General features: G+C 70.0%; 56 protein-coding genes and 1 tRNA gene (2 of these 57 cut by a window edge). 23 read left to right on the top strand and 34 right to left on the bottom strand.

The features are described 5' to 3' along the window. From LXT21_RS00245 to plsX, 20 genes are all read right to left on the bottom strand, one after another. Positions 1-862, bottom strand: partial view of a CheR family methyltransferase gene (locus tag LXT21_RS00245; protein ID WP_254036073.1) — the 5' portion only. The gene continues 20 nt to the left of window position 1, outside the view; the window shows 862 of its 882 coding nt (coding positions 1-862); it begins with the start codon at positions 860-862; its stop codon lies beyond the left edge, outside the window. A gap of 15 nt (positions 863-877) precedes the next feature. Then, a complete protein-coding gene (locus LXT21_RS00250; protein ID WP_254036074.1) occupies positions 878-2,854 on the bottom strand; it encodes a HEAT repeat domain-containing protein in 1,977 nt (658 codons plus the stop codon). Beyond that, entirely contained in the window at positions 2,851-3,231 is a 381-nt protein-coding gene (locus LXT21_RS00255) for a hypothetical protein (RefSeq protein ID WP_254036075.1), read from the bottom strand. Before LXT21_RS00255 ends, LXT21_RS00250 begins: the two co-directional genes overlap by 4 nt. 18 nt (positions 3,232-3,249) lie before the next feature. Continuing rightward, the gene (locus LXT21_RS00260) at positions 3,250-3,774 is read right to left on the bottom strand and encodes a chemotaxis protein CheW (protein ID WP_254036076.1); all 525 of its coding nucleotides are present in this window, start codon (positions 3,772-3,774) and stop codon (positions 3,250-3,252) included. After that, positions 3,771-4,337: a chemotaxis protein CheW gene (locus tag LXT21_RS00265; RefSeq protein ID WP_254036077.1), complete on the bottom strand. Its 567-nt coding sequence runs from the start codon at positions 4,335-4,337 to the stop codon at positions 3,771-3,773. Before LXT21_RS00265 ends, LXT21_RS00260 begins: the two co-directional genes overlap by 4 nt. Before the next feature lie 34 nt (positions 4,338-4,371). After that, positions 4,372-7,119: a chemotaxis protein CheW gene (locus LXT21_RS00270; RefSeq protein WP_254036078.1), complete on the bottom strand. Its 2,748-nt coding sequence runs from the start codon at positions 7,117-7,119 to the stop codon at positions 4,372-4,374. Beyond that, entirely contained in the window at positions 7,116-7,490 is a 375-nt protein-coding gene (locus tag LXT21_RS00275) for a response regulator (protein ID WP_254036079.1), read from the bottom strand. Before LXT21_RS00275 ends, LXT21_RS00270 begins: the two co-directional genes overlap by 4 nt. A 59-nt stretch (positions 7,491-7,549) precedes the next feature. Next, positions 7,550-8,041 (bottom strand): M17 family peptidase N-terminal domain-containing protein, encoded by a 492-nt coding sequence (locus LXT21_RS00280; RefSeq protein WP_254036080.1) that lies wholly within the window; start codon positions 8,039-8,041, stop codon positions 7,550-7,552. A 25-nt stretch (positions 8,042-8,066) separates the two neighbouring features. Continuing rightward, complete coding sequence (nusB, locus tag LXT21_RS00285; protein ID WP_254036081.1) at positions 8,067-8,498, bottom strand: transcription antitermination factor NusB; 432 nt, start codon at positions 8,496-8,498, stop codon at positions 8,067-8,069. Between the two features lie 3 nt (positions 8,499-8,501). After that, the gene (gene ribH / locus LXT21_RS00290; protein WP_046714846.1) at positions 8,502-9,005 is read right to left on the bottom strand and encodes a 6,7-dimethyl-8-ribityllumazine synthase; all 504 of its coding nucleotides are present in this window, start codon (positions 9,003-9,005) and stop codon (positions 8,502-8,504) included. Between the two features lie 40 nt (positions 9,006-9,045). Then, positions 9,046-9,702: a riboflavin synthase gene (locus LXT21_RS00295; protein ID WP_254036082.1), complete on the bottom strand. Its 657-nt coding sequence runs from the start codon at positions 9,700-9,702 to the stop codon at positions 9,046-9,048. Between the two features lie 107 nt (positions 9,703-9,809). Beyond that, positions 9,810-10,973, bottom strand: a complete 1,164-nt coding sequence (gene ribD, locus LXT21_RS00300; protein WP_254036083.1) for a bifunctional diaminohydroxyphosphoribosylaminopyrimidine deaminase/5-amino-6-(5-phosphoribosylamino)uracil reductase RibD — start codon at positions 10,971-10,973, stop codon at positions 9,810-9,812. A 10-nt stretch (positions 10,974-10,983) separates the two neighbouring features. Then, the gene (nrdR, locus tag LXT21_RS00305; RefSeq protein ID WP_254036084.1) at positions 10,984-11,487 is read right to left on the bottom strand and encodes a transcriptional regulator NrdR; all 504 of its coding nucleotides are present in this window, start codon (positions 11,485-11,487) and stop codon (positions 10,984-10,986) included. Between the two features lie 41 nt (positions 11,488-11,528). Continuing rightward, a complete protein-coding gene (locus tag LXT21_RS00310) occupies positions 11,529-12,785 on the bottom strand; it encodes a serine hydroxymethyltransferase (protein ID WP_254036085.1) in 1,257 nt (418 codons plus the stop codon). A gap of 38 nt (positions 12,786-12,823) precedes the next feature. Beyond that, entirely contained in the window at positions 12,824-13,267 is a 444-nt protein-coding gene (rpiB, locus tag LXT21_RS00315; RefSeq protein ID WP_254036086.1) for a ribose 5-phosphate isomerase B, read from the bottom strand. Between the two features lie 19 nt (positions 13,268-13,286). Then, complete coding sequence (gene fabF / locus LXT21_RS00320; RefSeq protein ID WP_254036087.1) at positions 13,287-14,543, bottom strand: beta-ketoacyl-ACP synthase II; 1,257 nt, start codon at positions 14,541-14,543, stop codon at positions 13,287-13,289. Positions 14,544-14,627: 84 nt separating this feature from the next. After that, positions 14,628-14,870: an acyl carrier protein gene (acpP, locus tag LXT21_RS00325; protein ID WP_254036088.1), complete on the bottom strand. Its 243-nt coding sequence runs from the start codon at positions 14,868-14,870 to the stop codon at positions 14,628-14,630. A 104-nt stretch (positions 14,871-14,974) separates the two neighbouring features. Beyond that, positions 14,975-15,721 carry a 3-oxoacyl-[acyl-carrier-protein] reductase gene (gene fabG, locus LXT21_RS00330; protein WP_254036089.1) on the bottom strand — a complete coding sequence of 249 codons (747 nt, stop codon included), beginning with the start codon at positions 15,719-15,721 and terminating at the stop codon, positions 14,975-14,977. A gap of 4 nt (positions 15,722-15,725) precedes the next feature. Continuing rightward, positions 15,726-16,658, bottom strand: a complete 933-nt coding sequence (gene fabD, locus LXT21_RS00335) for an ACP S-malonyltransferase (RefSeq protein ID WP_254036090.1) — start codon at positions 16,656-16,658, stop codon at positions 15,726-15,728. Between the two features lie 198 nt (positions 16,659-16,856). Further along, positions 16,857-17,918 carry a phosphate acyltransferase PlsX gene (gene plsX, locus LXT21_RS00340; RefSeq protein WP_254036091.1) on the bottom strand — a complete coding sequence of 354 codons (1,062 nt, stop codon included), beginning with the start codon at positions 17,916-17,918 and terminating at the stop codon, positions 16,857-16,859. A gap of 532 nt (positions 17,919-18,450) precedes the next feature. Here plsX and rpmF point away from each other — a divergent pair. Next, the gene (gene rpmF, locus LXT21_RS00345; protein ID WP_046714857.1) at positions 18,451-18,639 is read left to right on the top strand and encodes a 50S ribosomal protein L32; all 189 of its coding nucleotides are present in this window, start codon (positions 18,451-18,453) and stop codon (positions 18,637-18,639) included. 137 nt (positions 18,640-18,776) lie between these two features. Here the strand turns inward: rpmF and LXT21_RS00350 are convergent, their stop codons facing one another. Further along, a complete protein-coding gene (locus LXT21_RS00350) occupies positions 18,777-19,379 on the bottom strand; it encodes a YceD family protein (protein ID WP_254036092.1) in 603 nt (200 codons plus the stop codon). 164 nt (positions 19,380-19,543) lie between these two features. Between LXT21_RS00350 and LXT21_RS00355 the strand changes: the two genes are divergently transcribed. From LXT21_RS00355 to LXT21_RS00380, 6 genes are read left to right on the top strand one after another with little or no spacing between them, the layout of a single operon-like run. Further along, entirely contained in the window at positions 19,544-20,467 is a 924-nt protein-coding gene (locus tag LXT21_RS00355) for a tetratricopeptide repeat protein (protein WP_254036093.1), read from the top strand. Continuing rightward, positions 20,464-20,973, top strand: a complete 510-nt coding sequence (locus LXT21_RS00360; protein WP_254036094.1) for a hypothetical protein — start codon at positions 20,464-20,466, stop codon at positions 20,971-20,973. The genes LXT21_RS00355 and LXT21_RS00360 overlap by 4 nt, the downstream gene beginning before the upstream one ends. Positions 20,974-21,029: 56 nt before the next feature. Next, complete coding sequence (locus LXT21_RS00365; RefSeq protein WP_046714861.1) at positions 21,030-21,710, top strand: response regulator; 681 nt, start codon at positions 21,030-21,032, stop codon at positions 21,708-21,710. A gap of 16 nt (positions 21,711-21,726) precedes the next feature. Further along, on the top strand, positions 21,727-23,082 hold the full coding sequence (locus tag LXT21_RS00370) for a sensor histidine kinase (protein WP_254036095.1): 1,356 nt from the start codon (positions 21,727-21,729) through the stop codon (positions 23,080-23,082). 12 nt (positions 23,083-23,094) lie between these two features. Continuing rightward, positions 23,095-24,039 carry a metallophosphoesterase family protein gene (locus tag LXT21_RS00375; protein ID WP_223745799.1) on the top strand — a complete coding sequence of 315 codons (945 nt, stop codon included), beginning with the start codon at positions 23,095-23,097 and terminating at the stop codon, positions 24,037-24,039. Positions 24,040-24,099: 60 nt separating this feature from the next. Beyond that, positions 24,100-24,603 carry a SixA phosphatase family protein gene (locus LXT21_RS00380; protein ID WP_254036096.1) on the top strand — a complete coding sequence of 168 codons (504 nt, stop codon included), beginning with the start codon at positions 24,100-24,102 and terminating at the stop codon, positions 24,601-24,603. Positions 24,604-24,605: 2 nt separating this feature from the next. On the opposite strand, the gene LXT21_RS00385 is transcribed toward LXT21_RS00380, so the two are convergent. The 7 genes from LXT21_RS00385 to LXT21_RS00415 all read right to left on the bottom strand — a co-directional run bounded on the left by LXT21_RS00385 (position 24,606) and on the right by LXT21_RS00415 (position 33,014). Continuing rightward, positions 24,606-25,055, bottom strand: coding sequence for a DUF1634 domain-containing protein (locus tag LXT21_RS00385; RefSeq protein WP_254036097.1), 450 nt, complete (start codon positions 25,053-25,055; stop codon positions 24,606-24,608). After that, positions 25,052-25,897, bottom strand: a complete 846-nt coding sequence (locus LXT21_RS00390; RefSeq protein ID WP_254036098.1) for a sulfite exporter TauE/SafE family protein — start codon at positions 25,895-25,897, stop codon at positions 25,052-25,054. The genes LXT21_RS00385 and LXT21_RS00390 overlap by 4 nt, the downstream gene beginning before the upstream one ends. A 99-nt stretch (positions 25,898-25,996) precedes the next feature. Continuing rightward, positions 25,997-26,746: a carbonic anhydrase gene (locus LXT21_RS00395; RefSeq protein ID WP_254036099.1), complete on the bottom strand. Its 750-nt coding sequence runs from the start codon at positions 26,744-26,746 to the stop codon at positions 25,997-25,999. Then, positions 26,743-28,284, bottom strand: a complete 1,542-nt coding sequence (locus LXT21_RS00400; RefSeq protein ID WP_254036100.1) for a SulP family inorganic anion transporter — start codon at positions 28,282-28,284, stop codon at positions 26,743-26,745. Before LXT21_RS00400 ends, LXT21_RS00395 begins: the two co-directional genes overlap by 4 nt. Positions 28,285-28,525: 241 nt before the next feature. Then, positions 28,526-29,869: a sigma-54-dependent transcriptional regulator gene (locus LXT21_RS00405; protein ID WP_254036101.1), complete on the bottom strand. Its 1,344-nt coding sequence runs from the start codon at positions 29,867-29,869 to the stop codon at positions 28,526-28,528. Next, positions 29,866-31,542 (bottom strand): sensor histidine kinase, encoded by a 1,677-nt coding sequence (locus tag LXT21_RS00410; protein WP_254036102.1) that lies wholly within the window; start codon positions 31,540-31,542, stop codon positions 29,866-29,868. Before LXT21_RS00410 ends, LXT21_RS00405 begins: the two co-directional genes overlap by 4 nt. A gap of 74 nt (positions 31,543-31,616) precedes the next feature. After that, positions 31,617-33,014: a hydroxymethylglutaryl-CoA reductase, degradative gene (locus LXT21_RS00415; RefSeq protein ID WP_254036103.1), complete on the bottom strand. Its 1,398-nt coding sequence runs from the start codon at positions 33,012-33,014 to the stop codon at positions 31,617-31,619. Positions 33,015-33,598: 584 nt separating this feature from the next. Here LXT21_RS00415 and LXT21_RS00420 point away from each other — a divergent pair. The 11 genes from LXT21_RS00420 (at position 33,599) to LXT21_RS00470 (ending at position 44,095) form a co-directional block, all read left to right on the top strand. Further along, positions 33,599-34,291 (top strand): response regulator, encoded by a 693-nt coding sequence (locus LXT21_RS00420; protein ID WP_254036104.1) that lies wholly within the window; start codon positions 33,599-33,601, stop codon positions 34,289-34,291. A 92-nt stretch (positions 34,292-34,383) separates the two neighbouring features. Further along, positions 34,384-35,649, top strand: a complete 1,266-nt coding sequence (locus tag LXT21_RS00425) for a porin (RefSeq protein ID WP_254036105.1) — start codon at positions 34,384-34,386, stop codon at positions 35,647-35,649. A 49-nt stretch (positions 35,650-35,698) separates the two neighbouring features. Next, positions 35,699-36,520, top strand: coding sequence for a phosphate ABC transporter substrate-binding protein (locus LXT21_RS00430; protein WP_254036106.1), 822 nt, complete (start codon positions 35,699-35,701; stop codon positions 36,518-36,520). Between the two features lie 59 nt (positions 36,521-36,579). After that, the gene (gene pstC, locus LXT21_RS00435; protein WP_254036107.1) at positions 36,580-37,569 is read left to right on the top strand and encodes a phosphate ABC transporter permease subunit PstC; all 990 of its coding nucleotides are present in this window, start codon (positions 36,580-36,582) and stop codon (positions 37,567-37,569) included. Continuing rightward, on the top strand, positions 37,566-38,477 hold the full coding sequence (gene pstA / locus LXT21_RS00440) for a phosphate ABC transporter permease PstA (protein WP_254036108.1): 912 nt from the start codon (positions 37,566-37,568) through the stop codon (positions 38,475-38,477). The genes pstC and pstA overlap by 4 nt, the downstream gene beginning before the upstream one ends. Before the next feature lie 48 nt (positions 38,478-38,525). Then, entirely contained in the window at positions 38,526-39,269 is a 744-nt protein-coding gene (pstB, locus tag LXT21_RS00445; RefSeq protein ID WP_254036904.1) for a phosphate ABC transporter ATP-binding protein PstB, read from the top strand. A gap of 23 nt (positions 39,270-39,292) precedes the next feature. After that, a complete protein-coding gene (gene phoU / locus LXT21_RS00450; protein WP_223745873.1) occupies positions 39,293-39,979 on the top strand; it encodes a phosphate signaling complex protein PhoU in 687 nt (228 codons plus the stop codon). Positions 39,980-40,116: 137 nt separating this feature from the next. After that, on the top strand, positions 40,117-41,325 hold the full coding sequence (locus tag LXT21_RS00455; RefSeq protein ID WP_254036109.1) for a ceramide glucosyltransferase: 1,209 nt from the start codon (positions 40,117-40,119) through the stop codon (positions 41,323-41,325). A gap of 63 nt (positions 41,326-41,388) precedes the next feature. Beyond that, positions 41,389-42,240 (top strand): metallophosphoesterase family protein, encoded by an 852-nt coding sequence (locus LXT21_RS00460; RefSeq protein ID WP_254036110.1) that lies wholly within the window; start codon positions 41,389-41,391, stop codon positions 42,238-42,240. A gap of 97 nt (positions 42,241-42,337) precedes the next feature. Beyond that, positions 42,338-42,727 carry a response regulator gene (locus LXT21_RS00465; protein ID WP_254036111.1) on the top strand — a complete coding sequence of 130 codons (390 nt, stop codon included), beginning with the start codon at positions 42,338-42,340 and terminating at the stop codon, positions 42,725-42,727. 78 nt (positions 42,728-42,805) lie between these two features. After that, on the top strand, positions 42,806-44,095 hold the full coding sequence (locus tag LXT21_RS00470) for a hemolysin family protein (RefSeq protein ID WP_254036905.1): 1,290 nt from the start codon (positions 42,806-42,808) through the stop codon (positions 44,093-44,095). 9 nt (positions 44,096-44,104) lie between these two features. Here the strand turns inward: LXT21_RS00470 and LXT21_RS00475 are convergent, their stop codons facing one another. Continuing rightward, positions 44,105-44,836: an autoinducer binding domain-containing protein gene (locus tag LXT21_RS00475; protein ID WP_254036112.1), complete on the bottom strand. Its 732-nt coding sequence runs from the start codon at positions 44,834-44,836 to the stop codon at positions 44,105-44,107. A gap of 118 nt (positions 44,837-44,954) precedes the next feature. Then, positions 44,955-45,647 (bottom strand): N-acetylmannosamine-6-phosphate 2-epimerase, encoded by a 693-nt coding sequence (locus tag LXT21_RS00480; RefSeq protein WP_254036113.1) that lies wholly within the window; start codon positions 45,645-45,647, stop codon positions 44,955-44,957. 544 nt (positions 45,648-46,191) lie between these two features. Between LXT21_RS00480 and LXT21_RS00485 the strand changes: the two genes are divergently transcribed. The 5 genes from LXT21_RS00485 to cml all read left to right on the top strand — a co-directional run bounded on the left by LXT21_RS00485 (position 46,192) and on the right by cml (position 51,993). Continuing rightward, a complete protein-coding gene (locus tag LXT21_RS00485) occupies positions 46,192-47,337 on the top strand; it encodes a hypothetical protein (protein ID WP_254036114.1) in 1,146 nt (381 codons plus the stop codon). Between the two features lie 909 nt (positions 47,338-48,246). Continuing rightward, a tRNA-Arg gene (locus tag LXT21_RS00490) sits at positions 48,247-48,320 on the top strand. A 1,278-nt stretch (positions 48,321-49,598) separates the two neighbouring features. Then, a complete protein-coding gene (locus LXT21_RS00495) occupies positions 49,599-49,964 on the top strand; it encodes an HPF/RaiA family ribosome-associated protein (protein ID WP_254036115.1) in 366 nt (121 codons plus the stop codon). A gap of 111 nt (positions 49,965-50,075) precedes the next feature. Next, positions 50,076-50,630, top strand: a complete 555-nt coding sequence (locus LXT21_RS00500) for a peroxiredoxin family protein (protein WP_254036116.1) — start codon at positions 50,076-50,078, stop codon at positions 50,628-50,630. Between the two features lie 178 nt (positions 50,631-50,808). Next, positions 50,809-51,993, top strand: coding sequence for a CmlA/FloR family chloramphenicol efflux MFS transporter (gene cml / locus LXT21_RS00505; RefSeq protein ID WP_256571248.1), 1,185 nt, complete (start codon positions 50,809-50,811; stop codon positions 51,991-51,993). A gap of 55 nt (positions 51,994-52,048) precedes the next feature. Here cml and LXT21_RS00510 read toward each other — a convergent pair whose 3' ends face one another. The 4 genes from LXT21_RS00510 to cysT all read right to left on the bottom strand — a co-directional run. After that, the gene (locus LXT21_RS00510) at positions 52,049-53,404 is read right to left on the bottom strand and encodes a glycoside hydrolase family 16 protein (protein WP_254036117.1); all 1,356 of its coding nucleotides are present in this window, start codon (positions 53,402-53,404) and stop codon (positions 52,049-52,051) included. Positions 53,405-53,480: 76 nt separating this feature from the next. After that, positions 53,481-54,548, bottom strand: coding sequence for a sulfate/molybdate ABC transporter ATP-binding protein (locus LXT21_RS00515; protein ID WP_254036118.1), 1,068 nt, complete (start codon positions 54,546-54,548; stop codon positions 53,481-53,483). Then, positions 54,545-55,396: a sulfate ABC transporter permease subunit CysW gene (gene cysW, locus LXT21_RS00520; RefSeq protein ID WP_254036119.1), complete on the bottom strand. Its 852-nt coding sequence runs from the start codon at positions 55,394-55,396 to the stop codon at positions 54,545-54,547. Before cysW ends, LXT21_RS00515 begins: the two co-directional genes overlap by 4 nt. Positions 55,397-55,401: 5 nt before the next feature. Further along, positions 55,402-56,206, bottom strand: the 3' portion of a protein-coding gene (gene cysT, locus LXT21_RS00525) for a sulfate ABC transporter permease subunit CysT (protein WP_254036120.1). The gene runs 38 nt beyond the window's last position; the window shows 805 of its 843 coding nt (coding positions 39-843); its start codon lies beyond the right edge, outside the window; the stop codon is at positions 55,402-55,404.

Consider the following 56,206-nt stretch of genomic DNA (forward strand, 5'->3'; position numbering starts at 1 on the left):
CCAGCCCCGGCAGCTCGGGCCTGCGGTACACCAGGTCTCCGCGCAGGTGCACCAGCTCGAAGTCCGCGCCCAGGTTGAGCAGGTTCTCCGAGTGCCCCAACAGCAGGTAGCCCCCGGGCACCAGCCTGTCGCGGAGGATGCGCAGCACCTTCCTGCGCGCGGACTGGTCGAAGTAGATCATCACGTTGCGGCAGAACACCGCGTCCATCTTCATCACCAGCTGACTGCCGGCCTCGTCCAGCAGGTTGTGGTGGCCGAAGGACACCATGGCGCGGACATCGTCTCGCACGCGCACCTTGGTGTTGCCCGCGGGGACGAAGAAGCGCTCCAGCAGGTCCGCGGACGTGGCGCGCAGCGCGGACGGGCCGTACTCCGCGCGCCGCGCCATCGTCAGCACCCGCCGCGAGATGTCCGAGCCGTACACCTCCACGTCCCAGCCCTCGAAGCGGGGCTCGTCCCTGAGGACCATCGCCAGCGTGTACGCCTCCTCGCCGGAGGAGCACCCCGCGGACCACAGCCGCAGCCGCTTCGTGCGCGCGTTGCGCTTCTCGAGCACGGGCAGCAGCTCCTCCCGGAAGGCCTTGAGCTGCGAGGGCTCGCGGAAGAAGTACGTCTCGTGCGTGGTGAGCGACTCGACGGCGGCCTCCAGCTCCGCGTGCCGGTTGGCGTCGTAGCGCAGGTAGCGGTGGTAGGCGCTGAAGTCCGGGACGCCGAGCGTCTCCAGCCGGGGCCACAGCCGCCGCTCCATCACGAACTTCATGTCCTCGTGCACGAGGATGCCGCAGTGCGCGTACACGTGGTCGCGCAGGAGCCGGAACTCCTCCGCGGTCATCTCCGGCCGACTGTCGTCGAAGCGAGCCACCCCGAGTCCCCCCGCTCAGCGCCGCGACAAGCGCCCCACCGCGTCCGCCAGTGCCTGTCGAGCCAGCGCGTCCGGCTCCGTCTCCAGCACCCGCCGGGCCGGCTCCAGACACTCCGGCCCTCCCGAGTCCCCCAGCACTCGCGCCGCCGCGGCGCGCACATCCCAGTGGGGATGCTCCAGCAAGGATACCGCCAGAGTCACACCCTCCCGCGACACTGCACCCGCGGACAACACCGCCTTCACCACCTCCTCGTCGGGATGCCCCGACGCTTCCCGCAGCACCTTCGCCTCCACCCGACCCAGCCTCGACAGCGCCCGCACCGCGGCCACCGCCAGCGCGCCGTCCGGATGGCGCACCAGTCGCTCCAGCTCCGGCACGCGGTCCACCGCGCCGCTCTCCCCCACCGCCTCCACCGCGGCCCGCCTCACGGAGGCGTCCTCGTCCTGGAGCGCGGAGCGCAGCAGCGCGCCCGCCTCCGTGCCTCCCAACCGTCCCATCGCGCGAGCTCCCGCCGCCCGCACGGGCGAGGCCTCGTCCGCGAGCGCCACGCGAGCCAGCTCCCGACCGACCCGGCCATCCACCTCTCCGGCCACTTCCACCGCCGCCGCTCGCCAGCGCGGGTCGACATCCCGCGCGAGCGCACGCAGCGACGGCAGCGCGGGCGCGCCTCCCACGCGGCCCAGCGCCGTCACCGCCACGGGGGTGGCCCGACGCGCCACCGCATCCTCCAGCGCCGACAGCACCGCCGCGCGGCAGCTCCCCGCGAGCACGCCCAACGCCCGCGTCGCCGCGCCCGCCGTCACCGGATCCCGCAGCAGGTCCACCAGCGGGCTGGCCGCCTCCGGGGCGCGGGTCCGCCCCAACGCCCGCACCACCACCCCGCGCAAATCATCCTCCGCCCACTCCAACAGCGCGCACAGCGGCGTGACGGAGCCGGGGTCCACCAGGTCCACCAGCGCCTCGGCCGCGGCGGCCCTCGCCGGCGCGGAAAGGTCCGCCATCGCCGCGAGCAGCAGCCGCCCTCCTTCCGAGCCCAGCCGCCCCAGCGTGCCCAGCACGTCCCGCAGCAGCCGGTCCTCGCGGGCCACCTCCGCCACCCGCACCGCGAGCGAGGCCTCGCCCATCGCCGCCACCGCGAGCAGCGCGCCGGAGCGCACCGCCACGTCCTCCGCTTCCAGCGCCTGCTCCAGCCGCGTCACCGCGTCCGGCAGTCGCCGGAGCGCCGCGAGGATGACGGCCTCCAGCTCACTGCGACGCGACGGCTCCACCAGCGAGGCCTGCGTGCCGAGCGCCGCCAGGGCCGCCTCGCGAATCGAGCGGGCGTCCGACGACAGGCCCTGACACAGCCGCTCCGTGGCGGCCACCTGGGGGATGAGGCCCAGCACCCGGAAGGCGCTGCGCCGCAGCCTCGCGTCATCCAGCAGCGCCACCACCACGGGCAGCGGCGGAGGACGACGCAGGAGCGCCAGGCCCTCCAGCGCGGACAGGCGCAGCAGCGGCTCCGCGTCACCGAGCAGCCGCGACAACGCGCGCGCCGCGTGCTCCCCGCCCACGCGCCCCAGCGCCTCCGCCACGGCCACGCGCACGTTCAGGTCCGGGTCCTCCAGTGCCTGCACGAGCGGAAGCTCCGCGGCGCCGAGTCCCAACTGTCCGAGGATGTCCGCGGCGAACTTGCGCTGGTCCGGGTCCAGGTGGCCCAGCAGCTTCACCAGCGGCGCGAGCGCGGCCGGACCCAGGCCCGCGAGGGCCTCCGCCGCGGCGTTGCGCGCGCCCGTCTCGCCGCGCTCGCCCAGCACCGAGACGAGTCGTGAGGCCACGTGCTCGGGAGGCGTCAGCCGCTGAAGCCCCGTCGCCGCCGCGTGCCGCACGCGCCAGCTCTCGTCGTGCAGGCCGGTGACGAGCACGTCGAGGATGCCCTCTGCTCGCGGATCCAACTCCTGGAGCGCGCGGTAGCGCTCCTCCTCCGCGGGGAAGATGGGCAGGTGGCTCATTCGAAGACCCGGTCGGACCCTTCCTGCGCGTAGAACCAGATGGCGTAGATGCCCAGGCAGGTGCCCAGCGGGAAGTTCGCCAGGTTCAGGATGCCCAGCACCAACGCCAGCACCCGCGACCACGTGCGCCGCTTCAGCAGGCCGATGCCCGTGACGAGCCCCGGCAGGCAGTACACCAGGATGCAGACACTCACGCCGCCGCCGAACCACCAGAAGTCGGCGCGGTCCTTGGCCGACGCGTTGTCACTGATGATGCCCAGCCCCATCACGGTGAAGAAGAGCATCGCTCCGATGCCCACCAACACCGTCAGTCCATTCACCACCAGGAAGCTGATGCCGAGGATGCGGCGGTGGTTGTCCAAATCACTGCGAGGCATGGCCCTTCCCTTCATGGTTCATCGCGCCGGACGAATCGCCTCGCGCTCCAACTCCGCGCGCAGCAGCGCCTTCAAGTCCAGCAACAGTCGCAACCGGTCCGGTGGACCGCACACGCCCACGACGAAGGGCGAGCGCCCCGCCACCGTCAACGCGGGCGCGGGCTTGATATCACCCCGGCGCGCGCGCAGCACCTCCGCCACGCGCTCCACCTTCACCGCCACCCGCCGCGCGCCCAACCTGCAGACCAGAAGCCTCGCCTTGCGCGACTCCACCGAGGGCTGCCCCTGCAACCGCTTGCGCAGGTCCACCACCGGCAGGATGACGCCGCGCAGGTGCACCACGCCCTCGACGAACGAGGGCGCGTGGGGGATGGGCGTCACGCGCTGGAGCGGGAGCACTTCTTCCACACGCTGGATGTCGAGCGCGTATTCGTCCTCGCCCACGAAGAAGGCGCACAGCTGCACCGGGGTGTCCGGGGGTCCCGCGGGCGCCTCGTGCACGCCGGAAGGATGGTGCGACAGCAGGTTGACGGAGTCCTTCATGACGCCAGCGCCTGTTCCGGGTCCAGGAGGATGAACAGCGAGGGGCCGCGTCGGCCGATGGCCACCACGCAGTCGCGGTCTCCGAGGCGGAGGCTCGACGGTGGCGGCTCCAACATGGAGGGCTTGAGCTTCACCACGCCGCTGACGCTGTCCACCCAGACACCCGCGGGCCCCGTCTGCGTGCGCAGCACGAGGATGCGCGCGTCGCGCGGAGGCACGGGCGCGTCGGGACCGGCGACCAGGGGCGCTCGCTCCGCGAGCCCCAGGCGCACCTTGATGTCGTACGCGGGCAACAGCTCTCCGCGAAGGTTCAACACGCCGAGCAGTTGGGGCTCCGCCCGGGGTATCTCCGTCAGCGGCGGCACCTTGGAGATTTCGCGCACCGCGCGGATGGGCACCGCGTAGGACTCTCCCTCCAGACGGAAGGCGAGGTACTCCTCGGGGACCTCCTCGGGCGTGACGGAGGCCACGCCGTCGCTGCCGGCGGCGAAGTCCTGCAGCCCGCTGACGTCCTCGTCCGGACGGAAGAAGAAGTCGTCGAGCAGTGCGGCGAACCTGGACACGGCTCGCGAGGATAGCAGCCGGCCGCGCCTGGCGTCAGGCCCGCCTTCGCTCCATGGCCAGCCCGTCTTCCAGCAGCGCGCCGACATCCAGCACCAACACGGGAGTCCGGTTTCCCAGGTCCGTGGCGCCGGAAATGCCCCGGACGGATTGGAGCCGGCCGCCCAGGGGCTTGGTGACGATGTCCTGCTGCCCGTGCAGCTCGTCCACGGCGATGCCCAGCCGCTCCTGCGCGAGTCCCACCACCACCACGAAGTAGCGGCTCACCGGCCGTTCGGGGAGACCGAACAGGCGCGACAGGCGCACGAAGGGGAGCGTCTGTCCGCGCAGGTCCAGCACCTCGCGCCGCTCCACGGTGCGAATCTCGCGGGGCTGCACGGAGAGGATTTCGAGCACGCTGTTGAGGGGAACCGCGTACGTGCGAGCACTCACGCCCACGACCAGCGCGCGGATGATGGCCAGCGTGACGGGCAGCGTCAGGTGGAAGGCGGTGCCCTTCCCGCGCTCGCTCCACACGTCGATGATGCCGGAGAGGTTGCCCAGGTTGTTCTTCACCACGTCCAGGCCCACGCCGCGGCCGGACAGCTCGGACACGCTGCGAGCGGTGGAGAAGCCTGGGAGGAAGATGAGGTTGAGCAGCTCGCGGCGGCCCATCTCCTCGGCCTGCGCGAAGGTGATGAGGCCGCGCGTCAGCGCCACCTCGCGCACGCGCAATTCGTCGATGCCCGCGCCGTCGTCGCTCACCTCGATGACGACGTGGTTGCCCTTCTGCACCGCGCGCAGCGCCACCACCGCGCGGCGGGACTTGCCCGCGGCCAGTCGTGCGTCCGGAGACTCCACGCCGTGGTCGATGGCGTTGCGGATGAGGTGCATGAGCGGGTCGCTCAGCTCCTCGACGATGAGCTTGTCGAGCTCCACCTCGCCGCCGCCGATGACGAAGTCGATCTCCTTGCCCGCCTCGCGGGTGATGCGACGCACCAGTCGGGCCAGCTTGTCGAACACCTGGCCCACGGGGACCATGCGCGCCTCGAGCAGTCCCTCCTGGAGGGCCTCCAGCTTGCGCTCCAGGCCGCGGGTCTCGCGCGCCAGCTCCTGACCGAAGAGCTTCGACAGCGGCACGACGCCATCCTGCCGCGCGGACTCGGCGAGCCGCTGGAGGTTGGCCTTGATGAGCAGGAGCTCGCCCACCATGTTGATGAGGCCATCCAGCTTGCCGATGTCGACGCGCACCGTCTGCGTCAACGAGCGCAGCGACGGCTCCGGCGCCGCGGCGGCCACGGTGGGCGGAGGTGTCGAGGCAGGGGCCTCGGCGGAGGTCGACACGGCACGAACGGGGGCGCGGCCTCCCGGGCCCTGGAGGTACGTCACGAGCGACGGCCCGGTGGAGCCCGAGCCACCCTGGGGCAACGCCACGCCACCCGGGCCCATGACCGGGGAGGAGCGCAGACCCGAGGGGAACACGCCCGAGTTCGCGACGGTCGCGCTCCAGCCTGCGGAGGGTGCGCCGGGGCCGCGTGTCCCAGCCGGGAGTCCCGGGTCCGAGGGAGGAATGAGGCCCGGGGGAATCGCCCCCGTCGGAGGCGCCGACGAGGGATTCACGCCTCCGGCACCAGGGCCCATCGTCGATGCCCCCGACAGGTGCGCGGAGGCAGCGCCACCAGCGCCAGGCCCCAGGGGGAACGTGCCCGGTATCTGCCCTGAGGGATTCACGCCTTCGGCGCCATGCTCCATCGGGTGCATGCCCGGCACCTGCGCCGAGGAATTCCCCCCACCCTGCCCCATCGGGGACGTGCCCACGTCCTCACGCCCGGCGCCACCCGGCGCCACTCCAGGCCCTTGTTCCGTGAGCGGCAGCGACGGCTGTCGCCCCTCCGCCGTCCCCTTCGCGCCGCGCTTCTTCCCGCCGCGCTTCGTCGTGGGCGGCGCGACCGTGGAGACCTCGGGACGCGTACCCGGTGGCTCCACGACGATGGCGGGAGTCTCCACCACCCGGGCCAGCACCTCCGCCGAGTGGGCCGTCGCGGGCACTCCCACGGGCCGCACGTTGAGGGGCGCGAGCTCCGCGGGCGTCCCACTCAGCCCGGACTCCAGCTCCATCACCGACACGTGCGTGCCGAAGATGAGATCGAACGCGATGCCATGCGCCCCACCCGGCCGCGCGGACGGCAGCGTGCTGATGACCTCGCCCAGCGGCTTGAGGCGCGTGTTCAGGTCCGCCAGCCCCTTGTCGAAGTCCGACAGGTCGAACGCCGCGCGCACGCGCCACAGCGCCACGCCCCGCCGCACGTTCTCTCGGAGCCGATGCTCCTCGTACTCGGTGAAGACCGAGCGCACCTGCGCTTCCAGCTCCAGCCGCTCCAGCGGGTCCTCATCCAGCGCGATGGGCGCCTCGCCCAGGCGGATCAACCGCTCCGCCATGCCCTCCACGCGCCGGCTCAGCCCCTCCGTCTCCGAACCCCGCGCCGTCTCCGCCAACAGCGCCTGGAACGCATCCAGCGCCTCAATCAGCGTGTCGAGCACCGCGTCGTCCAGCAGCAGCTTGCCCAGCCGGAGCCGGTCGAGCAGGTCCTCCGTCCCATGCGCCAGCCGGGAGATGCGCTCCTGGCCGAACAGCCCCGCCAGGCCCTTGAGCGAGTGCGCCGCGCGGAAGATGCCATTGACCCGCTCCGGGTCCGCCTCGTGGCCGCGCCGCTCGTCCAGCACCAGCAGGTCCTTGCCGAGCGCCTCGAGAATCTCGGTCGCCTCGGCCACGAACTCGGCCAGGGCCTTGCTCGGAGGACTCACGGCAGCTTCAGGTACCGGCGCAAGAGCCCCTCGAGACTGCCGGGCTGGAACGGTTTGACCAGGTACTCCGCCGCCCCCAACGCCATGCCCCGCTCGCGGTCCTGCTCCCGCCCCTCCGTGGTGATGATGAAGAGCGGCACGTCGCGGTAGTTGGGGTTCTTCTTGACGAAGTTGATGAGCTCCAGCCCGTTGATGTCGGGCATGTTGATGTCGGTGATGATGAGGTCGAAGCGGTGACGCGGCAGCAGCTTCAGCGCCTCGAAGCCGCTGGACGTCACGACGGCCTCGATGCCATCCACCGCCTCCACCGTCGACGCGATGTATTCGCGCGACGCCTTGGAGTCCTCGACAATCAACACCTTGACACGCATGCGTGCACGCCCCGGACGGTCTCCCGATGCTAACAGAAGGCCTGCCCGGTCGCCGAGCTTCAGCCCTTCCTGCCTGGTAGGAGCCGGACGAGCCCCTTGTCCGTCAGAAGGGCCACCCGTCCGCCCTTGAACGCGGGCAGGAAGCCCTTCTGGAAGGCCTCCGCCCGCGCCGCGTCGTCCAGCGAACCGCCGCCGGGGATTTCCAGCGCCACCGACGCCACCTTGGCCCGGCTGAGCACCTTGCCCGCCTCGGCCAGCGCCTCGTGGAGCCCCTGGGCGTCCAGCGCCTTCCGGGCCCCCAGGCCCACGACGAAGATGCGCGGCACCTCCAGCTTCCCGTCCGCGGGCAACAGGAGCCAGTCGTCCTTCACGCCGGAGAAGAAGCCGCCCTTGAGCACCCGCGACAACACACCGCACAGCCGCCAGTCCACGTAGCCCGCGGTGGCCGGCAACGGGCGATCATCCTCGGCCACGAACAGGCACAGGGCGTCCACGCCCGTCAGCGAGTCCAGCCCCTCCATCCCGATGTCGTGCGTCGTCGTCTGGCTCACCGCGGTTGCTCCTCGGCTCGGGACTTCAGTCCTTCTTGAGCGCCACCGCCACCCGGTCCAACAGGCCGTTGACGAAGGCGCTGGACTCCTCCGTCCCGAAGTTCTTCCCCAGCTCCACCGCCTCGTTGATGGTGACCTTGCGGGGGATGTCCGGACGGTACTTCAGCTCGAAGATGCCCACGCGCAGCACGTTGCGGTCGATGCGGGACATGCGGTCCAGCCGCCAGTTGTGGCTGTGCGACTCGATGAGCCGGTCAATCTCCGCGCGGTGGCCCTGCACGCCGTCCACCAGCTCGCGGGCGAACTTCACCGCGTCGGGGTCCCGCTTCGGCTCCTCGGCCTCGGCGGAGGCGGTCCACGCCGACTCCAGCGCCTCGTACACCGACGTCCCCGGCGTCATCTCCAACTGGTAGAGCGCCTGCAACGCCCGCTCACGTCCCGTTCTGCGCGCGCCCATGGACTAGCCCTTCCTCGCGTCGAGCGCGGGGATGCGCGCATACAGGTTCACCATCTCGATGCAGGCCAGCGTGGCCTCGGCGCCCTTGTTGCCCGCCTTCACGCCCGCCCGGTCGATGGCCTGCTCCACCGTGTCGGTGGTCAGCACGCCGAACGTCACCGACGTCGCGGGGTTGGCCGCCGCCGCGTTGAAGGCCACCGCGCCGATGCCCTTGGCGCACTCGCCGGCCACGTAGTCGAAGTGGGGCGTGCCGCCACGGATGACGGCGCCCAGGGCGATGACGCCCACGTACTGACGCGACTCCGTCACGCGGCGCACCAGCCCGGGCAGCTCGTACGTGCCGGGGCAGCGGTACACGTCCACGTCCGCGTCGGCCACGCCGTGGCGCACCAGCGTGTCCACGGCGCCCTTGGCCAGCTCCTCGGTGATGAAGCCATTGAAGCGGGCGACGCAGATGGCGAAGCGGCCCTTGGGGGGGAGGAAGTCACCTTCGATGTAGCGAGGCATGCGGGGCTTCCTACACCACCCGCGCCCCCGCCGTCGCCTGCTACGGCGTGCCGAAGCCCGCCGCCCGGACGGCCGCCTCCGTCACCCCACCCCCGCCGCCCACCTGCCCGCGCTGGAGCGAGAACAGCCGGGCCACGTACTTCCCAATCGGGTCCGCCTCCAGGTTGACCCGGGCCCCCACCGCCTTGGCCCGCAAGGTGGTGCGCTCCTGCGTCTCCGGAATCAGCTGCACCCCGAAGCGGTCCGCGCCCACGCTGTTGACCGTCAGACTGATGCCGTCGATGGCCACCGAGCCCTTCTCGATGAAGTACGGCGCCAGGGACTCGGGCAGGCCGAACACCATCACCCACGAGCCGCCTTCCGGGTAGGTCTCCAGCACCGAGCTGACCTGGTCCACGTGCCCGGAGACCAGGTGCCCGCCCAGCCGGTCCCCCAGCGCCAGCGCCCGCTCCAGGTTGACCCTGTCCCCGGGCCGCACCCCGTCCAGCGTGGTGCGCCTGAGGGACTCGGGCGCCACCTGCACCCGGAAGGTGTCCCCCGCCAGCTCCACCACCGTGAGGCACGCGCCATCCACGGCGATCGACTCACCCAGCGCGAAGCCCGAGGCCCCCAGCGCCGTGCGAATCCACAAGTCCGTCATCCCACCCGGAATGACGCGCTCCACCCTGCCGATGTCCTGAATGAGCCCGGTGAACATGATGCCCAGGCTTATAACGAACGGCCCTCCGGGTCGCCCCCGTCCGGCGCGCCGATGTGTCCGTCATTCACCGACACCATGGCCCCGCTCATGGGCGCCTGAAGTGCCTAGAGCAGCGCCTGGAGCAGGATGTCCGGGCCGTGCTGCTCGAAGGTGAGGTCCTTCACCGCGAGCGCCTGGGCCATCTCCTTCACGCCCAAGTCACCGGCCCACGACATGCCCTCGCGACCGAGCAGCTTGGGCGCCAGGAACAGCGCCAGCTCGTCCGCCAGCTTCTCGCGCAGGAAGGAGCCGTACATCTCCGAGCCGCCCTCCACGAGCACGTGGTTGTGGCCGGAGCGGGCCAGCTTGCGCAAGAGCGCCTTCAGGTCCACCCGGTCCGCCTTGGGGCGCACCTGCCACACCTCCACGCCCTGGGCGAGGAAGCGCCGGGCCTTGCGGCCCTCGGGGTCCTCCAGCGTCGCGATGATGGTGCGCGCGGAGCTCTTCTGGTTGAAGACGGTGTAGCGCGGCGACAGGCGCAGCCGGCTGTCCACCACCACGCGCAGCGCGTCCTTGCCCTGGCCACCGGGCAGCCGCGTGGTGAGCTTGGGGTCGTCGTGGCGCACGGTGTTGGCGCCCACCAGGATGACGTCCACGGAGTCGCGCAGCCGGTGCACCCACTCGCGCGCCTTCTCGCCCGTCACCCAGCGCGAGTCCCCCGTGGCCGTGGCCAGCTTGCCGTCCAGCGTGGCCGCGGCCTTCAGCGTCACCCAGGGCAGGCCCGTGCGCAGCTGCTTGAAGAAGGGCCGGTTGAGCTTGTCCGCCTCCGCCTGGAGCACGCCGGTGACGACCTTCACGCCCGCGCGGCGCATGCGCGCCACGCCCTTGCCGCTCACCTTGGGGTTGGGGTCCGCCGAGCCGCAGAAGACGCGGCGCACGCCCGCCTCGATGATGGCCAGGCTGCACGGCGGCGTGCGGCCATAGTGGTCGCACGGCTCCAGCGTGGAGTAGAGGTCCGCGCCCCGCGCCTTGGCGCCCGCGGCCTCCAGCGCCACCACCTCCGCGTGCGCCGTGCCCGCCTTCTTGTGGTAGCCGCGCGCGATGATTCGGCCGCCCTTGACCAGCACCGCGCCCACCACGGGGTTGGGGCTGGTGCGGCCCAGGCCCTTGGCGGCCTCCTCCAGGGCGATGCGCATGAAGAACTCGGCCACCGCGCGGTCGAAGTCCGCCGCCCGCTTCGCCCGGGGCGCCCTCGTGGCTTCGAGCTTTGCCCGCGTGAGCAGCCTCATCCGTTCTCCTTCAACTCCCCTGGCCCGGGAGGAGCGGCGGCTTCGACTTGCGCTCGCGCTCCTGGTCCTCGAGCAGGTCCTTCAGCTCATGCAGGAACTCGGAGATGTCGCGGAAGCTGCGGTACACGGAGGCGAAGCGCACGTAGGCCACCTCGTCCATCTGCTGCAGCCGGCGCATGACCTCCTCGCCGATGACGGACGAGTTGATCTCCTTCTCTCCCATGCCCTGCAAGAGCCGCTCGATGGCCACCACGGTCTCCTCCAGCTTGTCGGCGGAGACGGGGCGCTTCTCGCAGGCCTTCTTCAGGCCGCTGACGATCTTCTCGCGGTCGAACGCCTCCCGCCGGCCGTCCTTCTTCACGATGAGCGGGTAGAGCTCCTCCACCCGCTCGTACGTCGTGAAGCGGCGCTTGCAGGCCAGACACTCGCGGCGCCGCCGGATGACGGAGCCCTCGTGTGACTCTCTCGAGTCGATGACCTTGTTTTCGGCATCCTGGCAGAACGGGCAGCGCATGGAGGCGGGAGAGAATCTCCTGTCGGCGAACGAGCGGCGAGCTACTTCAGACGCGAGGCGTACAGCGGGAAGCTCTGGGCCAGCTCCTTCACCTGCCCGCGGATGCGCGCGAGCCCGGCGTCATCCTGGGCCGCGTCCAGCGCGGCGCCGATGAGCTTGCCCACCGTGGCCATCTGGGCCTCGCGCATGCCGCGCGTGGTGATGGCGGGCGTGCCCACCCGGACGCCGGAGGTCACCATCGGCTTCTCCGGGTCGAACGGAATCATGTTCTTGTTCACGGTGATGCCCGCCTTGTCGAGCACCGCCTCGGCCACCTTGCCCGTCAGGTTCTTGGGCCGCAGGTCCACCAGCATCAGGTGGTTGTCGGTGCCGCCGGACGTCAGCCGCAGGCCCGCGGACTTGAGCGCCTCCGCCAGCGCGCTCGCGTTGGCGACGATCTGCTTCTGGTACGCCTTGTACTCCGGCGTCAGCGCCTCGCGCAGGGCCACGGCCTTGCCGGCGATGACGTGCATCAGCGGGCCGCCCTGGATGCCGGGGAAGATCTGGCTGTTGATGGACTTCGCGTACGGCTCCTTGCCCATCACCAGGCCACCGCGCGGACCGCGCAGCGTCTTGTGCGTGGTGGTGGTGACGATGTCCGCGAAGGGCACGGGCGAGGGGTGCACGCCGGCGGCGACCAGGCCCGCGATGTGCGCCATGTCCACCATCATGGAGGCGCCCGCCTCGTCGGCGATCTCGCGGAACTTCGCGAAGTCGAGCGTGCGCGGGTAGGCGCTGGCGCCCACGACGATGACCTTCGGCTTGTGCTCCAGGGCCAGCTGCCGCACCTGGGCGAAGTCGATGGTCTCCGTCTCGCGCGTCAGGCCGTAGTGGACGACCTTGTAGAGCTTGCCGGAGAAGTTGAACGTGGCGCCGTGGGTGAGGTGGCCGCCGGAGTTCAGGTCCAGCGACAGCATGGTGTCACCGGGCTTCATGAGCGCCATGTACGCGCCCATGTTCGCCTGGCTGCCCGAGTGCGCCTGCACGTTGACGAAGTCCGCGCCGAACAGCTGCTTCGCGCGGTCGATGGCGAGGTTCTCCACCACGTCCACCACTTCGCAGCCGCCGTAGTAGCGCTTGCCGGGGTAGCCCTCCGCGTACTTGTTGGTGAGCACCGAGCCCACCGCCTCCATCACCGCGGGGCTGACGAAGTTCTCCGAGGCGATCAGCTCCAGGCCTTGCTCCTGGCGCTCGGTCTCATGACACACGGCCTGGGCAATCTCGGGGTCCACCTCGGCCAGAGTGCGGGTGTTCTCCATGGCTGATCTCCTCACGACGACGGGTACTGCGAAGGCCGCTAGCCCTGGGACTCGGCCTCGCGAATCTTCTGGACGCGGCGCTCGTGGCGACCGCCCTCGAACGCCGTGCCGAGGAACGCCTCCAGGATGGCCCGGCCCACGCCGGCCCCCACCACGCGCTGGCCCAGGCACAGCACGTTGGCGTCATTGTGGGCCCGCGCCATCCGGGCCTCGAACTCCGTGGTGCACAGGGCCGCTCGCACGCCCTTGTGCTTGTTGGCGACGATGCTCATGCCGATGCCGGTGCCACACACCAGCACGCCCAATGTGGCCTCGCCGGACGTCACCGCCTTCGCCACGCGCGCGGCGAAGTCCGGGTAGTCCACCGAGTCCCGGGCGAAGGGACCCACGTCCTCGTGGGCCACCTTCTTCTCCTGGAGCGCCGCCACCAATTCCTGGCGGAGCTCCAGGCCCGCGTGGTCCGAAGCGAGAATGACTTTCACGCGGGTCTCCTCGCTCCCGTTACTGGAAGCGCTTGAACAGCAGCACCGCGTTGGTGCCGCCGAAACCGAACGAGTTGCTCATCACCGCGTCCACCCGGAGCTCGCGCGCCTGGTTGGGCACGTAGTCCAGGTCGCACTCGGGGTCGGGCGTCGTCTGGTTGATGGTGGGAGGCAGGATGTTGCGCGACAAGGCCAGCGCGCTCACCACGCCCTCATAGCCGCCCGCCGCGCCGAGCATGTGGCCCGTCATGGACTTGGTCGACGACACCGCCACCTTGCGGGCGTGGTCGCCGAACACCGCCTTGATGGCCTTGGTCTCGTTCGCGTCGTTGAAGGGCGTGGAGGTGCCGTGCGCGTTGATGTAGCCCACGTCCTCGGGGTTCATCCCCGCCGACTGGAGCGCCAGCCGCATGCAGCGCGCCGCGCCCTCGCCTTCCGGCGCCGGCTGCGTCACGTGGTACGCGTCCGAGTTGGCGCCGTAGCCCACCAGCTCCGCGAGGATCTTGGCGCCGCGCTTCTTGGCGGCCTCCATCTCCTCGAGCACCAGCATGCCCGCGCCCTCGCCCATGACGAACCCGTCCCGGTCCTTGTCGAACGGGCGGCTGGCCGCCGTCGGGTCGTCATTGCGCGTGGACAGCGCCTTCATCACCGAGAAGCCGCCCAGCCCCAACGGGGTGATGGCCGCCTCGGCGCCTCCGGCGATGGCCGCGTCCGTCTCGCCCAGCTTGATGGACTTCCAGGCCTCGCCGATGGCGTGGGCGCTGGTGGCGCAGGCGGACACCGGAGCCCAGTTGGGCCCCTTGCAGTTGTAGCGCATGGAGATGAGGCCCGGCGCCATGTTGACGATCATCTGGATGATGAAGAAGGGCGACAGCCGGTCGAACCCCTTCTCCAGGCCCTTGCGGTGCTGCTCCTCCAAGGAGGAGATGCCGCCGATGCCCGAGCCCACGATGACGCCCACCCGCTCCGGCACATAGCCGTGCGGCACGTCCGGGCCCACCGGCAGCCCAGACTCCTCCACCGCCATCGCCGCGGCGGCCATGGCGTACTGCGCGTAGAGGTCCATGCGGCGCACCTCGCGCCTGTCGATGAACTTCTCCGGCTCGAAGTCCCTCACCTCGCCGGCGATTCGCGTGTCGATCTTCTTGGGGTCGAAGCGGGTGACGAGGGAAATGCCTGAAGTGCCAGCAAGCAGCGCCTGCCAGTTCTTCTCGGTTCCTGTGCCCAGTGCCGAGATGAGCCCGGTACCGGTGATGACGACTCGACGGTGTGACACGGTCCTCTCCGGTGGCGCCTGAGACGCCGGGGACGCCGCGCTTCAACGCGGCGTCACCCCGCCCCCCGGCACACAGTGTGCTGTCTACTTCTTGTGGTCGGTGACGTACTTGATGGCGTCGCCAACGGTCTTGATGTTCTCGGCCTCCTCGTCGGGGATTTCGACCTCGAACTCCTCCTCCATCGCCATCACGAGCTCCACGATGTCGAGGCTGTCGGCGCCAAGGTCCTCGATGAAGGACGACTCGGGCTTGATCTCGTCCTCTCCCACGCCGAGCTGGTCGGCGATGATGTTCTTGACCTTGGCCTCAATAGGTGACGTCGACATAATGCTGAACCCTCCAGGAACCAGATGTAGGCCCGGAAGGCTTCCCGAGCCCTGTCGAAAGCCGGCGCGGTATATCCCACGCCCGCTGGCAATCCAACCTTGGGTTACATGTACATGCCGCCGTTGACCTTGAGGACCTCGCCGGTGATGTAGGAGGAAGCGTCACCCGAGAGGAAGAGGACGGCCTGGGCCACCTCCTCCGGGTTGCCCAGCCTCCCCAGCGGGATGCCCTCCACCATCTTCTGGCGCAGCTCGTCGTTCAGATGGGCCGTCATGTCCGTGCTGATGAACCCGGGGGATACGGCGTTGACCCGGATGCCCCGGCTGGAAAGCTCCTTGGCCACCGTCTTCGTCAGGCCCACGAGGCCCGCCTTGGCCGCCGAGTAGGCCGACTGGCCGGGGTTGCCCATGTCGCCCACGACGGAGGTGACGTTCACGATGGCACCCGAGCGCTGCTTCATCATGGGCCGGCTGGCGGCCCGGATGAGGGCGAAGGGGCCGCGCAGGTTGGCGTCGATCTGCTTGTCCCAGTCGTCGTCCTTCACCCGCATGACCAGGCCGTCCACGGCCATGCCCGCGTTGTTGACGAGCACGTCCAGCCGGCCGTGGCTCTTGACGATGCCCTCGATGGCGGCCGCGCACGCGGCGGTGTCCGACACATCGAAGCGCAGCGACTCCGCCTTGGCGCCGGCGGCGGTGAGCAGACCCACCGTCTCCTGGGCCGCGGCCTCGTTGCCCGCGTAGCTGATGATGACCGTGGAGGCGCCCGCCTTCGCGAACGCCACCGCGCACGCCCGGCCAATGCCGCGCGAGCCACCCGTCACCAACACCACCTTGTCCTTGAAGCTCATGCGCTCACCCCAGCGCCGCGAGCACCTTCTCCAGGCTCGCGGCGTCCTCGACGTTGAAGGTTTCGATGTCCTTGGTGATGCGCTTGACCAGGCCGCACAGCACCTTGCCCGGCCCCAGCTCCACCACGCGCGTGACGCCCTCGGCCTTGAGCGCCTCCACGCATTCAATCCAGCGCACCGGCGCGCTCACCTGCTCGAGCAGCAGCGGCACCACGCGGGAGGCGTCCTGGTTGGGCCGCGCCTCCACGTTCGTCACCACCGGCACCGACGGCGCCGACAGCTTCACGCCGCCCAGCACCGCCGCGAGCCGGGGCTTCACCGGCTCCATCAGCGCGCAGTGGAAGGGCGCGGACACCGGCAGCGGCATCACCCGCTTGGCGCCGGCCTCCTTGCACTTGACGCCCGCGCGCTCCACCGCCGCCACGTCGCCGGCAATCACCGTCTGCTCGGGCGAGTTGTAGTTGGCCGGCGACACCACCTGGCCTTCCGCCGCCGCGTCACACGCCGCCTTCACCTTGGCCGGCTCCAGCCCCAGCACCGCCGCCATGGCGCCCACGCCCGCGGGCACCGCCTCCTGCATGAAGCCGCCGCGCGCGCGCACGGCCCGGGCCGCGTCGCCCAGCGACATGGCGCCCACGGCGACCAGCGCGGAGTACTCGCCCAGCGAGTGGCCGGCCACGAAGGCCGCCTGGGGGCCGCGCCGGGAGAACACCGCGTGCGCCGCCACCGACACCGTCAGGATGGCCGGCTGGGTGTTGGCCGTGAGCTTCAGCGCGTCTTCTGGTCCCTCGAAGCAGAGCTTGGAGAGCGACTCTCCGAGCGCGTCGTCCGCGGCCTCGAAGATGGCGCGGGCCTCGGGGAACTTCTCGAAGAGGTCCTTGCCCATCCCGACGGCCTGGCTGCCCTGCCCGGGAAACACGAATGCGACCTTCGCCATGTGCGGTCTCTGCCTCCTGATACGTCCAAATCCGTCCTGTGACATCGGGCGCCTTCGCGCCGACATCCCCCGGGCCACGGCCTTTGGCCGGGAATCACTCACCCGACCTCGCGGGTCGCGGGGCGCGTCCTGTCTCCAGCCGGTCCTGACGTCACCTCGAGGAGACTCGTCGCAGCCCAATGCCCAGGCGTCCGCTCTCTAATCGGAAACCGATTGCTCTGTCCCCTTTTTTCCCCTCGGGTGGGCAGGCAGCCAGGACGCGGCGCGGGCGATGCAACGCGTCAACTCCTCCTGCAGTCCGGCCTGGGCGGTGGCCAGCGCGGCGACCAGCGCGTTGTGGATGGCGCGCGGGGACGAGCGACCATGCGCCACGATGCCCACCCCGTGCAGGCCCAGGAGGGGCGCCCCGCCATACTCGGCGTAATCCACCATCTTGCGCAGGCCGGCCAGGGCGGGCTGGAGCAGCATCGCGCCCAGCTTCTCGGACAAGCCGCCCCGCTTCTCGATGGCCTGACGCAACAGTCCGATGACGCCCATGCCCACGCCCTCGGATGTCTTGAGGACGACATTCCCGGTGAAGCCGTCCGTCACCACCACCTGCACGTCGCCGGAGAACAGGTCCTTGCCCTCGACGTAGCCAGCGAAGTCCAGGTCCGACTGGCGCAAGAGGTCGCTCGCCTCGCGCGTCAGGGGGGTGCCCTTGGAGGCCTCCTCTCCGTTGGAGAGCACCGCCACCCGGGGGCGCGCCACGCCCATTCGCAGGCGCACGTAGGCCTCGCCCAGCACGGCGAACTGGGCCAGGTGCGAGGGCTTGCAGTCCACGTTGGCGCCCGCGTCGAGCAGCAGGCAGCGCCCGCCGCCCTTGAGCGCGGGGAAGAGCGCGGCCAGGGCGGGACGCTCCACGCCCCGCAGCCGGCCCAGCGTCATGAGGCCCCCCGCCATCACCGCGCCGGAGTTGCCCGCGGACACGAGCGCGTCCGCGTGGCCGTCGCGCACCAGCTCGAAGCCCACGCGCAGGGACGAGTCGCGCTTGCGGCGGAAGGCCGTGGAGGCGTGGTCGTCCATCTCCACCACCTCCGAGGCGTGGTGCACCCGGAGGTTCGGCGGGGGCAGCCCGCGGCCCAGGTGGGGCGTCACCCTCGCGGTGTCCCCCACCAGGACGACCTGGTGCTCGGGGTGGGCGCGGGCGAAGAGCACGCCGCCCTCCACCGGAGCGGCCGGGGCATGGTCGCCCCCCATCGCGTCCAGGACCAGCCTCATCCCTGCCGTCCCCTCGTCTGTGCGCGTGTCATGTCCCACCCGGCCCGCACCTTCCGGGCGCGAGACGGCGCGCAGGAGACCAGGAACCTCCCAGGGGGGCAACGAATCGCTGGCCTCGCCACGTGGGGTGGGAGCAGGTGGGCGAAGGGCTGGGAGACGCTCCGCATCGGTGCCCCGTACCTGGGGTGGGGTCAGCCCGGCGGGCGGCATGGATCCCCGCGCCACGCCTCCGGACTGGGGCCGGGATGATCCACGCGGGGGCCAGAATGGGCTGGGCGTCACAGGCGTTGTCCCGACGCGCCCCATGGGATATCTGGCCCTGCGGGTGGCCTTCGAGCGCCGAGGTCTGGATGATGGATCCAAGCCATACACGCTCATTGACTCGGACCTTGTGAGCCGCTAGGGTCCGCCGCCTTTCAAGCCGGACAGGGAGTACGCGAGTTGATCGCGACTGCTTCCAGCCCGGCTTTGGACCGACATGTTGCGCAGGGAGCCGGGGACCCCGGCACAGCGCGTGAGACAGAGGTGAGCCGTGGGCGTCCCCAAGAAGCGTACTTCCAAGATGCGTCGTGACCGCCGTCGTGCGGCGAACAACAACCTGCGCACCGCGGTGCAGGTGACCAAGTGCCCGAACTGCAAGGAGCCGGTGATGCCTCACCGCGCCTGCACGTCCTGTGGCCAGTACAAGGGCCGCGAGCTGCTGCCCCAGGCCGAGGCCTGAGTCTGCCTCACTGACGCTCCCTTCCGGGAGCGTCGCCTCAGTGCGAAGGGCCGCGCCTCCCGAATCCGGAGGTCGCGGCCCTTGCTCTTTTCACGACCCCGCCGACCGCACGGGGCCATGAGCACCTCCCCCGGACTTCAGTTGTTGAGCTTGATGTCCTTGAGCTTCGCGAGCCGGGGGTCCACGGGCTTCGTCTCACACTGGCACGTCGCCTCGTTGAGGTTGATGCCGCACTGGCCACACAGGCCCTTGCAGTCGTCCTTGCAGACGAGGTTCATCGGCAGCGCCAGCAGGAACTGCTCCCGGAGGATGGGGTCCAGCTCGATGCGCTTGCCGTCGAAGAGCTCCTGGTCGGCGTCATCCAGCTCGAACGAGCCGCCCGTCTCGCCCTGCTGCCGCTCCTTCTTCTCCATGGACTTCTCGTCGTCGTCCTTGAAGTCGTCGCCGCGGGCCAGCGACTCCGGCACCAGGTTCAGGGTGAAGGACACGGGCAGGGACAGCTCCACGTCCTTCAGGCAGCGTTTGCAGGGGGCCGTCAGCTGGGCGGTGAACTTCCCCTCCAGCAGCACGCCGCCGCTCACCTTGCGCAGCAACGCCTTGAGCTGGGAGGCCTGCGTCACTCGGAAGCCGGTCTCCTCGCCAGACGACTCGCCGTCCAGCGCGGCGCTCAGCAGCTCCTGCGCGATGGGCTCGTCCAGCTTCAGCCCGGACTCATGAATTTGTTCAACCTTTACGAGCATTTACGCGACTTCCCGGTCAAAATGGGGCGGGCAACATAGAAGGCGGACCCTCCAGCGTCAACACGCCCGGGTTCCACAGCACCGCGAAGATGTCACGCCGCCGTCACCACCGGTGGAATGGCCTTCGTGGATCCTCCAGACAACGCTTTGCTAGGGTCGGTTTGATGCACAGGCATGATTCGCCGTCGCGGGTGGGGGCGCTCTTTCTCGTCGTGGGCCTTCTGGCGCCCCCCGGGTTGGCCCGTCCGCTCTTCCCCGCGCCCGTCCTCGCACAGCTCGGTCCCACCAGCCCTCAAATCGACCGCGCGCGCGAGCAGATTGACGACGGCGAATTCGAAGAAGCCCGGCGCACGCTCCAGGAAGGACTGGATGCGCCCGATGTGACGGACGACCAGCTGGTGGAGCTCTACCGCCTGCTCGGCCTCACGGCGCTCTACCTGGGCGACGAGCACCAGGCGCGCGAGGCCTACGAGAAGCTGCTCCAGGCCCGTCCCGACTACGAGCTGCCCCGCACGGCGCCGCCCAAGCTGCGCTCGCTCTACGCGCGAATCAAAGAGGACATCCGCAGCCGGCGCGTGCGCCCCGTCACCCTGGACGTGGACCCGATTCCGGATCCACGCGGCGGAGAGCCCATCGTCGTGGAGGCCACCATCCAGGAGCTGGCGCTCGGCGCCCGCGCGCGGCTGTTCTACCGACGCGCCGGAGGCCAGGCCTACAACTCCGTCGACTTCGTGAAGGACCGCGGCGAGAAGGAGCGCTTCCGCGCCGTCGTCCCCGCCTACGACGTGCCCGTGGAGCCCGAGCCCTACGAGGTGGAGTACTATTTCGAGGTGGTGGACGCGGCGCAGCGCCGGCTCGCCGGACGCGGTGACTCGTTCCAGCCGCTGCTCTTCCAGGTCGCCCCCGAGAAGTCCACCGCCACGGCCGCCGAGGCCTCCGAGGGTCGCCCCTGGTACAAGAGCCCCTGGCTCTGGGTGGCCGTGGGCGCGGTGGCCATCGGCGGCACCGCGGGCGTCGTCGCCCTCACCTCGTCCGAAGACCGCGGCCGCGTCCCCATCACCATCCGCGTGGACCCCTCCCAGCCATGAGCCTGCGCCTCTTGAACGTCCTGCCGCTCGCCGCCCTGCTGGGCGCGTGTGGTGATGCCCCCTCCTCCCACGCCGGCCGCTTCCCGCTGGACGTGACGATGTCGCGCGCGGTGGCCAACGAGGTCCACGCGCTGCAGGTGAGCGTGCTCAAGAACGGCTCGGGCCGCAGTTGCACCGAGCTGCAGCGCACCTGCCTCAACACGCAGGTGAAGCGCGAGGACCTCGTGGTGTTGGAGGACTCGCGCGGCAACGAGGGCCGCGCGCTGCGCTTCACCGTGGACATGGCCGCGCTGCAGAACGGCGGCAGCCAGGCGCTCGAGGTGGATGTGCCGGTGGGGCGCGACTACGCGCTCGTCATCGAGGCCATCGCCGTGGGCTCGCCCTCGCGCTTCCTGGGCAGCTCCTGCAACTACCTGCAGGTGGTCAACTCCGGGAACAACGCGCCGGTGCTGGCCGCGCCGCTGATGCTGACCGAGCAGACCTGCGACCCGAGCATCGCCCCCTGAGCAGCCGTGCGCCCACGCTCCGGGCGCCGCGCCGCCCACTGTCTTAAGAGGACGCCATGACGCGTATCCTGATCATCGAGGACGAGCAGGACCTCGCCGGCCTCGTCGAGTACAACCTGCGGGCCGCCGGCTTCGAGACCGAGTCCGCCAACACCGGCGCCGGGGGCCTGGCCCGCGCGCGCGCCAATCCCCCGGACCTGCTGCTGCTGGACCTGATGCTGCCGGACATCGCGGGCGGCGAGGTGCTGCGGATGCTCAAGCAGGACCCGGAGCTGCGAAAGACGTCCGTCATCATCGTCAGCGCCAAGGGCCAGGAGTCCGACCGCGTGCAGGGCCTGGAGCTCGGCGCGGACGACTACGTGGTGAAGCCCTTCTCCGTGCGCGAGCTGCTCCTGCGCGTCAAGGCGGTGCTGCGCCGGGGCGACGCCGACGAGGGGCCCGCGCAGGTGCTCGCCGCGGGCGACATCCTCCTGGACACGTCCCGCCACCAGGTGCGTGTGAAGAACGAGGAGGTCATCCTCACCGCGCTGGAGTTCCGCCTGCTGCGCACGCTCTTGGAGCGCAGCGACCGCGTGCAGACGCGCGAGGTGCTCCTGTCCGACGTCTGGGGCATCCAGGCCGAAATCCACACCCGCACCGTGGACACGCACATCAAGCGGCTGCGCGAGAAGCTCGGCCCCGCCGGTGACATCATCGAGACGGTGCGCGGCGTGGGCTACAAGCTCAGCCCTCCGTAGCCGACGAGCCCGCGCCATGCCCCTGCGCTACACGCTGTTGCCCCTGCTCCTACCCGCCACGCTGGTGGGCCTGCTCGTGGCCTCGCTCGGGACGCCGAGCGGCGCGATGGCCATGGCGCTCATCACCCTGGCCGGCTCGCTCATGGCGCTGGGGCTCAGCCGCGGCGCGCTGCAGCGCCAGTTGGACCGGTTGGAGCGCAGCACCCGCGGCCGCGCCGAGGGCGGCAACGGCCCCACGCCGGACCCGGACCGGCTGGAAGAAGTAGCGAGCCTGGAGGGCGCCATCGACTCGCTGCACTCGCGGCTGTCCGCGCGCAACACCGAGCTCAGCCAGGAGACACGCACGCTCACCGCCGTGCTGGACAGCATGGCCGAGGGCGTCTGGGTCACGGACGCCGAGGGCACGGTGGTGCGCCACAACGACGCCTTGCGCGGCATCCTCCAGCCCGGCGCGTCCCTCGTCGGCCAGCGCCCCCTGGCCATCCTGCGCGACGACCAGCTCCATGACGCCGTGATGCGCGCCTGCCGCGAGGGCGCCTCCCGTCACCTGGAGCTGTCGCTGGAGGGGCTGTTCCCCCGGACCCTGTCCATCCGGGTGACGCCGCTGGGCAAGGACCTGCCGGGCAGCGCCGCCGTCTTCCACGACGTCACCGAGCTGCGCCGGCTGGAGAAGGTGCGCAAGGACTTCGTCGCCAACGTGTCCCACGAGCTGCGCACGCCCATCACCGCCATCCGCGGCTACGCCGAGACGCTGCAGGGCGGCGCGCTCGGGGACGCGAAGATGGCCCCACGCATGGTGGAAATCATCCACCGTCAGTCCGAGCGCCTCTCCGAGCTGGTGGAAGACCTGCTGGAGCTGTCGCGGCTGGAGTCGCGCGAGGTGAACCTGAAACTCGGGGAAGTCTCGCTCGCGGAGGCCGCCGCGCGGGCGGCCGACACGGTGCGCCTGAAGGCCGAGGGCAAGGGCCACGTGGTTTCACTCCACGTCCCTGCGGGCCTGCGGGCGGTGGGGGACCCGCGCGCGGTGGAGCAGGTGCTGCTCAACCTGCTCGACAACGCGGTGAAGTACACGCCGGCGGGCGGGCGGGTGGACGTGGACGGCGCGTGCGAGGACGGGCGGTGCGTGGTGCGGGTGCGGGACACGGGGGTGGGCATCGAGCCGCGGCACCTGTCGCGAATCTTCGAGCGCTTCTACCGGGTGGACAAGGGGCGCAGCCGGGACATGGGCGGCACGGGGCTGGGGCTCTCCATCGTGAAACACCTGCTCCAGGCCATGGACGGCGAGGTCAAGGTCGAGAGCCAACCGAACGAGGGCAGCACCTTCACCATTTTTCTGCCCCAGGCGGCCCCCGCGCGGTCTGCGACGGGATAGGATGGCGCGACCATGCGGGTCGCCATCCTCGCGGACATTCACGGCAACCTCCCCGCCTGCGAGGCCGTGCTGGAGGACATCGAGCGCTCCGTGGCGCCCGACTTCATCGTCGCGGCCGGAGACCTGGCGCTGCGCGGCGCGCACCCTCGCGAGACGGTGGACCTCATCTTCGACCGCTGCGACTCCGTGCTGATGGGGAACACGGACTGCTACCTCGCCGGGAACTACCTGGGGGGTGCGTACCGGGAGCGGGACCACTGGAAGACGGAGCTTTTGCGCTGGACGCGGGAGCAGCTGGGCGAGGAGCACCTGCGCAAGCTGGGCGCCCTGCCCTTCTCCGTGCGCTACACGCCGCGCAAGGGGCAGGACCTCTTCGTGTGCCACGCCAACCCGCGCAACCTCGAGGAGTCGCTGGACCCCACGCTGGATGACGTGGCGGTGCGCCGCTACTTCGCCCACCTGGACGCGGCCGCGTGCGCCTTCGGTCACCTGCACTTCCCCTATCGCCGCCGCGTGGGCCGCATGCTCATCGCGGACGTGGCCAGCGCGGGCATCCCACGTGACGGAGACTTGCGCCCCGCCTACGGCGTCTTCACGTACACGCCCAAGGGCTGGCGCGTGCAGATTCGCCGCGTGCGCTACCCGGTGCGCAAGGCCACCCAGGCGCTCACCGCGCGCCGCGTGCCCGGCGGCCCGCTGCTCATCCACAAGCTCGTGGAGGCGCGCTACCGCCACCACCACGCGCTGATGGAGGCCGCGCGCCGTCACTCCGGCCTGCCGCCTCCGGGCCCCGTGCTGCGGCCCCCACCGGGCGCGCCCATCCGCAACGCGGCGGTGCCGCTGGAGGGCCGGGCGCCACCGGAGGTGGACCCCACCTCCCTGCCCACGGACATGGACGGAACCGTCACGGACGCGACGCCGCTGCCGCTGGATGTGTTGAACGACCTGGACGGCTGAGTTTTGTCGCCAGGGCGTTGCTTGAGTCGAGGCGCGCCGGGTGGTTGAGGGCAGGCCACCATGTCTCCCCGCGAACTGCCCCTGCTGCTCGTCCGCCACGCCGAAGCCGAGGAAGCCCACGTCCTGGGCGACGAAGCCCGCGCCCTCACCCCCGAAGGCCGCGCCCTGTTCCGCCAGCACGCGCGCAAGCTGGCCCGCCTCACGCCGCTGCGCGGCATCATCACCAGCCCCCTGGTCCGCGCCGTCCAGACGGCGGAGCTGCTCGCCGAGGCCCTGGGCCTGGCCCAGGTGGACGTCCACCCCGCGCTCCTGCCGAAGAAGGGCGCGGCCCGCCGAATCCTCAAGCTCGCCCACGAGCTGGGCCCGGGCTTCGCGATGGTGGGCCACAACCCCTCGCTGGAGAAGGCGCTCGCGCTCGCGCTGGGCGACGACACCCGCGCCCCCGACAAGCTGCGCAAGGGCACGGCGGTGGCGCTGCGCTCCCTCGCAGACGACGGCGGCTACCAGCTGGTCTGGTGGGCCGCGCCGGGCCGCTCGCTCAAGCGCTACGACACGGAGGACTGACGTCAGCCCTCCGCCGCGCCCACCAGGAAGGACACCAGCAGGAGCGTCAGCACGCAGGTGGTGATGGCCACGTAGAGCCGGTCCTTCTGCTGCCGGAAGATGAGCAGCGACAGCGCCACGCGCATCACCGGCACGGCCATCATCACCAAGAGGCCCGCCATGACGAAGGACTGCCCGCGCGCGGCCATGGCGCCGGCCACCACGTCCGCCAGCCCATGCGGCACCGGGTGCGGCGCGGTGAGGCGCTCCAGCGCCTCCGACGACACCAGGTAGTCGGGGTGACGCAAGAACGTCACCACCGTGCCCAGCGTCACCAGCGCCATGCTGGCGAGCACGCCGTAGCGCAGCAAATCGCTGATGAGCAGCTCCGCGCTCAGCGGAGCGGAGCCGGCGGGGGGCACCACCACCGCGCGGACCTCCACGCGGGGCTCGTTCGACCTGGGCTCACTCATGACGACCACCCCTTGCGCAGCATCTCGAAGGCCACCCACAGCAACACGCCCACGAAGAGCGCGCGCAGCCACGCGGCGTTCACCCGGGCCATCAGGTGCCGCGAGCCCAGCCACGCGCCCAGCGTGACACCCACGCACACGGGCCCCGCGATGAACGGGTCGATGTGGCCCCGCGCGAAGTACACGCCCGCGCTGGCCGCCGCCGTGACGCCAATCATGAAGTTGCTCGTGGCGGTGGACACCTTCAACGGCAGCCGCATCGTCAGGTCCATGGCGGGCACCTTCAGCGCGCCCGAGCCGATGCCCAGCATGCCGCTCACCGTGCCGGCCACGTACATCAGCCCCAGCCCCGCCACGGGACGGGTGACGCGGTAGCCCACCTCGCGCCCCAGCGACTCGTCGAAGTAGCTGCCGTGCAGCCCCAGCCGGTCCGCGAGCGCGTCCTCGGGCACCTCGGTGGGGACAGCGTCCGACTTCAGCCGGCGCAGCATCACCAGCGCCGAGTACGCCATGACGGCGCCGAAGACGAGGTACACCCCACGCCCGCCCACCCGACCCGACAGGAAGGCCCCGGTGAGCGCGCCCGCGGTGGTGGCCACCTCCAGGAACATGGCCACGCGCAGGTTGGCCATCCGCTCGCGCACGTACGCCGCCGCGGCCCCGCTGGACGTGGCGATGACGGAGACGATGGACGCCCCCACCGCGTAGTGGATGTCCACCTTCAACAACAGCGTCAGCACGGGGATGAGGATGAGCCCGCCGCCAATCCCCAGGAGCGAGCCCAAAAGGCCCGCGCCCACGGAGAAGGCGAGGACGACGAACGTGAAGAGGAAGGGTGTCATGCGGCGCCGGGCCGCATCCTTCCTCTCCCCCGCCCGATTTCCAATCAGGAGTCACGGCCCATGGCGGGCCGTGCCCCTCGCCTGCTTGCTACGAGACGACTAGTGGCCGCCGGCCACGGCCGACAGGTGCACCGCGCCGTTCGACTGGTTCGCCGCCGTGCCCTCGCCGGGGTGCAGCGAGTCGCCGCCCAGCTCGCGCAGGAGCGCCTCCCCCACCAGCTCCGTCATGGGGATGAAGCGGCCGTGCGCCGGGCGCCACACGTGCACCTGCGCGTTGGCGATGTCGAACCACCACCCGTGCAGCCGCAGCTTGCCCGCCGCCACGCGCTCCTTCACGAGCGGGTAGGAGGCCACGTGCGCCAGCTGCTGGAGCACGTTGAGCTGCGAGAGGCGGTCGTACTCCGGCAGGCCCTCGCCCACCGCGCTGCCCGCGTTGAACGTCTTGAGCGACTCGTTGCCGTGCGCCAGCCACGCCGACAGGTTCGGCGCGCCGGGCACCTGACCGCCGCCGAGCAGCGCCTTCATCGCGCCGCAGCTCGAGTGGCCGCAGATGACCACGTCCTGGACCTCGAGGTTGGAGATGGAGAACTCCAGCGCCGCGGCCTCGGACTGGTCACCCGTGGAGACGCCGTGCGCGTCCGACGCGGGCACCATGTTGCCCACGTTGCGCACGACGAACAGGTCGCCGGGGTCCGTGGACACCATGAGGTTCGGCACCAGCCGGCTGTCCGAGCAGGAGATGAAGAGACAATCCGGAGACTGCCCCTTGGCCAGCCTGGCGAACACGTCTCGGTAAGCAGGCCGGCTCTTGAGCTGGAAGTCCAAGAGACCACGAATGAGCTTCTTCATCGGGCACCTTCTGAGGCGAGAGTGTTGTTGGAAACCTGGTGACCCAGGACAGGACTCGAGGTCTTGGACGTCCCGCTGCGGACCCAGACCTCCTCGAGCGACTCCATGACGACCGAGCCGCCCGTCTTGCGATGCGTGTCACTCCAGCTTTCGATGGCCTCGAAGCCCGAGTGGTCCAGCGTATCCACGGCCAGGTCCACGCGAACCTTGGAGCCCGCGGGAACCTGCGCCAGCGCCGTCGACAGACGGGGAACACCCACGAAGGTGAGCGAGCCGCTCACCACCACGAGGTACTCGTCGTGGGCCTGCTTCACGTCGACCTTCACGCTGCCCAGCCGCCACAACAACCGCAGGATGGCCACCAGCAATCCCAGGCCGATGCCCGCCAGCAGGTTGATGCCGACGACGCCCGCCACCGTCACCGCGTAGACCATGACTTCGCCGCGCTTCTGCAGCTCGCGGATGTGGTGCAGGTTCACCAGCTTGGTGCCGACGACGACGAGCAGACCGGCCAGCACCGTCAGCGGCACCAGGCCCGCCACCGAGCCGAGCGTGGTGACGAACACCAGCAGCAGCACGCCGTGGATGACCGCCGACCAGCGCGACTTCGCGCCCGCCGCGATGTTCGCCGCGCTGCGCACGATGACGCCCGTGATCGGCAGGCCGCCGACGAGCCCGGACACCGTGTTCGCCACGCCCTGCGCGAACAGCTCCTTGTCCAGGTTGGCCCGGGGGCCCGTGTGCATCTTGTCCGTGGCCACCGCCGACAGGAGCGACTCCGCGCTCGCCACCAGCGCCAGCGACAGCACCGCCGCGATGAACGTGCCCCAGTTGCCCGTGGGAATCGCCGGCAGCTGGATGCTGCTGAACACGTTCTCTGGCAGCTGCACGCGCGCCACTTCCGCGCCCCAGAACACCGAGGCCGCCGTCGCGCCCACCACCGCCACCAGCGGCGCGGGGACGAGCTTCAGCTTGCCCTTGGCGAGGAATGGCCACACCACCATCAACCCGATGGTGACCAGGCCCAGCACGGCGGCCGGACCATGCAGGCCGATGATCTGCTCGGGCAGTTCCTTGATGTTCTGCCACGCGCTCGACTGGGGACTGCCGCCCAGCACGATGTGCACCTGCCCCAGCACGATGAGGATGCCGATGCCCGCCAGCATTCCGTGAATCACCGCGGGCGAAATCGCCAGGGCCGCGCGCGCCACCTTCAGGCCACCGAAGGCCATCTGCAGCACGCCCGCCACGGCCACCGCCGCGCATGTCATCGCCAGACCCATGGTCTGGATGAAGCCGAACACCATCACCGCCAGGCCGGCCGCGGGGCCACTCACCTGGAGCGGCGCACCGCCCAACAGGCCCACCACCACACCGCCCACCACGCCGGCGATGAGGCCCGACACGATGGGCGCACCGGAAGCCAGGGCGATGCCCATGCACAACGGCAACGCCACCAGGAACACCACCAAGGAAGCGGGCAGGTCAGCGGCCAGGTTCTTCCAGGCCGAGCCAGCGTTCCCATGACTCGTCGACATCGCCATACACCTCCACGAGAAGACGCCACCGGGGTGGCGCACGCTGAGTCTCGCGGCGCGTCATGGCAATGAATGTGCCACGCCTCAAACCCCTGGATTCACATGCGAATCCCCCCATCAGGGGTGGGCGGGCGATGAAAGGAAACTTCAGTGACCGAGGGCCGACTTCAAGAAATTTGAGCAAGGAACTTGAAGTCCCCTGCCCCGGGCGGCCGGCAGCGGCCCGACTGGCGACAGCGGCTCAGGACTCCTCGAGCTTGCGCAGGAAGGTGGGATACGACAGGCCCAGGGCCTTGGCGGCCTCCATGCGCCGCCCCTCCAGCCTGCCCAGCACGTGCTTCACGTAGAGCCGCTCCACCTCATCGAGCGTGCGAGGGCCGCCGGAGACCACGAAGGCGTCCGGGTCCACCGCGGCGGGGCCCAGGTTGCCGCGGGGCTCCAGCGCCTGGAGCTCCAGCGCGGGGCCGGGCTCGAGCACCAGCGCGCGCTCGAGCACGTTGCGCAGCTCGCGCACGTTGCCCGGGAAGCGGTAGCGCTCCAGGCGGGCCTTCGCCGCGCTGGAGAAGTCCACCGGCCTGCGCCCCAGCTCCGCGCACAGCTCCACCAACAGCGACTCCGCCAGCGGCAGCACGTCCTCGCGCCGCTCGCGCAGGGGCGGAATCTCCACGCGGAAGACGCTGAGCCGGAAGTAGAGGTCCTCGCGGAAGCGGCTCTCGGCCACCTCGCGCGTGAGGTCGCGGTTGGTGGCCGTCACAACGCGGGCGTTGCTCGTCAGCTCCGTCGTCCCGCCCAGCCGCCGGAAGGCGCCCTGGTCCAGGAAGGTGAGCAGCTTGGCCTGCAGGCTCAGGGGCAATTCGCCAATCTCGTCGAGGAAGAGGATGCCGCCGTCGGCCACCTCCACCAGCCCGCGCCGGGCCGCGCGCGCGTCGGTGAAGGCGCCCCGCTCGTGGCCGAACAGCTCGCTCTCCACCAGCGCGGACGGCAGCGCCGCGCAGTTGACGTGCACGAAGGGCCCCTGCCCGCCCTGCACGTTGTGCAGGTGCCGCGCGAGCACCTCCTTGCCCGCGCCCGTCTCGCCGGTGATGAGCACCGGGCTGCGCGGCGCGGTGGCGATGCGCTCCATCATCTGGAGCGCGGCCACCATGGCCGGCGCGCGAGGACGCAAGAGCCGGCGCCGTCCGCCCAGCTCGCTCTCCGCCTGGCGCAGCCGCTCGTGCAACTGCAGGTCCTGCGCGGCCCTGCGCGCGCGCAGCACCAGGTCGTCCAGCTCCACGGGCTTGGACAGGTAGTCGCGCGCGCCCTGCTTGATGGCGTCCACGGCGCTCGCGATGTCGCCATGCGCCGTCACCATCATCACCGCCGTGTCCGGGAACTGCGCGCGCAGCTCCGGCAGGAAGTCGATGCCGTCCCCGTCGGGCAGGCGCCGGTCGAGCACCACCACCTCGGGGGCCTGCCTCGCGAGCGCCGCGCGGGCGTCATGGAGCGAGTGCGCCAGCGTCACGCGGAAGCCCTCGTGACGCAGCACGGTGGCCGCCAGCGAGGCGAAGGTCCGGTCGTCATCCACCAGCAGCAGATGGGTGTTCATGAGGTGCGCTCCAGGGGCAGCCGCAGCGTGAAGAGGCTGCCCTGTGGACGGCGGGTATAGGTCAGGCTTCCACCATGTGCCTCCACGGACGTGCGCGCCATGGGCAACCCCAGGCCCACGCCCTTGGCCCGTCCGGTGGCGAAAGGCTCCCACAACCGGGGCTCCAGCCGGGGGTCCACCCCGCCCGCGTTGTCCTCCACCACCAGCACCGCCTCCGGGCCCTCGCGCGACAGGCTCACCGACACCCACGGCGAGGGGCGCAGGCCCGTGTCCTTCGCCACCGCGCCCGCCTCCACCGCGTTGCGCACCAGGTTGTCGACGGCGGACACCAGCAGCGCCGCGTCCCCCTGCACGGTGAGATGCTCCTCCAGCGACGTGCGCAGCTCCACCGTCTCCGACTCCGGCAGCATCCGCACCGACTGCAGCGCCTCGCCCACCAACAGGTGCAGCTCACAGCTGCGGCGCAGCGCGGCGCGGGGCGCGCCGAACGACAGGAGCGAGCGCGCCAGGTGCCCCAGCCGCTCCACCTGCGAGCGCAGGCCGATGACCGGCAGCTCGCTGCCCGCGGGCGTGGTCCTCAGCACCGACAGCGCCGCCTGGATGCCGTTGAGCGCGTTCTTCACCTCGTGCGCGATGAGCGCGGCGGCCGTGCCCAACGCCGCCATGGTCTCCTGGCGACGCAGCCGCTCCTCCGCCGCGAGCAGCGAGCGGTAGGAGTGACGCAGCAGCACGAGGAACAGGCCCAGCGTGCAGGTGAGCAGCGCGATGTGGAAGGCGAGCTGGCGCAGGAAGCGCGAGCGCAGCCCAGCGGTGGCGGACTCCTCCTCCTCGAGCACCACCAGCAGCAGCTCGCTCCTGCCCACCCACGCCGCGGCCCCCATCAGCCGCGTGCCCTCCAGCATCAGCGGCCCGGGCGCCTTCGCCAGCGCGCGCAGCGACTGCGAGAAGTCCTCCGCGTGGCTGAAGGTCGCCGACGGCAGGAGCAGCCGCCCGCGCGCGTCCATCAGGAACAGCGCCGTCTCCTCCGTGGCGCGCGTGGGCAGGGCCTCCGTGCGCACCTCGCCGAGCAGCACGCCCTTGAGCTGGCCGTCGTTCATCATCGGCACCGCCACCACCAGCGGGCCGCCCTCGCCCTCCAGCAGGTCGATGGTGGGCGCCTTCCTCTCCACCATGCGCTGGAACCAGGGCCTGCGCGTAATCGGCGTCGCGCCCAGGGACATGCCGGGAGGGTCGCTCCACACGCGCTCCCCCTTGGGGCCCAGCAGCGCCACGCCCTCGGAGAAGAGCGACGAGTGGTAGAAGGCGCTGTCGAGCAGGGCCTGCTCCGCGGGGGACGCGCCGTCCTCGGGCAGCAGCATGGGGTGACCCGCGACGCGCGCGAGCTCCGCCTCCAGGAGCAGCAGGTGGACCCCCAACGCGTCCGCCTGCACCCGGGCCTGGTTGGACAGGTGGCCGAGCAGCTCCTCGCGCGCGTTGTCCACGTCCTCGAGGTAGCCGAGGACGGGGCTCGTCAGCGCCACCACCCCCACCAGGCCCAGGCCCAGGAGCGCCGAGCGCCCACCCCTCCGCTGCTCCTGCGCCAGCTCCCCGGGCGTGGGCGTCAGCGTGGGCAGCGGCAGGTGGCGCAGGGGCGCGGTGGAGGGTGGCGCGGGAGGCGGTTCGGGCGGGGTCATGGCGTGCTCGCCCCGCCGTTGTGGCACAGCCCCCGCGCCTGGGGAACCGACAACGCGCTGGCGTCAGCCCGCGCTCACTCCAGGTCCTCGCGACGACGCAGGTCCACGGTCGGAGGCGGTGGCGCCAGGCTGGCCGCCTCCCCTCCACCGCGCATCCTGTCCAACACCTGACGCGCCCGGTCCGGCTTCACCTCGCCCTCCTGCACGAGCAGCGCGGCGATGGCCTCCACCCACTCGGGCGGCGCGCCCACGCTCGAGGCCACGGTGCGCGCATGCACCGTCATGTGGCCCCGCTGCACGCCCGCCGCGCCCAGTTCGCGCAGCGCCGCCAGGTTCTGCGCCAGCCCCACCGAGACGAAGATGCACGCCAGCTCCCGCGCGCTGGGACGCCCCAGCAAGGTGAGCGCCGACTGGACCCCCGGGTGCGCCTGGAGCGTTGCGCCCACGGTGCCCAGCGCGAGCGGCAGCTGGATTTCGCCCAGCAGGTTGCCGCCCTCCCTGCGCCACACCGACAGCGGGCCGTAGCGCCCCTTGAGGGCCGCGAACGCGTGCGCGCCCGCCTCGATGGCGCGCCAGTCCTGCCCCGTCGCGAGCGCGAGCGCGTCGATGCCGTTCATGATGCCCTTGTTGTGCGCGGCCGCCCGGTACGGGTCCGCCTGGGCGAAGCGGCTGGCCTGGACCACGCCCTCCGCCACCTCCGTTCCGGACAGCCCGAAGTCCCCCAGCATCCGTTCGGGGATGGAACAGCGCGCGCGCGCCAGGCACTGGGCCGACAGGTGCGTCAGGGCTCGCACATAGACCTTGCCCCCGGTGAGCTGCTCGATGCGCGGCGCCAGCGTCTCCATCATCGAGTCCACCACGTCCGCGCCCTGCGCCTCCCGGGTGTCGACGTGCACATGCACCACGAGCAGCGGGTCCATGCCGGGCTCCGGCGAGGGCAACAGCCGGACCTCCACTTCCCGCGCCCCGCCGCCCTCCTGCGCCAGCTGCGGGTGCAGGCTGTTGGCCAGCGCGAGCAGCTCCGTGCGGGCCTCCAGGATGCGCGCCATGGCGAAGCTGGGCGGACCGAAGCGGGTGACCTGGATCTGCCCGAGCATCAACGACGGGTCCGCCTCCGCGAGGAAGCCGCCCACCTCCCCCACCAGCTTCGCCGCGAAGGAGGCCGCGGTGATGATGGACGGCTCCTCCACCACCATGGGCACCGCGTAGACGCGCCCGTTCACCTTCAGATGGAGCCCCAGCCCCAAGGGCAGGCTGAAGAGCCCCACCGCGCTCTCCACCGCGGACAGGGTCGTCTGCATCCGGGGCCCCTGCTCCCCGGTGAGCCCGCTCAACGCCTCCGCGTCCAACCCCAGCTCCACCCCCACCCGCTCACGGCGCTCCTCCAGCGACAGCCGTTGGAAGCCGGCGAACACGGACTGGGTGGACCTGTCACCACGAACGCCCTGCGTATCCAGAAACTCATCCGTCATCGATCACCTCACGCCATGACAATCCCTCTCAAATGAGTCACACACCACCCACGAGCAATATGACACATCACCACCCCCTGGGAGCCATTGTCTCCCCGTGGACGTTCGTGCCCCGAGGCGGTTCGTCAGCCCACAGATGCATTGAACCCGAGCACAGGGAACCCCGTCCCGAAGCAACGGGCCAGGTCTCATGGACGATTCCTTGCATCAAGGCCTTACAATCCTTCCACACTAATCCCGGGTGTCCACTCCATCAGCCCGCAGCCGGACCCGCACGCGCCTCGTCTGTCTTTGCAAAGACTTGCAGCCCGCGCTTCGTTCGCCGCGTGCAACACGTGCGGGCTGTCCGGCACGTGGAGGCGAGGTCTCCCCAGAAGACGTCCGGGCCCCCGGACCTGTCTTCAGTAATGGGCTGGGGCTGGCGGACGCAGGCCCCCTCGGTCCCAGCGCCATGTCACATTCTTGTCAGAACTTCTCAGCCCGCAATCCTGGCGGCTCGCTCGCCCTGAAATCCGCCCGCATCACACAATCGTTGCAAACGCGTCACGTGCATGGAAATCGGGCCACGCAGACTCCTGGGCGCCATGGCCCACGTCCTCATCGTCGACGACGAACCCGATCTCGCCCACCTCATCGACTTCAACCTGCGCGACTCCGGCTTCTCCACCCAGCTCGCGGGAACGGGCGAGGCCGCCCTCATCGCGGCCCGCGAGAAACCTCCCGAGCTCGTGCTGTTGGATTTGATGCTCCCCGACATGTCCGGCATCGATGTCTGCCGGCAGCTGCGCGCCCAGGCCCAGTCGCGCGAAATCCTCATCGTCATGCTCACCGCGAAGGGCGAGGAGGCGGACCGCATCCGCGGCTTCGAGGTCGGCGCGGACGACTACGTCGTCAAGCCCTTCAGCGTCCGGGAGCTGGTCCTGCGCCTCAAGGCCATCCTGCGCCGGGGCGGCACGCCGCAGACCACCGCGGACACGGCGCCCCTGGCCCTGGGCGCGCTCAAGCTGGATTTGTCCGCCCACCGCTTCTACGTGGAGGAGAAGGAGGTGCCCCTCACCGCGCTGGAGTTCCGACTGCTCGGCCACCTCATGACGCGCACGGGCCGCGTCCAGACGCGCGAGCAGCTCCTCGAGGAGGTGTGGGGACTGTCCTCGTCGCTGGAGACGCGCACCATCGACACCCATGTCATGCGCCTGCGCGACAAGCTGGGCCCGGCCCGCACCCTGCTGGAGACGGTCCGCGGTGTTGGCTACCGCATCGTGGATCCCACGCACTGACGTTCGTGACCTGGATGTCACAAGGAGGCCGCGAAACAGCCACAGACCTTCCCTAAGAAGCCCGTTTCGTGACCCTCCCGAAACCTTCCTCGATGCGTCTCGCCACCCTTCTCACTCTCTGTGTGGCTCCCGGCCAGGTCCTGGCCCAGGAGCCCCCGTCGACGCCGGCCGGAGAGGCCGCCCCCCAAGCGCCCTCCGCCGATACCCAGACGCCCTCCGAGCCGCCTCCCGCCGACAGCGCGCCGGCGGACGCGGACCTGGACGAGCGGATGACCAACGCCGAGGGGAAGGTGGCCGCGCTCGAGGAGCAGAACGCGGAGACGAAGGTGGACCTGTCCGCGCTCAAGAAGCTGAAGATTTCGGGCTACGTCCAGGCGCGCTACCAGTACCAGCAGAGCCTGGATGACAGCGGGACGGGCGGCTTCAGCCGCTTCACCGTGCGCCGCGGCCGCATCAAGACGACGTACACCACCGACTGGTCGCAGCTGATGCTGCAGATCGACGCGGTGCCCACGACGGGCGTCACCGTGCGCGACGCCGAGGCCACCCTCTACATCCCCGGCACCCATCAGCAGATGGGCCTGACGCTCGGTCAGATGAAGTGGCCCTTCGGCTACGAGGCCGTGCAGTCCTCCGCCGACCGCGAGATTCCCGAGCGCACCCGCGTGGTGCGCGCCTTCCTGCCCGACGAGCGGGACCGCGGCGTGAAGTTCGCCGGCAACTTCCTGGGCGGGAAGCTCAACTTCAGCGGCGGCGTGTTCGACGGCGACGGCATCTTCAACCAGGGCTACGTCGGCTCCGACAACGACAAGGAGAAGGACGCCATCGGCCGCGCGGGCTTCGATTTGGGCTGGGTGTCCGGTGGCGTCTCCGGCTGGTACGGCCACACCATCACCAAGGGCCCCACGGACACCTACCGGAAGGCCTACACGCGAGACCGTCTGGCACTGGACGCCCAGCTCTACCTGGACGTGCTGCCCATCGGCGCCACGGCCATCAAGGGCGAGTTCATCACCGGAAAGTCCTACTGGAAGAGCTCCGGGGACGTGAAGATCGAGCAGCCCGGAGTGCCCGCCAGCGGATGGTACGGGCTCATCGTCCAGAACGTGGGCCTGACGGACGCGGTGGCCGTCCGGTACGACTTCTTCGACCCGGAGAATGGACGCAAGAACAGTACGTCGGAAGGACGTCCAGCGAGCACCAACTCGGTGGGCACCCTGGCCGTCGCCGTCCTCCACTACTTCGGGGAGCACTTCAAGGTCACCGCCGCCTACGAGATGCCCGTGACGGCCGCGCCCGGCGCCCCGAAGGATCCACACGACAATCTCTTCACGCTTCAGATGCAGGCTCGCTACTAGGCCCTACCTTCCCACCGACTCACAACGCTTCGTCAAGGAGCCGACCACCATGAAGACTTTCATTGGTTCACTCATCGCGGGCCTGCTGCTCGCCCTCCCGCTCTCCGCCCATGCGGGCAACGTCACCGTGAAGGGCTCGGACACCATGGTCATCCTCGGGCAGCGATGGGCCGAGGAGTTCATGAAGACCACGCCCGCCACCAAGGTGCAGGTCACCGGCGGAGGCTCCGGCGTGGGCCTGGCCGCGCTGCAGAACGGCACCACCGAAATCGCCATGTCCAGCCGTGAAATCAAGGACGCGGAGAAGCAGAAGCTGCGCGCGCGCTACAACACCACCGGCGTGCAGATTCCCGTCGCCAAGGACGGCGTCACCTTCTACGTCAACGAGGGCAACCCGCTGACGGCCCTCACCGTGGAGCAGCTGCGCGGCATCTACGTGGGGGATGTCACCAACTGGAAGCAGGTGGGCGGCCCCGACGCGCCCATCATCGTCTACTCGCGCGAGAACTCCTCGGGCACCTACGTCTTCGTCAAGGACCACGTCCTGGACGGCGAGGACTACGCCGCCTCCGCCCAGACGCTCCCCGGCACCGCCGCCGTGGTGAACGCCGTCTCCAAGGAGAAGAACAGCATCGGCTACGGCGGCTCCGCCTACGCCAAGGGCATCAAGGAGCTGAAGATCAAGAAGGGCAACGAGGACATCGCCCCCTCCGCTGAGAACATCAAGACGGGCAAGTACCCCCTGTCGCGCGACCTGTACTTCTACCTGCGCAACAAGCCCGCCGGGGAGGCCAAGGCGTTCATCGACTACGCCCTGTCCCCGGAAGGCCAGGCCGTCGTCACGAAGGTCGGCTACTTCCCGGTGAAGTGACGCGGGCAGTCACACGAATGTCACGCGAGGCCGGAAGGTACATGGATAGACAGGCCGTCATGGAGCAGGGTCTCACTCAGCCTGTGGTCGCGCCCACGCTGTCCCCGGCCGCGCGGCGGCGGCAGTTGAAGGAGAAGGCCATCGCGGGGTTCATCACCCTGATGGCCTTCACCGGCATCGCGGCGCTCATCCTCATCATCATCTTCGTGGCGAAGGAGGCGCTGGCGCTCTTCACCGAGGCCGAGGCCCGCCACGAGGCCAGCCTGTCCAAGATGTTCCTGGCCCAGGACGTCGCGCCCGGCCGCCCGGCCTTCCGCTGGCAGCCGGTGTCGAAGGTCCCCAAGGTCAGCATGATTCCGCTGTTCGTCGGCACGCTGAAGACGACGGCGGTCTCCATGCTCGTCGCGGTGCCGCTGGGCATCTTCGGCGCGCTGTTCGCCGCGGAGTTCGCGCCCCGGCGCCTGCGCGAGCTGCTCAAGCCCGTCATCGAGCTGCTCGCGGGCATCCCCTCCGTCGTGCTCGGCTTCTTCGCCCTGATGGTGATGTCCACGTTCGTCAAGGACCTCTTCGCCTTCGACCGGCCGCTCAACGCCATGGTGGCGGGCCTGGGCCTGGCGCTCGCCATCGTCCCCGTCATCTTCACCGTGTCCGAGGACGCGCTCACCGCGGTGCCGCGCAGCTACCGCGAGGCGTCGCTCGCGCTGGGGGCCACGCCCTGGGAGACGGCCTGGAAGGTGGTGCTCCCCGCGGCCGCCCCCGGCATCCTCGCCGCGTGCGTGCTGGGCTTCGGGCGCGCCATCGGTGAGACGATGATCGTCCTCATGGCCTCCGGCAACGCGGACGTCATCTCCTGGAGCCTGGGCGATTCGGCCCGCTCGCTGTCGGCCACCATCGCCGCGGAGATGGGCGAGGTGGTGGTGGGCAGCCCGCACTACTCGCTCCTGTTCTTCATCGGCGTGCAGCTCTTCCTCTTCACCTTCGTGCTCAACCTGATGGCCTCGACCTGGACGAAGCGGGTGGTGAAGAAGCTCACCGGAGGTGCGGCGTGAAGCCCGGCACCCGCCGCGCCGTGGGCCTGCTGCTCACGTCCCTCACGGGCCTGGCCGCCTTCGTCATCATCGCGGTGCTGGCCATCATCCTCTTCAACGTCGCAGAGAACGGCGCCGGGGGCGTCACCTGGACCTTCCTCAGCCAGCCGCCCGCGGACGGCATGATGGCGGGCGGCATCTTCCCAGCCATCTTCGGCACCGCCGCGCTCACCCTGCTGATGACGCTCGCGGTGATGCCGGTGGGCGTGCTGACGGCGGTGTACCTCCACGAGTACGCGCCCCCCAACTCCCTCTTCGCCCGCTTCGTGCGCGTGGCGGTGGTGAACCTGGCGGGCGTTCCCTCCATCGTCTTCGGCCTGTTCGGCCTGGGCTTCTTCATCCTCTTCGTGGGCCAGGGCATGGACCGGGCGCTCGGCCACGAGGAGATGTACTGGGCCCAGCCCGGCATCCTCTGGGCGTCGCTGACGCTCGCGGTGCTCACGCTGCCCGTCGTCATCGTCTCCACCGAGGAGGCACTGCGCGCCGTTCCCATGGACCACCGCACCGCGAGCCTCGCGCTGGGCGCCACCCAGTCCCAGACGCTGGCGCGGGTGGTGCTGCCGGGCGCGCTGCCGGGCATCCTCACCGGTGCGGTGCTGGCCATCTCCCGCGGCGCGGGCGAGGTGGCGCCCATCCTCTTCACCGGCGCGGCCTACTTCCTGCCGGACCTGCCCTCCCACCTCAACTCGCAGTTCATGCACCTGGGCTACCACACGTACGTGATGGCCACGCAGTCGCCGGACGTGGAGGCCACGCGCCCCCTGCTCTACTCGACGGTGCTGGTGCTGCTCCTGCTCACGTTCGCCCTCAACCTCGTCGCGGTCATCATCCGGACCCGCACGCGCCGCAAGGCCGCGGGCGCCCACTGACGGTACACGCCCTCCATGTCCCTCACGCCCAACGCTCCCCGCCCGAAGATGGAGGCCCGCGAGCTGACGCTCCGGTACGGCGCCAAGGAGGCCATCAAGACGGTCTCCCTGGCCATCCAGGACCGGCGCGTCACCGCCCTCATCGGCCCGTCCGGCTGCGGCAAGTCCACCTTCCTGCGCTCGCTCAACCGGATGAATGACTTGATTCCGGGCGCCAACCACACCGGCACCATCCTGCTGGACGACACGGACATCCATGACCGGAGCGTGGACGTGGTGGACCTGCGCCGCCGCGTGGGCATGGTCTTCCAGAAGTCCAACCCGTTCCCCAAGAGCATCTTCGAGAACGTCGCCTACGGCCTGCGCGTGGGCGGCATGAAGGACAAGGCGGCCCTGGCCCAGCGCGTGGAGAAGTCCCTGCGCGGCGCCGCCCTGTGGGACGAGGTGAAGGACCGGCTGCACGAGAGCGCCCTGGGCCTGTCCGGCGGCCAGCAGCAGCGCCTGTGCATCGCCCGCGCGATGGCGGTGGAGCCCCAGGTGCTGCTGATGGACGAGCCGGCGAGCGCGCTGGACCCCATCGCCACGGCGAAGATCGAGGAGCTCATCCACGAGCTGAAGGCGACCTACACCATCGCCATCGTCACCCACAACATGCAGCAGGCCGCCCGCGTGTCGGACCGGACTGCTTTCTTCTACATGGGTGAGCTGGTGGAGTGCGGGCCCACCGAGCAGATCTTCACCAACCCGCGCGAGAAGCGCACCGAGGACTACGTCACCGGGAAGTTCGGGTGAGCGCAGAGAAGGGATTGTCGCAGATGCCGTTGACCCACACGGACAAGGCGTTCGAGCAGGACCTGAGGGACTTGCGCGAGAAGCTCCTCGCGATGGGGGCCAAGGTGGAAGGCCTCATCGCCCAGAGCATGCGCGCCCTCACGGACCGCGACAGCGCCCTGGCGGAGAAGGTCGTCGCGGCCGACAAGGACGTCAACCGGCTGGAGGTGGAGATCGACGAGCTGTGCCGGCGCATCCTCGCGCTGCGCCAGCCGGCCGCCAGTGACTTGCGCCTCATCACCACGGCCTTGAAGATCGTCACGGACCTGGAGCGCATCGGCGACCTCGCCGTCAACATCGCCGAGCGCTCCATGGACTTGAACCAGGTGCCGCCGCTGGCGCCCTACGTGGACACGCCCCGGCTGGCGGAGCTGGCCCAGCAGCAGGTGAAGCGCTCGTTGGATGCCTTCGTGTCCAACGACGTGGCGAAGGCGGAGGAGGTGCTCCAGGGGGATGACCTGCTGGATGCGCTGTTCCTCAAGATCTTCAACGAGCTGCTGGCGTACATGATGGAGGACTCTCGCAACATCCGGCGGGCCACCGCGCTGATGTTCATCGCCAAGCACCTGGAGCGCATCGGCGACCACGCGCTGAACGTGGCGGAGATGGTCGTCTACATGGTGCGGGGCAAGGACATCCGCCATCCGCGCAGCCGCAACCTGGGCGACTAGCCCCGGCGACTTCACTCCGCCGTCACGTGGAATTGCCCGGGGCGCCCCGGGCGCTCCCCACTGCTGACGCGCGGGTCCCCTAGCGTGGAAACCGGTCGCGCGATGACCGCGCGCCAGTCCCCGGGGACCGCCCGCGCATGTCGCTCGCCTCCGCCCTCCTGCTGTTCGCCTCCTGCTTCGGCCTCACCGCGCTCGCCATCCAGTACGTGCTGGTGCTCCGCCACCGCCGGGAGGCGCCTCGGGCCCTCCCCGCCGGCGCCTGCTGGCCGGCCATCTCCATCCTCAAGCCCCTGTGCGGCGCGGATGACGACCTGGAGACCAACCTCAAGCACTTCGCCCACCTGGACTACCCCGGCGCCTATGAAGTCGTGCTGGGCGTCAAGGACACGCGCGACGCGGCCTACCCCGTGGCGTGCGAGGCGGTGCGCCGCTGGCCCGGCGTCATGCGCCTGGAGCTGCAGGAGGGCGCCCCCGGCCTCAATCCGAAGGTGAACCAGCTCATCACCCTGGCGGACCGGGCCCGGTATGACCTCTTCGTCATCAGCGACAGCAACACGCGCGTGGCGCCCGGCTACCTGGAGGAGATCGCCGCGGGCTTCGCGGACCCCACGGTGGGCTGCGTGACGCACCCCGTCTCGGGCATCGGCGAGAAGAGCCTGGGTTCGCTCCTGGACAACCTCTACCTGACGTCCAGCGCGGCGGCGGGGATGATTGGCGCCAAGCGCTTCGCGGACCAGGACATCGTGGTGGGCAAGTCCATGGCGCTGCGGCGCTCGGACGTGGACGCGCTGGGCGGCTTCTACTCGGTGCGCGACGTGCTCGCGGAGGACTTCGTCATCGGCCAGTGGGTGACGCGCAAGTTGGGGCGCCGCGTCGTGGTGGCGCGCGCGCCCGTCTACAACGTGTCCCTGGGCAAGAGCGTGCGCGCCTTCTTCCAGCGCTACCTGCGCTGGAGCGTCATCCACCGGACGGCCGTGACGCCGCCCACGTATGTCGCGCAGTCGCTGCTCAACCCCGCGCCGCTGGCGGTGGCGGGCGCGCTGGTGAGCCCCTGCCTGGAGTCGGTGACGCTGGCCATGCTCGTCGTGCTCGGCAAGGTCCTGGTGGACCTCTGCGCGTTTCGCGCGCTGCGTCCGCAGCCGGTGTCATGGCGCGTCGCGCCGGCGGTGCTGCTCAAGGACGCGCTGCTCTTCATCGCGTGGTGGCACGGCGTGTTCTTCCGCACGGTGGACTGGCGCGGGACGCGGCTGCGCGTGGGCCCGGGCACGCGCCTGTTGCCGCCGCGCGCGAGCGTGTCCACGGCGAACGCGGCGCTGACCCCTCGGGACGAGTGGGTCGCCGGCTGATGCACAGGTGTTTCATCACGCTCGCGACGGATTCACGTGGCGGACGTGAAGCCGCCGCGGTCGATGCCTACGTTGCTGTCCATGCCCCCAAGGACGTTGGCGCACCTTTCGGATCTGCACCTGGACCTGAGCCCGGCCAGTGACGCCCAGGCCCGCGCGCTGGTCACCGCGCTCCAGGCGAACCGCGCGGACCACGTGGTGGTGACCGGTGACTTGACGCACCAGGGCTCGCATGAGGAGTACCGTCGCTTCCTCGACATCTTCTCGCCGCTGTTGGACACCGGACGGCTCACGCTCATCCCCGGCAATCATGACCGCCCCGGCGAGGACGTGGGCGGCGGCTGGATGGACGGCCTGAAGGTGCGCACCGTGGAGCGCCCCGGGCTGTATCTGGTGTGCGTGGACTCCACCGGCGAGCACAACCGCAACTACTTCGCGAGCCACGGCGAGCTGTCGCTCGAGACGGTGGAGCAGGTGGAAGCGGCCCTGACGCGGGCGCCCAAGGACGCGCTGGTGGCGGTGCTCGTGCACCACCACGTGTTGCCCCTGCCCGAGGAGAGCTTCCCGGAGCGGCTCGCCACGCGCATGGGCTGGCCCCACGCCTCCGAGCTGTCGCTGGGCGCGGAGCTGGTGGCGCGGCTGCAGGGCCGGTGCGACCTGGTGCTCCACGGCCACCGTCACCACCCCAACGAGACGGTGGTGGACACGGCCCACGGCCGCCCCTTGCGCGTCTTCAACGCGGGCAGCTCCACGGATTTGGGGCGCTTCCGACTGCTCCAGCACTCGGAGGGCCGCCTGCTGGGCGAGCCGGTGTGGTGCCAGTCCACCCAGCCGGAGCGTCCGCGCACGGCCAGCCACAACGTGCGCCCCGCACTGCAGTACCTCGTCACCCAGCTGGGGATGGCGCTCTTCTGATGTCCGCCTGCTCGCTCTGCGAGCGGAAGCCATTCCACCGGGGGACGTGAATGGCGTGGGGGCGCGAGGGGGTTCTCCTCATGTTTGGGGAGGATGCTTGGCGCGACTGGACACCGATGATGGCTCGAGAAGAGTGCTGGTGGTCGACGACGACGCGGACTGGCGGGAGTTCCTGCGGCTCAGCCTGGAGGAGCTGGGGTATGACACGATGGAGGCGGCCGACGGCCAGGAGGCCCTGGACAGCCTCCGGCGCGGAGAGCGCTTCGAGGTCATGCTGCTGGACCTGAACATGCCGGGCATGAGCGGCCTGGAGGTCGTCGAGCGCCTGGAGCGGCTGCCCCGGGGGCCCCACCCCCGGGTGGTGTTCCTGACCTCGGCGGCCGCCCAGGATGTGGGCATGGCCCTGCTGGCCGGGCCCCACTACTACCTGCCCAAGGGCGCCAGTCGGGATCAACTGTCTCTCCTCTTGCAGTCACTTGGTGAGTGAGCCGCTGGCCAACCGAGGATACGGTAGAGGGCTCCTGAGAGGAGGGCCGTCATCGCATCGGAGCTGCTCATCATCTTGTTGCTCGTCCTGGCCAATGGCGTGTTCGCCGGGGCCGAGCTCGCCATCATTTCCATCCGAAGGACGCGGCTGAAGGAGCTGATGGAGCAGGGCAGTGGCTCCGCCAGGGCGGTGGAGGCCCTGCGGGCCAACCCCGAGCGGTTCCTCGCGACGGTGCAGATTGGCATCACCGTCATCGGCGCGACGGCGGCGGCCTTCGGTGGCGCGAGCATCGCCAACCGGCTGGCCCCGGTGCTGATGGAGCTGGGTCTGCCGGAGGCGACGGCGGACGAGGTGGCCCTGGCCGCGGTGGTCGTCTTCGTGTCGTTCCTGTCGCTGGTGCTCGGGGAGCTGGTGCCCAAGTCGTTGGCCCTGCGGGCCTCGGAGCGCTACGGGATGCTCATCGGCCGGCCCCTGCTGGGCCTGTCCTGGGTGATGCGGCCGGTGGTGTGGTTCCTCACGGCCAGCTCCAACGTGGTGCTGCGGCTGTTCGGGGACAGGACGAACTTCACCGAGAGCCGGCTGTCCGCGGAGGAGCTCCAGGCGCTGGTGGAGGAGGCCGCGAAGCAGGGCTCGTTGGACCCGAAGGCGGGTGAAATCGCCGCGCGCGCGTTCGAGATGGGCGACTTGACGGTGGGCGAGCTGATGGTGACGCGCGAGCAGATCGTCGCGCTGCGTCGCCACGCGAACGCGGATGAGATTCGCCAGATGCTGCTGGAGCGCGGGCACTCGCGGATGCCGGTGTTCGAGGGTTCACTGGACAACATCGTCGGCTACGTCATCGCCAAGGACCTGCTGGCCGTGGCGTGGGAGGGGAACCTCATCGTGCTGGAGGACGTGCTCCGGCCGGCCTTCTTCCTGGTGGAGACGATGCGGGCCATGGACGCGCTGAAGGAGCTGCAGCGCCGTCGCATGCAGCTGGCCATCATCGTGGACGAGCGCGGCGGCGTGGTGGGCCTGGTGACGGTGGAGGACCTGGTCGAGGAGATGGTGGGCGACATCCTCAGCGAGTCGGAGACACCCGAGGAGCTGGTGCGACGCGAGAGCCCCGTGGCGGCGGTGGTGCAGGGCAGCGCGGCCATCCGCGACGTCAACCGCGAGCTGGGGTTGGAGCTGGCCGAGGACGGCGATTACTCCACGGTGGCGGGGTTGAGCATCGCGCTCGCGGGCGGCGCCATCCCCGAGCCCGGCACGAAGCTGAAGACCAAGGACGGCCTGGAGCTGGAGGTGGTGGAGGCATCGCCCCGGCGCGTGCGCACGGTGCGCATCTTCCTGCCGCCGCCCCAGCCCGAGGAGGGCGACAGCGCCTGAGGCCCGCGCTCACCCCGCGTCCATCAACCCCAGGGTGAGCGCCTTCACCACCGCCTGGACCTTGTTGGTGGCGTTGAGCTTGAGCAGCGCGTTGCCGATGTGGAAGTTCACGGTGCGCTCTGAGATGTCGAGGATGGTGCTGATGTCCGCGGACGTCTTGCCCTCCCCCGTCCAGAGCAGCACCTCGCGCTCGCGCGGGGTCAGCGCGGTGTCCACCTCGGGCGCGAGCCGGGGCACCAGCAGGCCCATCATCCGAGCGTGGAGCTGGTGGGCCGTCACCAGCATCGGCTGACGCAGCGCCTCCAGCGTGGCCTTGGAGAGCGGCTCGGGTGAGGCGCGGGCGAAGGTGAGCAGACCGAAGACGCCGTGCGCGGCCCAGCACGACTGGCTCACCGCGGAGGCCAGCCCGAAGGCGCGCGCGTCCTCGAGGAGTTGGGGGGCCTGGGCGAAGAGCGCGTCGGACCAGACCAGGAGCTCGGTGGTGCTCGCACCCAGGCGCACCACCGGGTCGACGCGGAGGTAATCGTGCGCGTGGTAGTGCGCCATCCATCCAGGGGGATAGGAGTCGAAGGTGGCCACCGCGGGATGGGAGACGGGCCAGGGCATGCGCAACAGGTAGCCGCAGAAGTCGAAGCCCAGCGCCCGCGCCAGGGCATCCACGTGCTCGAACAAGGCCTGCGCATCCTCCACGCGCCGCGCCGGCGGTCCACGTGGAGGTCCCGAGTCGACGGACACACCCACCCCCAGGCTCCAAACGACTGGCACTGGGTGGAGGATATAAACAGCCCGCCTCCGGCGGACCAGCCCCGATGACTGTCTTTGCTCCACGAGGGCATGACGTCTGGCCCGCACCGAGTCCTCAGCGCGCGCGGAGGGCCCTGGCGAAGGTCGAGGTGATGAATTGAGGGCGGGTGATGGCGCTGCCCACGACGACCAGGTCCGAGCCGAGCCGCAGCGTCCGGGCGGCCTGGGCTGGCGTCGAGATACCTCCCTCGGCCACCAGCGGGCACCGCACCACGGCGGCGCGAAGTTTCCGCAGGTGCTCGAAGTCATCGTCGGAGAGGTGGCGCCCGGCGGTCTCCTGGGTGAAGCCATACAGCGCGCTGGAGACACAGTCGAACCCCAGCTCCTGGGCGAGCGAGGCCTCGCGGACGGTGGCCACCTCCGCCATCAACGGGACGTCCGGGTAGCGGGCGCGGACCGTCCTGACCAGGTCCGGGAGCGACTGTCCTTCCGGACGCCAGCGCTCCGTCGCGTCGATGCCCACCAGCTGGGCGCCGGCGTCCACGACCTCGGCCACCTCCGCGAGCGTCGGCGTGACGCTCACCGTCGAGTCGGGATACTCGCGGAGGAGGACGCCGATGAGCGGCAGTGGGACCTTCGCGCGAATCGCGGCGAGCTCCGCGGGCCCGTTGGCGAGGATGCCCTGGGCGCCTCCCCTGGCCGCCGCGACGGCCATTGCGACCATGAACGCGCTGCCGTGGAGTGGCTCCCCGGGCAGGGCCTCGCAGGCCACCACGAGGCCTCCCTGGAGTTGCTGGAGCAGCCTCATCCGGTGACCCACTCCGGTTGGCGGTCGCGCACGTCGCTCCGCGGCAGGTCTCCCAGCGAGTGGCGCACCGCGGGCACCTCGATACCCCGAGGCCAGGGCCAGGGGGCGACGTCCTCGGAGGGGCTCCCCAGTTCGTCGAAAGGGCGCTGTCCGGCGGTGGTGGGCATTGACGACCTCCCGTGCGAAGGGTTCCCCTGAGTTAAAGCCAGACACCCGGACGGGAAACCTGTCAGGACTGACAGGATGAGCGCCCGACAGAGGGGCCACGCACCGGGCGACGCCGGAGCCGCCTGGCGAATCCCAGACACCCACGGCGGACGCCCGCGCTTTCTCGACGTGTCAGACACTGTGACGCGCGGCGGGTCCTTGGGGACACGGAGCCTGCGCTTTACTGACGGAGACTCGGTGACATGAATCTCATCGGTTGGGTGGAAACCGCCCCTCGGTGAGTCATTGCGTGAATGAATTGACCCAGTTCAATACACCCATGCGATTCGCCTAACGTGGTCGTGCCTCATTGCGAGGCCATTGACCGGAGCCAGACATGACACGTGCATATGGATTCCCCGCGCTCGCGGCGCTGTTGCTCTTGGGCGGCTGCGACGGCAGCTCTTCCGAAGTGGGCGCGCCATCCTCATTGCAGACACAGGAGGCAGCGGTAGGTGAGTTGGACCTGGCGGTGGTGGACCTGGTGGCGTCCTGCCAGGCCACGGCGCTGACGCTGTCCGCGGCGGTGCAGAACCTGGGGGCCACCGGCATCGCCGGCTCGACGGCGGCCATCTACGCGGGCGAGCCGGGCGCGGGAGGCACGCGCCTGGGCATCGTCAGTGTTCCCTTCCTGGTGGGCGGCGAGCGCTTCCCCTTCCAGCTCTCCTTCACGGTGCCGGAGGGAACCCAGCGGGTGGTGGTGCTCGCGGACGACGACGGAATCTTCGACGAGGGGGACGAGGCGAACAACCGCGCCGCGTTCGACTTCCTGGTTCCGTGCGCGACCAATCAGCTGCCCGTGGCGAACTGCCAGGACGTCACCGTCCCGGCGGACGCGACCTGCCGGGGTGTGGCCTCGGTGGACAACGGCTCGTTCGACCCGGATGTCTTCCCGGGGCCGTTCAGCGTGAGCCAGACGCCCGCGGGCCCGTTCTCCCTGGGGACGACGCCCGTCCGCCAGGACGTGACGGATGGCGCCAGCACAAGCACCTGTGCCGCGACGGTGAACGTGGTCGACGTCACCGCGCCCACGCCAGGCGCGAGCCGGGGCATCACCCTGACGCCCTCGGCCGGTTCCGACTATGTGCTGGTGTCGCTGGATGACTGCGCCCTGCCGGCCACGGACAACTGTGGCGGCACGCTGCCCCTGGCACAGGCGGGGACGCTGCTGCGCGTCACCTCCGACGAGCAGAACGATGCGCTGTCATTGCTGCGGTTGTTGGCCTGTGACGACATCAAGCTGAGCGCGGATGGCAAGTCCGCGCTGGTGCGAGCCGAGGCGGCGCTCCTGGGCAATGGCCGCGTCTACACGTTCGTCTATGGCGTGAAGGACAACGCGGGCAACCAGTCCGTGGGCTCCTGCCAGGTCCGGGTCCCCGCGCTGCTCGGCAATCCCGCGGTCGACTCGGGGGCACGGTATTGCCAGGGTGAGGGCTGCCCCTCGGGGACGACGTACCCCGGGCTGCTCTGCTCGCTGCTGTAGTTCATGGGAGGCATGGCACTCCGCCCGGATTCGCTCTGGGCGGAGTGCTGTCAATGCCTCTCAGCCTCCGACGGATGGGCCGGGCGCTGAATCCTGCATTCCCGGGATGGCCTGGAGTGCTGCTTTTGTAATATGGTTACATCCTCCCCAAGGAGGAACAATGTCGACGAGATATTTCATTGGTGCGGCACTGGGAATGCTGGTGGCCGTGGCCATGGGCTGTGGAGCGCCGTCTGCTGAAGAGGTGGTAGGGGTGGAGGGGGTCGAGGAGGTCTCGCGGGAGCTGTCGACCTGTTCGGCGGCCTGCGCCACGGGGTCGGTGACCTGTCCGTCGGGCACGACGGTCTGCTCCGCCCAGGACAACTCCGGGGTGACGTGCAACGGGACGTTCATCGCGTGCCCCACGACGCCCCCGGCGTGTGGCGGACTGCCGCAGTGCAGAGACCTGGTGGGAAGCAGTTGCGCCCTCGGCTCCAGGGAGCCGTGCTGCACGGCATCGGGAGCCGAGAGCTTCTGCGTCTGTACCCTCAGTGGAATCCTGCGCTGCAACGCACTCTAGGCAGAGTCCGAGTGGCCTTGACTCGCCTCCAGACGACTGCCCGTTGAGGTCGTGTGAGCTCATCCGGGCGGATGATGGAGGGCTCCATAGGACATAAGCCCGGGGCGCCAGAGGTAGGCCCCGGCACCCTCTACCGGCAGGAGCCCCCACACCGCCCAGCCCCCCATCGAGCCCTCATGTCGGGAGTCCTCTGGGAGGACTCCCGACATGAGGGCCTCCGTGCCTGCTTGCCCCTAGGGCACGGAGGCGGCCGCAAATAGCCGGCGGTGTCACCTCACCAGCCCCAGGCCGAATGTGTGCTTGCGTCGGCAAGGAAGTTCGGCTACTTGTCCCCTCGCCTCAGCGGTTCTGCGCGATTAGCTCAGCTGGATAGAGCGTTGGCCTCCGGAGCCAAAGGCCGCAGGTTCGACTCCTGCATCGCGCGCAGGGACAACCGCCCGGTCTTCCTCAGGAAACTGATGGAGACCGGGCGGGAAATCCTGCCCTCCGCGAGGCTCCCCCACAGCTTCCGACCTCTTCAGCGCCAGCCTCCAGGACGATGGCCCTCGCCTGTCGAGACGCCCTGGCGTGGAGAGCCGCCGCTACCGCGAGCATTCCCCGCGGACCCGCAGGGAACAGCGACGCCGCAGCCGGCGTCACGCCACGGCTCCGCGAGAGCCATCACTCAATCCGAGACACGAAATCCGCAGGCAGGCCGTCACACGGCTCGTGATACCGATATCGCCAGAATCGCGGACAGTGCGGTCACGGTTCATCTCCTGGCACGAGACTGGTCGAGCCCCCCTCGCAAATCGGCCCCAATTCCACGCGCACCCAGGGGGTCTTCCGCGAAATGATTGGCTCTCGCCCGCAAGCGCATGAGGAAATCCACAGCACCGTCGTGTACGTCGCATCGCTGTAATAGTAATAGGTATAGGTGTTCGTACAGAGGGCAAGGGACTCCACGTCCTCAGCCTGAGCGCTCTCGGACTGGGCCGTCTCGACAGAGCCTTCGCCCGCCCCCAACAACACACCCAGCGACATCACGAGAACGACAGGTAGCGAGGACATGTCACCTCCATGAACGGCGGATGAAACTCCGGTCCGAACCCCAGGCACTGGAGCCAATCCCATACTACTCGCCACCATCCACGACACACAACCAGGGCCCAAGTCTCGTACGGCATTGCGAGGTTGTCTTTGCCCCTCGGAAACCCCGCATCAGCCCATCCTCCTCGGCGCCGTCGTGACCCTCTCCGTGGGTTGACGTTCGCCCACGGCACTTCCGCACGCCGCCGTCTCCATCGCCGTCATCGCCATCCTACGGACAGCCGCGACGCGGCTGTTCCGCGGACTCGAAGGCATCCACTGCGAACTCGCGCTCGGCCCCATCCGCCTCCAGCGTGCTCGGCCCACGAGTCCTGCTCGGAATGCGCGCGGCCCCGCGCGGCCACTCCCGGACTGGTGATGGGAACGGGCGCCGGTCACATCCTCGGCTGGTACAGCGCGTCAGGAATCCTCGCGGCACTCGCCTGGTCGCGAGACACACGGGTCCCCATCGTCGCGAAGACGCAGCCTGGACCCAACACCCTCACGCTCCATCACATTCCCACCGGGAGACCTTCGTTTTTTCGAAGCCTCCCCGGGGCTTTTCCTATTGGCGCGAAACTCCGCGGGCCAGCAGATAGGAGAGAGGCCCATGGTGGGCCGGAAGGAGCCGAGGATGCGAATCGAAATCCGAGCCCGACACTTCACCCTCACCGAGACCCTCCGCACCCACGTCGAGCGCCGCGCGCGCTTCGCCATGGGACGACTGTCGGACCGGGTCCGCGAGGTGACGGTGCGCTTGGAAGACATCAACGGCCCACGCGGAGGCGTGGACAAGGTGGCGAAGGTCACGGTGCGCCTGGAGCACGGCGGACAGCTCGCGTCGGAGGCGATGGACGCGACCTTCCCCGGCGCGGTGGACCGGGCCCTGGAGCGCGCCGGGCACGCCGTGGGCAAGGCACTGGGACGCTCGCACCGCCAGGACAGCGAGAGCGTGAGGACCGGCCCCTGGGAAGCCGAGGAGCAGCCCAGCCCCCTGTGAGGTGAAGCACCGCCGCGGGCCCTTCTCCCCGAAGGGCCCCGGCGATGTCAGGATGGGTCCATGACGCGCGGGGCCTGAGCGCTCGCGCGTCCCTTTCCTGGAGGCTTTCCGATGCAGACGGCGGGGACGGGCGTGCTGGCGCGAGGACGGGCCGCGTGGGCCCGGGCAAGGCAGCGCTGGTGGGTGCGCTGGGGCGTGGACCTGGTGCTGCTGGCGCTCGTCTTCACCGCCGTCGCGGCCTGGCAGACCCGGCACCTGCCCGGCTCCGGAGCCCCCGCGCCGGACTTCACCCTGCGGACCCTCTCGGGAGAGACGGTGTCGCTCGCCTCGCTGCGAGGCAAACCCGTGGTGCTCGCATTCTGGGCCCCGTGGTGCGGCGTGTGCGGCGCCGAGTCCTCCAACCTCTCCCAGCTTCGTCGCGTCGCCGGAGACTCCGCGCACGTCGTGTCCGTGGCCCTGGCCTACGAAGACGTGGCCGCCGTGCAGCGCTTCGCCGAGGAGCACACGGTGGACTACCCGGTGCTCCTCGGCGACGACTCGATACAGCAAGCGTGGCGGGTGAACATGTTCCCCACCGTGTTCTTCCTGTCCGCCGAGGGACGCATCGAGCGCTCCGTGGTGGGCTACACCACCCTGCTCGGCCTGTCCTGGCGGTGGATGTTGTAGAGTCCGGAGCACCTCTCGGAGCCAACGGATGGGAACGACCAAATCCGCAGATGAGTGAGCCGCGGCGACCCTGTTGCCGCGGCCCTCTGTCCCAAGCTCATCACGTTCCCGTGGAGAGGCAGATGGCCGCCCGCTGTTCCCCTTTTGTGCGGATGCCATCGTGTCTCACTCGAAAACCTTGTCGTGGACGTACTCCGTGCCAGCAGCGCTGTTGCTGATGGCCCCCTTCGACCTCCTGGCCTCGCTGGCCATGGACATCTACCTGCCCGTGGTTCCGGCCATGGTCGGAATCCTCCAGACGTCTCCCTCCATCATCCAGCTCACGCTCAGCCTCTACATGGCGGTGCTCGGGCTGGGCCAGGTGGTGTTCGGCCCCCTGTCGGACCGCATCGGTCGGCGGCGGGTGCTGTTGGGAGGCGCGCTGTTGTTCGCGGCCACCTCGTTCCTGCTCGCGGGCACCTCGGACGCGCTGACGTTCGTCGGCTTGCGGCTCCTGCAGGCCGTGGGCGCCTCCGCGGCGCTCGTCGCCACGTTCGCCACCGTCCGTGATGTCTACGCGGAGCGGCCGGAGAGCGCGGTCATCTACAGCCTGTTCAGCGCCATGTTGGCCTTCGTCCCCGCGCTGGGCCCCATCGTCGGGGCGCTGCTCGCGAGGCACTTCGGCTGGCGGGCCATCTTCATCACGCTCGGCGTCCTGGCGACGGCGGCCGTGCTGAACGCGTGGCCCCGGTGGCATGAGACCCACGCGGCGGACGGGCCACGTCCCTCCGTCGCGTTCCGTCCCATCCTGCGCGACGCGGGGTTCTGGACGTACACCCTGGGCTTCAGCTCGGCCATGGGCGCGTTCTTCGTGTTCTTCTCCACCGCGCCCCGGGTCCTCATCGGACAGGCGGGCTTCACCGAGCTCGGCTTCAGCCTGGCCTTCGCCACCGCGGCGCTCGCGATGATCGCGACGACGCGCTTCGCCAGGCGCTTCGTGGCGGCGTGGGGACTGGACGGCAGCCTCACACGGGGCATGCTCCTGTTGCTCACCGGCGCGGCCCTGCTCGCGGCGGGGCAGCTGCTCGCGGCCCCCTCGTTCTGGACGTTCGTCGCGCCGATGTGGGTCATCGCGGCGGGAATCGTCTTCGCCGCGTCCGTCACCGCCAACGGCGCGCTCCAGGCCTTTGGCGCCGTTGCGGGCACGGCCGTCGCGCTCTACTTCTGCGTCCAGAGCCTCATCGTCGGCACCGTGGGCACACTGATGGTCGTCCTCCTCGACGGTGACACGGCGTGGCCCCTGGTGGCGTATGCCTCGCTCATGGCGACGGTGACGCTGAGCGCCCAGGCGAACCTGCGTCGGAGGCGGGTGCACGCCACCTAGCGCGGGGCTCCACCGCGCCGGAGGGAGGTGCCACCTCCGGCGCGGCGTGCATCGACTACAGCTTCACCAACTGCACATCATCCATGTGCACGAAGTTCGCGCCGTTGCCCGTGGTGGCACGGGTATGGAACCCCAGCTCCAGATACCCGCCGGTGACGGAGATGACCGGCGTCTCCACCAGCGTCCACGCGCCATACGTCCCCAGCTCGGTGAACACCGGCGCGCACGAGCCACACGTCTTCGCCTGGATGCGAGACAGGTCGAAGGTGCCACCCTTTCGCACCCACGCGCGGACCCGGTAGTTGCCGGACGCCAGCCCCGACACCGTCTGATACGTCCACACCTCGAAGGGCGTGGCGTTGGTCCAGTGCGTCAGGTGATAGCTGCCCGAGTGCCCTCCGTTGTGCGTCTCGCTGAAGTCCGCCGCCTCGGTGCCGTTCGGGCTCCACGTCGCCCAACCGCTCATGTCCGACTCGAAGCCCGGGTTCGTCAGCGTCCCGCCCGGCGTGCTGCCGGCCTGATACCAACGCACCCACTCCACCTCCATCGTCTTGCGCTGTCCCGACGGCAGGTCCACGTTGCCCGCCGGCGTATTGCCATACCAGTTCCCACCCAGCGCCAGGTTCAACAGGATGTAGTGGTTCTGCCGGAACGCCTGGGCGCCGTGCACGAAGTCCGCGTTCGCCCGGACCTGGTTGTCCAAGCGGAACACCATCCGGTCCGCCGTCCACTCCAGCTCGTAGACGTGGAAGGCATCCGCCAGGCTGTAGCCCCGGTTCGCCCCGGAGCCCCAATCCCTCGCACCCTCGCCCCAGTGCGTGGCCACCTTCATCCATGACGGCTCGTTCGAGTGCCACTCGAGGATGTCGATCTCCCCCGCCGCCGGCCAGCCGACGCTGGAGATGTTCGCGCCCAGGGTCCAGAACGCGGGCCACATGCCGTAACCCGACGGCACCTTGATGCTCGCCACCAGCTTGCCGTAGGTCCGCTCCACCTTGCCCTTGGTGTGGATGCGTCCCGAGTAGAACGAGCGCGGCCCATAGCCAGTGCAACGTGAGTCATTGGGAGCGTCGCTGGTGCGCTCGGCGGTGAGGATGAGCTTGCCCCCGCTCACCGTCACGTTCTGCGCGCGCGGGTACTCCAACTCCCCCGTGCCGAAGTTGCAGTTGCCCGTCACCGGGTCGAAATTGCTCGTCAGCACGTTCCAGTTCGCCGAGTTCAGCGCCGAGCCCGTGAAGTCGTCCTGCCACGCCAGGTTCCAGCCCGCCCCTGGGTCGTAGGCCAACTCCTTCTGCTCCTGCGCGACCAGCGGCGGCTCGGACTCCGCTGGGACCTCGCTCCCACATCCCCCCAACAACAACCCACCCAACACGAAACACGCACCCCAGCTGGACTCGCTCCGATATGCCATCCGCTCCTCCTGGAATAATGCGAGAACACGATTTACTCGAATTCTAGCATCTACTTCCTTCGGAGTGAAAACAAAGTCAGATGGCGTAGTCCCCCAGGAAGACGGAGGCGGAGCGCACGTCGGCGTGGACCGCGTCACCTTCCGAGACGCCGAGCGCATCGAACTCGGAGCGAGACACCTGCACCGTCACTTCATCACCCGAAGGAAGTCGCAGGAGCACCTTGACGAAGCCGCCCACGGACTTGAGGCGCTCCACCCTCCCCATGACGGGCGAAGTGCTGCGTGCCGCGCCATCCGTGCGCGCCAGCTTGATGTCATGAGGACGCACGAAGGCATGCACCGCCTCGCCCTCGCGCGCGGCGGCCGGCACCGACAGCGCGAGGGCGCCGAGCGTTGCGCGCCCCGCCTGGACATGGCCCCGCAGGATGCTCGCCCCGCCGATGAACGACGCGACGAAGGGTGACGCCGGGCGGTCGTAGATGTCCTCCGGCGAGCCCGCCTGGGCCACGCGCCCCTCGCTCAGCACGACGACATGCTGGGAGATTTCGAGCGCCTCCTGTTGGTCATGCGTCACCAGGAGCGTCGTCAGCCGCGTGCGCTCATGCAGTCCATGCAGCCACTCGCGAAGCTCCTCGCGCACCCGCGTGTCCAGCGCGCCGAAGGGCTCGTCCAGGAGCAACACCCGGGGACGGATGGCGAGCGCCCGCGCGAAGGCCACGCGCTGACGCTGGCCGCCGGAGAGCTGCCCCGGAAAGCGCGAGCCCAAGGCCTCGAGCTGTACCAGGCGCAGCATCTCGTCCACCCGCGCCTCCACCTCGGCCCGGGGTCGCTTGCGCATCTCCAATCCGAAGGCGACGTTCTGCCGCACCGTCATGTGGCGAAACAGGGCGTAGCTCTGGAACACGACGCCCACGTTGCGTTGTTGCACCGGCTGGGCCGTGCAGTCCGCGCCGTCGATGAGGACGCGCCCCGAGTCGGGGACCTCCAGCCCGGCGATGAGCCGCAGCAGCGTGGACTTCCCCGCCCCGGATGGCCCCAACAGCGAGGTGATGGCCCCCGCGGGCGCCTGGAAGGACACCGACGAGACGGCGGGGCTGCCGCCCGGGGAGAACCGCCGGGTGAGCTGCTCGACGACGATGCTCATGACGCCTCACTCCTCCACTCCACGTACTTCTTCAGGACCAGCGTCACCAGCGCCAACACCGTGAGCAACGAGGCCACGGCGAACGCTCCGGCGAAGTCGTATTCGTTGTAGAGAATCTCCGCGTGCAGCGGCAGCGTCGTGGTGACGCCGCGCACGTGCCCGGACACCACCGAGACGGCGCCGAACTCGCCCATCGCCCGCGCGTTGCAAAGGATGACGCCGTAGAGCACGCCCCACTTCACCTTCGGCAGCGTGACGCGCAGGAAGGTGCGCCAGCCACTCGCGCCCAAGGTCAGCGCCGCCTCCTCCTCGTCACTGCCCTGCGCCTGCATCACCGGGAGCACCTCCCGGGCGACGAACGGGAAGGTGATGAACACGGTCGCCAGCACGATGCCCGGCACCGCGAAGATGATGTGCACGTCGTGCTCGGCGAGCAGCGGACCCAGCCAGCCTTGCCGCCCGAAGAGCAGCACGAAGATGAGCCCCGCGATGACGGGCGACACGCTGAACGGCAGGTCGATGAGCGACAGCAACAGCGCGCGTCCCCGGAAGCGGAAGCGCGCGATCAACCACGCGGCCGAGAGTCCGAAGACCAGGTTGAGCGGCACGGCGATGCCCGCGGCCATCAGCGTCAGGAGGATGGCGGAGCGGGCCTCCGGCTCCGTGACGGCGGCCACGTACGCGGCCCACCCCTTCTGGAACGCGAAGCTGAAGACAGCCACCAACGGGACGACGAGGAAGACGGCCAGGAAGCCCAGCGCCAGGGTGATGAGCGTCCAGCGCACCCACCGTGAGCCCTCCAGCGGGCGCGTCGCGCGGTGCGCCACCAGACTCGAAGGAGCCAGCATGTCCGTCACGCTCCAGGCCGGACTTCGAACCGGCGGTGGCTCCAGCGCTGGAGCAGGTTGACGACGAGCAGGAGCAGGAACGACGTCACCAGCATCACCACGGCGATGGCCGTGGCCCCCGCGTAGTCGTACTGCTCCAGCTTGGTGACGATGAGCAGCGGGACAATCTCCGTGCGCAGCGGCATGTTGCCGGAGATGAAGACGACGGAGCCGTACTCGCCCAGCGCCCGCGCGAAGGCCAGGGTGAAGCCGCTGAGCAGCGCGGGGTAGATGGCCGGGAACAACACCCGCGTGAAGGTCTGCCACGGCGTGGCGCCCAGCGTCGCCGCGGCCTCCTCCACGTCCGCGTCCAAACCCTCCAGCACCGGCTGCACCGTGCGCACCACGAAGGGCAGCCCGATGAACGTCAGCGCCACCGCGATTCCCACGGACGTGTAGGCCACCTTGAGGCCCAGCGCCTCCAGGTATTGGCCATACCAGCCCTTCGAGGAGAACAGCGTGGTGAGCGTCAGCCCCGCCACCGCCGTGGGCAGCGCGAAGGGCAGGTCCACCAGCGACTCCACCAGCGAGCGCCCCGGGAAGCGGTAGCGCACGAGCACCCACGCGACGAGCAGGCCGAACACGACGTTGACCAGCGCCGCCACCAGCGACGCGCCGAAGCTCAATCGGTACGCCGCGAGCGCGCGGGGCGCGGTCACCGTCTCCCAGAACTGCGGCCACGTCAGGGAGAACGTCTTGAGGAACAGGCTGGACAGGGGGATGAGGACCAACAGCCCCACATAGGCCCAGGTGAAGCCCAGCGACAGACGG

Source organism: Myxococcus guangdongensis (genome assembly GCF_024198255.1).
In the GTDB taxonomy this organism is placed as follows: Bacteria; Myxococcota; Myxococcia; order Myxococcales; family Myxococcaceae; genus Myxococcus; species Myxococcus guangdongensis.

Coding starts and splice junctions, on each gene's coding strand:
- LXT21_RS00250 (WP_254036074.1), bottom strand. CDS start 2,854: ATGAGCCACCTGCCCATCTTCCCCGCGGAGGAGGAGCGCTACCGCGCG.
- LXT21_RS00255 (WP_254036075.1), bottom strand. CDS start 3,231: ATGCCTCGCAGTGATTTGGACAACCACCGCCGCATCCTCGGCATCAGC.
- LXT21_RS00260 (WP_254036076.1), bottom strand. CDS start 3,774: ATGAAGGACTCCGTCAACCTGCTGTCGCACCATCCTTCCGGCGTGCAC.
- LXT21_RS00275 (WP_254036079.1), bottom strand. CDS start 7,490: ATGCGTGTCAAGGTGTTGATTGTCGAGGACTCCAAGGCGTCGCGCGAA.
- nusB (WP_254036081.1), bottom strand. CDS start 8,498: ATGGGCGCGCGCAGAACGGGACGTGAGCGGGCGTTGCAGGCGCTCTAC.
- ribH (WP_046714846.1), bottom strand. CDS start 9,005: ATGCCTCGCTACATCGAAGGTGACTTCCTCCCCCCCAAGGGCCGCTTC.
- LXT21_RS00295 (WP_254036082.1), bottom strand. CDS start 9,702: ATGTTCACCGGGCTCATTCAGGACATCGGCAGGGTGGAGCGCGTCATT.
- ribD (WP_254036083.1), bottom strand. CDS start 10,973: ATGAGGCTGCTCACGCGGGCAAAGCTCGAAGCCACGAGGGCGCCCCGG.
- nrdR (WP_254036084.1), bottom strand. CDS start 11,487: ATGCGCTGCCCGTTCTGCCAGGATGCCGAAAACAAGGTCATCGACTCG.
- LXT21_RS00310 (WP_254036085.1), bottom strand. CDS start 12,785: ATGGAGAACACCCGCACTCTGGCCGAGGTGGACCCCGAGATTGCCCAG.
- acpP (WP_254036088.1), bottom strand. CDS start 14,870: ATGTCGACGTCACCTATTGAGGCCAAGGTCAAGAACATCATCGCCGAC.
- fabG (WP_254036089.1), bottom strand. CDS start 15,721: ATGAGCTTCAAGGACAAGGTGGTGTTGGTGACGGGTGGCTCGCGCGGC.
- fabD (WP_254036090.1), bottom strand. CDS start 16,658: ATGGCGAAGGTCGCATTCGTGTTTCCCGGGCAGGGCAGCCAGGCCGTC.
- plsX (WP_254036091.1), bottom strand. CDS start 17,918: ATGAGGCTGGTCCTGGACGCGATGGGGGGCGACCATGCCCCGGCCGCT.
- LXT21_RS00350 (WP_254036092.1), bottom strand. CDS start 19,379: ATGCTCGTAAAGGTTGAACAAATTCATGAGTCCGGGCTGAAGCTGGAC.
- LXT21_RS00355 (WP_254036093.1), top strand. CDS start 19,544: ATGCACAGGCATGATTCGCCGTCGCGGGTGGGGGCGCTCTTTCTCGTC.
- LXT21_RS00360 (WP_254036094.1), top strand. CDS start 20,464: ATGAGCCTGCGCCTCTTGAACGTCCTGCCGCTCGCCGCCCTGCTGGGC.
- LXT21_RS00365 (WP_046714861.1), top strand. CDS start 21,030: ATGACGCGTATCCTGATCATCGAGGACGAGCAGGACCTCGCCGGCCTC.
- LXT21_RS00370 (WP_254036095.1), top strand. CDS start 21,727: ATGCCCCTGCGCTACACGCTGTTGCCCCTGCTCCTACCCGCCACGCTG.
- LXT21_RS00375 (WP_223745799.1), top strand. CDS start 23,095: ATGCGGGTCGCCATCCTCGCGGACATTCACGGCAACCTCCCCGCCTGC.
- LXT21_RS00380 (WP_254036096.1), top strand. CDS start 24,100: ATGTCTCCCCGCGAACTGCCCCTGCTGCTCGTCCGCCACGCCGAAGCC.
- LXT21_RS00385 (WP_254036097.1), bottom strand. CDS start 25,055: ATGAGTGAGCCCAGGTCGAACGAGCCCCGCGTGGAGGTCCGCGCGGTG.
- LXT21_RS00390 (WP_254036098.1), bottom strand. CDS start 25,897: ATGACACCCTTCCTCTTCACGTTCGTCGTCCTCGCCTTCTCCGTGGGC.
- LXT21_RS00395 (WP_254036099.1), bottom strand. CDS start 26,746: ATGAAGAAGCTCATTCGTGGTCTCTTGGACTTCCAGCTCAAGAGCCGG.
- LXT21_RS00400 (WP_254036100.1), bottom strand. CDS start 28,284: ATGTCGACGAGTCATGGGAACGCTGGCTCGGCCTGGAAGAACCTGGCC.
- LXT21_RS00405 (WP_254036101.1), bottom strand. CDS start 29,869: ATGAACACCCATCTGCTGCTGGTGGATGACGACCGGACCTTCGCCTCG.
- LXT21_RS00410 (WP_254036102.1), bottom strand. CDS start 31,542: ATGACCCCGCCCGAACCGCCTCCCGCGCCACCCTCCACCGCGCCCCTG.
- LXT21_RS00415 (WP_254036103.1), bottom strand. CDS start 33,014: ATGACGGATGAGTTTCTGGATACGCAGGGCGTTCGTGGTGACAGGTCC.
- LXT21_RS00420 (WP_254036104.1), top strand. CDS start 33,599: ATGGCCCACGTCCTCATCGTCGACGACGAACCCGATCTCGCCCACCTC.
- LXT21_RS00425 (WP_254036105.1), top strand. CDS start 34,384: ATGCGTCTCGCCACCCTTCTCACTCTCTGTGTGGCTCCCGGCCAGGTC.
- LXT21_RS00430 (WP_254036106.1), top strand. CDS start 35,699: ATGAAGACTTTCATTGGTTCACTCATCGCGGGCCTGCTGCTCGCCCTC.
- pstC (WP_254036107.1), top strand. CDS start 36,580: ATGGAGCAGGGTCTCACTCAGCCTGTGGTCGCGCCCACGCTGTCCCCG.
- pstB (WP_254036904.1), top strand. CDS start 38,526: ATGGAGGCCCGCGAGCTGACGCTCCGGTACGGCGCCAAGGAGGCCATC.
- phoU (WP_223745873.1), top strand. CDS start 39,293: ATGCCGTTGACCCACACGGACAAGGCGTTCGAGCAGGACCTGAGGGAC.
- LXT21_RS00455 (WP_254036109.1), top strand. CDS start 40,117: ATGTCGCTCGCCTCCGCCCTCCTGCTGTTCGCCTCCTGCTTCGGCCTC.
- LXT21_RS00460 (WP_254036110.1), top strand. CDS start 41,389: ATGCCTACGTTGCTGTCCATGCCCCCAAGGACGTTGGCGCACCTTTCG.
- LXT21_RS00480 (WP_254036113.1), bottom strand. CDS start 45,647: ATGAGGCTGCTCCAGCAACTCCAGGGAGGCCTCGTGGTGGCCTGCGAG.
- LXT21_RS00485 (WP_254036114.1), top strand. CDS start 46,192: ATGACACGTGCATATGGATTCCCCGCGCTCGCGGCGCTGTTGCTCTTG.
- LXT21_RS00495 (WP_254036115.1), top strand. CDS start 49,599: ATGCGAATCGAAATCCGAGCCCGACACTTCACCCTCACCGAGACCCTC.
- LXT21_RS00500 (WP_254036116.1), top strand. CDS start 50,076: ATGCAGACGGCGGGGACGGGCGTGCTGGCGCGAGGACGGGCCGCGTGG.
- LXT21_RS00510 (WP_254036117.1), bottom strand. CDS start 53,404: ATGGCATATCGGAGCGAGTCCAGCTGGGGTGCGTGTTTCGTGTTGGGT.
- LXT21_RS00515 (WP_254036118.1), bottom strand. CDS start 54,548: ATGAGCATCGTCGTCGAGCAGCTCACCCGGCGGTTCTCCCCGGGCGGC.
- cysW (WP_254036119.1), bottom strand. CDS start 55,396: ATGCTGGCTCCTTCGAGTCTGGTGGCGCACCGCGCGACGCGCCCGCTG.